44 protein-coding genes are annotated in these 43,554 nt (G+C 70.6%); 12 read left to right on the top strand and 32 right to left on the bottom strand.

Going from position 1 to position 43,554, the window contains the following annotated elements; genetic code table 11:
• Positions 1-531, top strand: a 531-nt coding sequence (locus E1293_RS13145) for an MmyB family transcriptional regulator (protein WP_481726006.1), incomplete at its 5' end; no start/stop codon positions are given.
• 217 nt (positions 532-748) lie between these two features.
• On the opposite strand, the gene E1293_RS13140 is transcribed toward E1293_RS13145, so the two are convergent.
• Both E1293_RS13140 and E1293_RS13135 read right to left on the bottom strand, forming a co-directional pair.
• On the bottom strand, positions 749-1,504 hold the full coding sequence (locus tag E1293_RS13140; RefSeq protein ID WP_132197415.1) for a class II aldolase/adducin family protein: 756 nt from the start codon (positions 1,502-1,504) through the stop codon (positions 749-751).
• Positions 1,501-2,775: an amidohydrolase family protein gene (locus E1293_RS13135; protein WP_132197413.1), complete on the bottom strand. Its 1,275-nt coding sequence runs from the start codon at positions 2,773-2,775 to the stop codon at positions 1,501-1,503. The genes E1293_RS13140 and E1293_RS13135 overlap by 4 nt, the downstream gene beginning before the upstream one ends.
• Before the next feature lie 96 nt (positions 2,776-2,871).
• Here E1293_RS13135 and E1293_RS13130 point away from each other — a divergent pair, with 96 nt between their 5' ends.
• Positions 2,872-3,609, top strand: coding sequence for an IclR family transcriptional regulator (locus E1293_RS13130; RefSeq protein ID WP_132197411.1), 738 nt, complete (start codon positions 2,872-2,874; stop codon positions 3,607-3,609).
• An 81-nt stretch (positions 3,610-3,690) separates the two neighbouring features.
• On the opposite strand, the gene E1293_RS13125 is transcribed toward E1293_RS13130, so the two are convergent.
• From E1293_RS13125 to E1293_RS13105, 6 genes are all read right to left on the bottom strand, one after another.
• Positions 3,691-4,941, bottom strand: a complete 1,251-nt coding sequence (locus E1293_RS13125; RefSeq protein WP_165978194.1) for a ferritin-like domain-containing protein — start codon at positions 4,939-4,941, stop codon at positions 3,691-3,693.
• Entirely contained in the window at positions 4,938-5,828 is an 891-nt protein-coding gene (locus E1293_RS13120; protein ID WP_132197407.1) for an HvfC/BufC N-terminal domain-containing protein, read from the bottom strand. The genes E1293_RS13125 and E1293_RS13120 overlap by 4 nt, the downstream gene beginning before the upstream one ends.
• Positions 5,821-6,738 carry an MNIO family bufferin maturase gene (gene bufB, locus E1293_RS13115; protein ID WP_243716199.1) on the bottom strand — a complete coding sequence of 306 codons (918 nt, stop codon included), beginning with the start codon at positions 6,736-6,738 and terminating at the stop codon, positions 5,821-5,823. Before bufB ends, E1293_RS13120 begins: the two co-directional genes overlap by 8 nt.
• On the bottom strand, positions 6,735-7,298 hold the full coding sequence (locus E1293_RS49415; RefSeq protein ID WP_243716198.1) for a hypothetical protein: 564 nt from the start codon (positions 7,296-7,298) through the stop codon (positions 6,735-6,737). The genes bufB and E1293_RS49415 overlap by 4 nt, the downstream gene beginning before the upstream one ends.
• 29 nt (positions 7,299-7,327) lie before the next feature.
• Entirely contained in the window at positions 7,328-7,681 is a 354-nt protein-coding gene (locus tag E1293_RS13110) for a hypothetical protein (protein WP_132197403.1), read from the bottom strand.
• A gap of 318 nt (positions 7,682-7,999) precedes the next feature.
• Positions 8,000-8,725: a TetR/AcrR family transcriptional regulator gene (locus tag E1293_RS13105; protein ID WP_132197401.1), complete on the bottom strand. Its 726-nt coding sequence runs from the start codon at positions 8,723-8,725 to the stop codon at positions 8,000-8,002.
• 215 nt (positions 8,726-8,940) lie between these two features.
• Between E1293_RS13105 and E1293_RS13100 the strand changes: the two genes are divergently transcribed.
• Positions 8,941-11,151 carry an MMPL family transporter gene (locus E1293_RS13100; protein WP_132197399.1) on the top strand — a complete coding sequence of 737 codons (2,211 nt, stop codon included), beginning with the start codon at positions 8,941-8,943 and terminating at the stop codon, positions 11,149-11,151.
• Between the two features lie 144 nt (positions 11,152-11,295).
• Entirely contained in the window at positions 11,296-12,204 is a 909-nt protein-coding gene (locus E1293_RS13095; RefSeq protein ID WP_132197397.1) for an alpha/beta fold hydrolase, read from the top strand.
• Between the two features lie 36 nt (positions 12,205-12,240).
• Here the strand turns inward: E1293_RS13095 and E1293_RS13090 are convergent, their stop codons facing one another.
• Positions 12,241-12,717: a CBS domain-containing protein gene (locus E1293_RS13090; RefSeq protein WP_132197395.1), complete on the bottom strand. Its 477-nt coding sequence runs from the start codon at positions 12,715-12,717 to the stop codon at positions 12,241-12,243.
• Between the two features lie 218 nt (positions 12,718-12,935).
• Here E1293_RS13090 and E1293_RS13085 point away from each other — a divergent pair, with 218 nt between their 5' ends.
• Positions 12,936-14,222: a cation:proton antiporter gene (locus tag E1293_RS13085; RefSeq protein ID WP_132197393.1), complete on the top strand. Its 1,287-nt coding sequence runs from the start codon at positions 12,936-12,938 to the stop codon at positions 14,220-14,222.
• Positions 14,223-14,234: 12 nt separating this feature from the next.
• The gene (locus E1293_RS13080) at positions 14,235-15,515 is read left to right on the top strand and encodes an ArsB/NhaD family transporter (RefSeq protein ID WP_132197391.1); all 1,281 of its coding nucleotides are present in this window, start codon (positions 14,235-14,237) and stop codon (positions 15,513-15,515) included.
• Between the two features lie 36 nt (positions 15,516-15,551).
• Here the strand turns inward: E1293_RS13080 and E1293_RS13075 are convergent, their stop codons facing one another.
• The 4 genes from E1293_RS13075 to E1293_RS13060 form a co-directional block, all read right to left on the bottom strand.
• Positions 15,552-15,917 carry a fluoride efflux transporter FluC gene (locus tag E1293_RS13075; RefSeq protein WP_132197389.1) on the bottom strand — a complete coding sequence of 122 codons (366 nt, stop codon included), beginning with the start codon at positions 15,915-15,917 and terminating at the stop codon, positions 15,552-15,554.
• Complete coding sequence (locus E1293_RS13070) at positions 15,914-16,249, bottom strand: DUF190 domain-containing protein (protein WP_132197387.1); 336 nt, start codon at positions 16,247-16,249, stop codon at positions 15,914-15,916. The genes E1293_RS13075 and E1293_RS13070 overlap by 4 nt, the downstream gene beginning before the upstream one ends.
• Positions 16,246-16,755: a fluoride efflux transporter FluC gene (locus E1293_RS13065; RefSeq protein WP_341770186.1), complete on the bottom strand. Its 510-nt coding sequence runs from the start codon at positions 16,753-16,755 to the stop codon at positions 16,246-16,248. Before E1293_RS13065 ends, E1293_RS13070 begins: the two co-directional genes overlap by 4 nt.
• Before the next feature lie 172 nt (positions 16,756-16,927).
• On the bottom strand, positions 16,928-18,364 hold the full coding sequence (locus E1293_RS13060) for an MFS transporter (protein WP_132197385.1): 1,437 nt from the start codon (positions 18,362-18,364) through the stop codon (positions 16,928-16,930).
• Between the two features lie 88 nt (positions 18,365-18,452).
• On the opposite strand from E1293_RS13060, the gene E1293_RS13055 reads away from it, so the two are divergent.
• Positions 18,453-19,028: a TetR/AcrR family transcriptional regulator gene (locus E1293_RS13055; protein WP_132197383.1), complete on the top strand. Its 576-nt coding sequence runs from the start codon at positions 18,453-18,455 to the stop codon at positions 19,026-19,028.
• Positions 19,029-19,322: 294 nt separating this feature from the next.
• On the opposite strand, the gene E1293_RS13050 is transcribed toward E1293_RS13055, so the two are convergent.
• The 15 genes from E1293_RS13050 to E1293_RS12980 all read right to left on the bottom strand — a co-directional run bounded on the left by E1293_RS13050 (position 19,323) and on the right by E1293_RS12980 (position 35,576).
• Positions 19,323-20,540 carry an MFS transporter gene (locus tag E1293_RS13050; protein WP_165978193.1) on the bottom strand — a complete coding sequence of 406 codons (1,218 nt, stop codon included), beginning with the start codon at positions 20,538-20,540 and terminating at the stop codon, positions 19,323-19,325.
• 100 nt (positions 20,541-20,640) lie between these two features.
• Entirely contained in the window at positions 20,641-22,524 is a 1,884-nt protein-coding gene (locus tag E1293_RS13045) for a PD40 domain-containing protein (RefSeq protein ID WP_132197379.1), read from the bottom strand.
• 61 nt (positions 22,525-22,585) lie between these two features.
• Positions 22,586-23,449: an ABC transporter permease gene (locus tag E1293_RS13040; RefSeq protein ID WP_132197377.1), complete on the bottom strand. Its 864-nt coding sequence runs from the start codon at positions 23,447-23,449 to the stop codon at positions 22,586-22,588.
• Between the two features lie 43 nt (positions 23,450-23,492).
• Positions 23,493-24,572: an ABC transporter substrate-binding protein gene (locus E1293_RS13035; RefSeq protein ID WP_132197375.1), complete on the bottom strand. Its 1,080-nt coding sequence runs from the start codon at positions 24,570-24,572 to the stop codon at positions 23,493-23,495.
• Complete coding sequence (locus E1293_RS13030; protein ID WP_132197373.1) at positions 24,569-25,339, bottom strand: GntR family transcriptional regulator; 771 nt, start codon at positions 25,337-25,339, stop codon at positions 24,569-24,571. Before E1293_RS13030 ends, E1293_RS13035 begins: the two co-directional genes overlap by 4 nt.
• 100 nt (positions 25,340-25,439) lie before the next feature.
• The gene (locus tag E1293_RS13025; protein WP_132197371.1) at positions 25,440-26,300 is read right to left on the bottom strand and encodes an amidohydrolase family protein; all 861 of its coding nucleotides are present in this window, start codon (positions 26,298-26,300) and stop codon (positions 25,440-25,442) included.
• 74 nt (positions 26,301-26,374) lie between these two features.
• Positions 26,375-27,361: an ABC transporter substrate-binding protein gene (locus E1293_RS13020; RefSeq protein WP_132197369.1), complete on the bottom strand. Its 987-nt coding sequence runs from the start codon at positions 27,359-27,361 to the stop codon at positions 26,375-26,377.
• 108 nt (positions 27,362-27,469) lie between these two features.
• A complete protein-coding gene (locus E1293_RS13015) occupies positions 27,470-28,348 on the bottom strand; it encodes a hypothetical protein (protein WP_132197367.1) in 879 nt (292 codons plus the stop codon).
• Entirely contained in the window at positions 28,345-29,547 is a 1,203-nt protein-coding gene (locus E1293_RS13010) for a DUF3500 domain-containing protein (RefSeq protein ID WP_132197365.1), read from the bottom strand. The genes E1293_RS13015 and E1293_RS13010 overlap by 4 nt, the downstream gene beginning before the upstream one ends.
• 64 nt (positions 29,548-29,611) lie before the next feature.
• Positions 29,612-30,505 (bottom strand): substrate-binding domain-containing protein, encoded by an 894-nt coding sequence (locus tag E1293_RS13005; RefSeq protein WP_132197363.1) that lies wholly within the window; start codon positions 30,503-30,505, stop codon positions 29,612-29,614.
• Position 30,506: 1 nt separating this feature from the next.
• Positions 30,507-32,159, bottom strand: coding sequence for a thiamine pyrophosphate-binding protein (locus E1293_RS13000; RefSeq protein WP_132197361.1), 1,653 nt, complete (start codon positions 32,157-32,159; stop codon positions 30,507-30,509).
• Positions 32,156-33,202: an amidohydrolase family protein gene (locus tag E1293_RS12995; protein WP_132197359.1), complete on the bottom strand. Its 1,047-nt coding sequence runs from the start codon at positions 33,200-33,202 to the stop codon at positions 32,156-32,158. Before E1293_RS12995 ends, E1293_RS13000 begins: the two co-directional genes overlap by 4 nt.
• 49 nt (positions 33,203-33,251) lie before the next feature.
• Entirely contained in the window at positions 33,252-34,106 is an 855-nt protein-coding gene (locus E1293_RS12990) for an HpcH/HpaI aldolase family protein (protein ID WP_165978192.1), read from the bottom strand.
• Positions 34,090-34,698, bottom strand: a complete 609-nt coding sequence (locus tag E1293_RS12985) for an SRPBCC domain-containing protein (protein WP_132197355.1) — start codon at positions 34,696-34,698, stop codon at positions 34,090-34,092. The genes E1293_RS12990 and E1293_RS12985 overlap by 17 nt, the downstream gene beginning before the upstream one ends.
• On the bottom strand, positions 34,695-35,576 hold the full coding sequence (locus tag E1293_RS12980) for an ABC transporter ATP-binding protein (protein WP_207938830.1): 882 nt from the start codon (positions 35,574-35,576) through the stop codon (positions 34,695-34,697). Before E1293_RS12980 ends, E1293_RS12985 begins: the two co-directional genes overlap by 4 nt.
• Positions 35,577-35,794: 218 nt before the next feature.
• Here E1293_RS12980 and E1293_RS12975 point away from each other — a divergent pair, with 218 nt between their 5' ends.
• The gene (locus E1293_RS12975; protein WP_207938829.1) at positions 35,795-37,027 is read left to right on the top strand and encodes a lactonase family protein; all 1,233 of its coding nucleotides are present in this window, start codon (positions 35,795-35,797) and stop codon (positions 37,025-37,027) included.
• 88 nt (positions 37,028-37,115) lie between these two features.
• On the opposite strand, the gene E1293_RS12970 is transcribed toward E1293_RS12975, so the two are convergent.
• The gene (locus E1293_RS12970) at positions 37,116-38,168 is read right to left on the bottom strand and encodes a saccharopine dehydrogenase family protein (protein WP_132197353.1); all 1,053 of its coding nucleotides are present in this window, start codon (positions 38,166-38,168) and stop codon (positions 37,116-37,118) included.
• 132 nt (positions 38,169-38,300) lie between these two features.
• Here E1293_RS12970 and E1293_RS12965 point away from each other — a divergent pair, with 132 nt between their 5' ends.
• Positions 38,301-39,227, top strand: coding sequence for an AraC family transcriptional regulator (locus tag E1293_RS12965; RefSeq protein WP_132197351.1), 927 nt, complete (start codon positions 38,301-38,303; stop codon positions 39,225-39,227).
• Positions 39,228-39,550: 323 nt separating this feature from the next.
• On the top strand, positions 39,551-40,573 hold the full coding sequence (locus E1293_RS12960) for an MFS transporter (protein ID WP_207938828.1): 1,023 nt from the start codon (positions 39,551-39,553) through the stop codon (positions 40,571-40,573).
• Here the strand turns inward: E1293_RS12960 and E1293_RS12955 are convergent.
• Positions 40,509-41,420 (bottom strand): LysR family transcriptional regulator, encoded by a 912-nt coding sequence (locus E1293_RS12955; RefSeq protein WP_132197349.1) that lies wholly within the window; start codon positions 41,418-41,420, stop codon positions 40,509-40,511. The two genes, E1293_RS12960 and E1293_RS12955, sit on opposite strands and share 65 nt — an antisense overlap.
• Before the next feature lie 41 nt (positions 41,421-41,461).
• Positions 41,462-41,758: a hypothetical protein gene (locus E1293_RS12950; RefSeq protein ID WP_132197347.1), complete on the bottom strand. Its 297-nt coding sequence runs from the start codon at positions 41,756-41,758 to the stop codon at positions 41,462-41,464.
• A gap of 238 nt (positions 41,759-41,996) precedes the next feature.
• Between E1293_RS12950 and E1293_RS50180 the strand changes: the two genes are divergently transcribed.
• A complete protein-coding gene (locus E1293_RS50180) occupies positions 41,997-42,314 on the top strand; it encodes a UBP-type zinc finger domain-containing protein (protein WP_341770185.1) in 318 nt (105 codons plus the stop codon).
• Between the two features lie 116 nt (positions 42,315-42,430).
• Positions 42,431-43,261 carry a PP2C family protein-serine/threonine phosphatase gene (locus E1293_RS12940; protein ID WP_207938827.1) on the top strand — a complete coding sequence of 277 codons (831 nt, stop codon included), beginning with the start codon at positions 42,431-42,433 and terminating at the stop codon, positions 43,259-43,261.
• Here E1293_RS12940 and E1293_RS12935 read toward each other — a convergent pair.
• The coding region (locus E1293_RS12935; RefSeq protein ID WP_132197343.1) for an RNA-guided endonuclease InsQ/TnpB family protein at positions 43,220-43,554 on the bottom strand (335 nt) is incomplete at its 5' end. The genes E1293_RS12940 and E1293_RS12935 overlap by 42 nt on opposite strands.

Here is a 43,554-nt window from a genome sequence, read left to right as displayed (position 1 = left end):
CGCCCCAGCCGCCCCCAGCAGGTCCGTCCCGAGATGCATCAGGCCCTGGACGCCTTTACCGCCATCCCCGCCTACATCATCGGCCGCCGCCTGGACGTGCTGGCCTGGAACGAACTGGCCCGGCTCCTCATAGCCGGCTTCCCCGCGCTGCCCACAGCCGAGCGGAACATGGCCCGGTTGGTCTTCCTCGACGAGGCCGCCCACGACCTCTACCCCGACTGGGAGACCAAGGCCCGCGACACCGTCGCCAACCTCCGGTTTGACGCCGGCCGCCACCCCGACTTCCGCCGCCTGTGGGCCGACCACAACGTGCGCGGCAAGACCCGCGGCCGCAAACGCTTCGTCCACCCCCAGCTCGGCGAACTCGCCCTCGACTACGTCGCCATGCGCGCCCCAGACGACCCCGACATGACCATGATGATCTACAGCGCCCCCACCGGCTCCGACGCCGCAGCCTCGCTCCACCTCCTGGCCAGCCTCGCCGCCCCCTCCGGGGTCACAACCGATCTTCAAGCCGAGCACAGCCTCTGAGCTCCCGCCCGGTACTGCGGATACGGCGCCGACCGCGGGGGCGTCGGCCCGGCGAGTAGCCGGCGGACGAGTGCTCCAGCCATGCCGCCTTCATTAATTGCTCGCGGATCCGGTGTGCGGTGGACCGCGCTCACATGGGCGGAGGCCCGCCGTGGACGGGGTCGCGCCCGGGCTCCGTCCGCATCGGCGCTTCCCGCCGATTTGAGGTGCGAGGGTGTCAGGAGTGGGAGATCCCCGGGTCGTCCAGGAGTTCGGGGGCGGCGCGCAGTTCCTCGCGCACCGACGCCTCCCAGAAGCCGATGAATTTGTCGCCCTTGCCGGCCACGGCCTGCTCGATGTACCAGGGCGGTAGCGGCGTGTCGCTCCGGCCGCCTGCCGCGCGAACCATCCAGGCGTTGCGACAGCGCGTCTCGAGGGCGACGGCCCGCTGGTGCACCGCCCGGACGCTACTGCCGAGGACGAAGACCCCGTGGCCGGCGAGTAGCGCCAGTTCGCCGCCGCCGATGGCCGAGATCGCCTTGGCGGCCGCCTCGCGGCTGTTCACGCCGCCGTCGTACTCGTGGACCAGGACGAGTTCACCGCCGCCCAGGCTGGAACTCTGGTCGAACATCGGGGGCACCTCGACCAGGTCGCTCCAGACGGTCCCGTACGTCGGATGGTTGTGCACCGCCACCTGCACGTCCGGGCGTGCGCTGTGCAGTTCCAGGTGCAGGGGGATGCCGAGTGGCACCGGCCAGTCGCCGTCCACGACATTGCCGTCGAGGTCGATGCGGATGATGTCGCGCGGGCGGATCTCCTCCCAGGTGAGCAGCCACGGATTGCACAGCAGGGTTCCGTCGCCGAGGTTGTAGGTGATGTGTCCGGCGAGGTGGTCGTTGTAGCCCTCGCGCCACAGGGTGCGAGCCAGCAGCACGATCTGCTGAGCGGGGGTGAGGTCCGGGATCAGCCGGTCGGCGGTCGGTGTGAAGGTCATCGCGCGGTGTCCTTGTCGGTGGTGGCCGAGCAGGGGCGGGGCCTGCGCGTGTCCGCGGGCAGCACCGTCTCCGGCAGCGGGTGGCGGTAGAGCTTCGCGGCGTTTTCGCTGCACATCGCCCGCAACTCGGCCGGCGGGATGTCGCCCCAGTACTTCGTGACGACATCCTGGGTGTGCGGCCAGGTGCCGTCGCCGTGGGGGTAGTCCGTCTCCAGCATGATGTGGTCGACGCCGATGACGTGCCGCAGCGCGATGGTGGACGGGTCGTCGAGCGTGCAGAACCAGAAGTTGCGGCGCAGCACGTCGGCGGGGCGGACGTCCCAGCCGAGCCCGTAGCCGGAGCGGTCGATGATGTTGTCCAGCCGGTCGATGAGCATCGGGACCCAGCCGATGCCGCCCTCGCTCATCGCGATCTTCACCGCGGGGAAGCGCAGCGGGTACTCCGACCACAGCCACTCGGCGCAGGCGTTGAGGGACAACTGCCCGAACATGGTGGCGCCCAGCTGGAGCCTGGGGGCGCCGGGCGGTATGGGGTGCATGCCGGAACTGCCGACGTGGAGCGAGATGACCGTGTCGGTGTCGACGCATGCCTGAATGATCGGATCCCAATGGGCGCGGTCCCACAGTGACGGCAGCCCGATGGCGTGCGGACGCTCCGGCAGCGTGACGGAGGTGAACCCGCGGGCGGCGTTGCGGTGGATCTCGGCCGCGGCCTCGGCCGGATCGGCGAGGTAGGTGATACCGCACGGGATGATCCGGGTGGGGTGGGCGGTGTACCACTCGGTGTGGATCCAGTCGTTCCAGGCGCGCACCGACGCCTTGCCGACCTCGGTGTCTTCGGCGAAGGCGAACACCCGGCCGCAGAACCCGGTGATCTGGGACGGGAAGTTGTGCATGGCCCAGATGCCGCCCAGGTCCATGTCCCGTACCCGTGCGTGCACGTCGTAGCAGCCCGGACGCATCTGGTCGAAGCGGAAGGGTTCGTATTGCACCGTCTCGGGGCGGCGTCCGGCGACGGCGTTCATGCCGACCTGGGAGTAGATGGTGCCCTCGAACTCCCATACCTGCGCACCGTTCTCGTTCTCCACGATGCGTGGGCCGCGTTCGCGCAGCGCGGGCGGCAGATAGGTCTCGAACAGGTGCGGAGGTTCGACGACGTGGTCGTCGACGGAGATCACGGTGTAGCGGACGTCGGCCGGTTCGGGGTCGGGGAGGAAGAGCCCGGGGTCCAGAGCGGGGGCCGTCGCGGTGCCGTTCTCGGTTGGCGTCATGTCCACACTCCTTGGAGTTGCCGTGGGTGATATGTTGCAGAGCGATATACTGGATTGTAGAGTGACCCAACAGAAGTCACGCTAGGAGTGCGTCCTATGGCCGTCAAGCCCCTTTCGGGTGTCAGTCGCGCCCTGGATGTGGTGGAGGCCGTCGCGGCGCACCAGCCGGTCGGCGTCACCGAACTCGCCCGGCTGCTCGGCCAGGACAAGAGCGCGGTGCAGCGGTCGCTGGTCACCCTGCACGCGAGTAAATGGATCAGGCCCGTCGATGATCCACAGGGCGGGCGGGTCGGCAGATGGGAGTTGTCCACGCGCCCGCTGGTGATCGCCGCGGAGTCGCGCAGACGGTCCGGGCTGCTCATTCATGCCCGCCCGATGCTCCAGGAACTGTCCGAGCAGACCGGCGAGACGGTGATCCTGGCGGTGGCCGACGATGACCGGATCGTCTCCGTCGACGTCGTCGAGAGCCGCCGCATGGTCCGCACCGCGCCCCGTCCGGGCATGGTCTTCCCCCCGGCGACCAGCGCCGCCGGGATCGCCCTGTTCGCGGCCATGCCGGACGGGGAGGCCGCACGGTACGGCGTCGAACCGGACGAGCCGTCCTTCGCGGCGGAATTGGAGCGCACCCGGCGGCGCGGCTGGTCGCTCAACGCGGGAGCCGTGCAGGCCGGGGCCACCAGCATCGGCGCGGCCGTGCTCGACGTCGACCGGCGGCCGATCGCCGCTCTGGTCCTCAGCGCGCCGAGTGACCGCCTCGGTCCCGACCAGTATCAGCGGGCCGGCGAGCAGGTCGCGGCGGCCGCGGCGACACTGGGCGGGACCGCGGTCTACTGACTCGGCCCCCGAAGCGCCCAAGCGCAGAAGGCCAAGAGCGAACGGGACTCGTCTTCGCCCTCCTCACCGCGGAAGTGCGGCCTACACGTCCGGCATCTTGGCGAGGAGCCACCGGACGCTGTTGTCGCCGCCCAGTTGCGGGGCATGCGTGATGGCCTTGTCGCACAGGTCGATGAGGTGCTGCCGTTTCCCGGTCTCGGGCAGTTCGACGTACTGGAACGTGGGCGCCATCTGCAGCTCCTCGGTGCCGCCGAACGGATCGGGTCCGAGCGGCAGCGCGACCATGATCTCGGCGATGTTGGCCAGGACGCCCTGCATCGCGGAGATGAACATCCGCTCCAGTTTCCAGCGCTCGCTGGCCGACCCCGGACGGACGTCCGCGCCGGAGGTCTCGTAGAGGACGTCGATCAGGTGCAGCACGTAGCAGTACGCCGCGTTGAAGAGCTTGCTGAGGGCGTCGGCGGTCTCGTTCTCCTCGTACATGAAGAACTGGGGGTCGTCCGGGACGTTCCAGATCGGCCCGATGGGCTCGATGCCGTCGGCGATCCGCTGGAACTTGGTGTGGTGCGGAAGCTCGTCCAGCCCGGCCTTGGGGTTGACCGGGTCGATCGGCACCGTGTGCTGGCCGGTCTTGGCGCCCTCGCCCTGCTCGACGATGACCTTCAGGGCCGTCTCGGCCGTCGCGTAGTCCTTGATGAGCATGGGGGAACCGCCGCCGTCCTTGTTCCAGTACGCCGACACGTACTGCATCTCCGGCCGGTTGCTCCCCCACAGGTTCGCGTTGGGGTCGCCGTTCAGCTTCTCCACGCCCTTGCGGACCGACTCGTAGAACTGGCCGATCGTCTGGTACTGGCCCTCGGGTGCAGGGCTCTCACCGAGCGCGGGGTCGGGTCTCTCGAACGCCATGAAGACGTTCCGGACGAGGTCCTTGGTGCAGCGTTGGAGGGTCAGAAGCAGCGCCGGATGGCGGTGCAGCATGTACTCGGGGTAGTCCGGCATGAAGTTCACGTCGTAGAACTTCACCTGGTCTCCGCACCCGATCGCCACCAGCAGATTCCGCACCAGGCAGAGGTGCAGCATCTCCTCGATGACGATGCTGCGGATGAGCCGCTGCGCGCTCATGCCGGGGCTCCAGCGCGAGGTGCCCTGACCGGCGATCGAGTAGCCGGCGTACAGGTACATCGGGATCGTCTGCATCTCCACGGCCGCGGCCTGGATGAGGTGGTTGCGGAGTTCCTCCTTGGTACTGATCCCGGCGGCGGGGTCGACTGGGTGGGCGTTCAGCACCTTCGGCATCGAGGTTGCCGATTGACTGGCGGCGCTGGTGCTCATGGCGACGTCTCCTCGTGCTGTGACGGAATGCGGGGTTGGGCCGGAGGGTTGGTGCGGCGATCGGGGCAGTGGTGCAGGACGGGCTCGCGCCGGACGGGCAGCAGCCATCCGTGTGTGATCCACGCCCGCAGACGTGCTCGCGCGTCGGCGAGGACCATCGATGCCGTGTGGGCCGCGGCTTCGAGGGACGTCCCGGAGGCAAGGGCTCCCAGGAGCACGAACGCGTCAGGGGGGAGCGGGCTGACGACGACGCGGTAGTCGCGTCGCGAGATCGCCAGGCACGTCGGCCGGGGGGACGGCGGCGCCGGCCGCCGGCCCGCGCGGACGGCGGCGTGGTAGCGGTGCACGGGCGCGCATACCCGCATCAGCCGCAGGCACGGGGCCGGCGTCACGCCGGCGTCGCCGGCGTCGTCCGCCCGGCCGTGTACGCGGGGGGACGGCTCATCCTCGATGCCGGGGCCGTCGCAGACCTCGGTGTAGGCGCGCTCGTAGCGGGCCAGGTCGATCAGTGCGTCGATCCACGCCTCGCGTCGCGCGGCGGGCGCGTCCCGGTCGGGGCGGCGGGCGGTCAAGTGGTCGGCGAAGTCCTCGTCGAGGCGGGCCAGAGTGTAGGAGCGCGACGGACGAGCGTCCAGGTAGTCGGTGGCGAACTCCTCGAACAGCTCCGCGCCGAGCAGGACGCACAGTGCCGGATGAAGCCGCCGCATCGCCTCCAGCAGGCGTTTGCGGTAGCCGTTGCGGTAGATGGCGAGCCCGTGGTCGGCGGTCAGCGGTCCCGCCCCGGCGAGCATCACGGCCGCCGGGACGGCGGGATCGCCGGGACGGGTGATGGCGTCCTGGAGCCAGTGCTGCGCCTGGTCCAGCGACGGTGCCGGCGGGTCAGCCATCGTGCACCGGGTAACGCTCCGCCTTGCGCAGTTCGGCGAGCAGTTCGGGAAACGGCGGGATGTGCTCGTCCCATTCCAGGAGCGTCGGCGTCGGCCCGGCGAGGTCGACCGCCAGCCGGTACAGGTCCCACACCGGCGCGCTGACCGGACGGTCATGCGTGTCGATCAGATGGGTGCCGAGGTCGGTGTGGCCGGCGAGGTGGATCTGCCGCACCCGGTCGTGGGGCAACGCCCGCACGTACTCTTCCGGGTCGAAGCCGTGGTTGACCGCGGAGACGTACACGTTGTTGACATCGAGCAGCAGCCGGCAGCCCGATTCCTCGCACAGCCGCGCCAGGAACTCCCACTCGGTCATCGTCGAGTTCGCGAAGGCCGCGTAGGTGCTGGGGTTCTCCAGGACAAGGGGCCGCTCCAGCACGTCCTGGACGACGCCGACGCGGCGAGCCATGTGCCGCAGCGTGTCCTCGGTGAACGGGACGGGCAGCAGCTCGTGGGTGCTCACGCCCGCGACACCCGTCCAGCACACGTGGTCGGACACCCACCGCGCCCCGACCCCGTCGGCCAGTCCCCGCAGGCGGTGCAGGTAGTCCATGTCGAGTGGGTCGGTGCTGCCGATCGACATGGACACGCCGTGCATGACGATCGGGTACCGGTCGGCGATCCGGTCCAGGGCGTGGCGAGGGTAGCCACCCGAATCCATGAAATTCTCGGAAATGATCTCGAACCAGCCGACCGGGGGCCATTCGCCGAGCACATGAGGCAGGTGCTGCGCGCGCAGCCCGAGGCCCAGCCCCAGGCCGCGCCCGCCGGCGTCCGGACCGTCGAGCGGAGCTCGTCCGTTGAATGGCGGTGGGTGGGGGCTGGAGGACGGCCCGGCGCCGCCCGGAACGGCCACCGCCTCGCTGGTCACTCGGCGTTCTTTCGCGGCTGCTCGTAGACGGGCACCTCGTCGTCGGGGAACCCCTCGCCCGGCGACGGGCCGAACGGCACGCCCGCCTCGAACATGCGCTGCTCGAAGACCTTCCGGGCACGCTTCCACACGCTCGTGCCCCGATAGGGCCCGGCCGCGTGGATCCGGCTGACGTTGATCGGGGTGGCGCAGCTTCCGGAGTACCGGCACTCCTGCGCGCCGGGAAGGGACTGCTCGCCCTCGTGCCCGGTGTATCCGCAGCCGCCCTGGCCCCTGCATTCGTTGGCACCGTGGCACTCGTGGAAGACCGTCGCGCACTCCCCCATGCCGGCCATCGCGCCCGATCCGCCGCGGCCATGCCCCTGACAGGAGTTGAGGCCCATGCACACGTGCAGTTCCGGCGCCTTCTCCTCGTGCGTCGACATGTTCCGCTGCTGCTCGCCGCCCTCGCGGGACTCGGCGCGCTCGCGTTCGCCTTCCTCGCCACCGCCCATGAGCGCCGCGATGTCCTGCGGTGTCAGCCGGCGGTCGCGCCCGTCCGGCCCCTTGGTCGAGCCCATGCTCACTCCTTCCGTCCGGTCGCCCGGACTCAGATGGCCTCGCAGTAGAAGCCGTAGACCTTGCGGGGGAGGTCGGCGTTCCCGGACGGGTAGCCGTCCGGCGAGAGGTCCCTGCACGCGAAGGTGGGGTCGGTGCCGTTCCGGGAGTCGATCAGGAAGGCGCCGCGGATCTCGCCGTGCTCGGGAGCGCCGTTGAGGGACTCGCAGTTGGCGACGCCCCATCCCTTGCCCTTGTTGCCCTCATGGGTCCGGTCGCAGAGGTATCCCGGCCTGGCCGCGATGGCCGGCCCGGCCGCCTGAGCCGTCCCGGCGCACGACAGAATGCCGCCGAGGAACACCCCGGCCGTCCCCACCATGATCACTTTCCGTGCACGTCGGCCCATGACGACTCCCTGTTCGCTATCGGATGCGGGAACTTTCATGGCTGAGGGTGCCATAGCAAGCACACAGAGTGATATCGCTCCTGTGTTCGAATAAGCGCCGACCCACTGACCGCCTGAGGGTGAGGTGCGCTGTCACCAGAGGCCACGGACAGCGCTCTATCGCCTAGCCCGAGAGGGAAGAAGCCGACTCGCCCCCCGAGCGTCACCTAGCCTGACGACGGCACGACCGGTGACGGAAAGTGTTTCCGGGGTGACGGACAAGTGACCCGGGCGAGAGGCTCGGTGATCGAGGAGGCCACCCTTCAGGGCGGCGGCGTTTCACAGCGTTATTCGGCGGTGGACGTCTTCGAGCAGGTTCCGCATCGACATGCGGAAGATCTCGGCCTGGTGTTCGCCGAGGAAGGCCGTGTGGCCGAACACCTCCAGGACGACGAGGCCGTGCATGTGGCCCCACGCACTCATGAGCAGGGAGGTCGCGGAGGGGAAGGCCTCCGAGCCGGCCGCCGGCATGGTCGCCAGGTGCGCCCGGAAGCCGGCCGATAGCGCCGCGGTGTCGGCGGCGGCGAGTTGCGCCTCGGTGAACCCGCCGAACAGCTCGCGCTGGAAGATCACACTCATCTGGCGCAGCGCGCGAGTGGTCGGGCCCTCGGCGGGGGCCGCGTAGTCCCGCAGCGGGGTCCCGTAGATGAGCTGGAATCGCTCGGGGTGGGTGATGGCCCATCGGCGGTAGCTCTCGGCCGCGGCCATGAAGCGCGCCGCGTGCGAGTCGCCGGTTGCGGTGTCGACGCCGGTCTGCACGGCACCGGCCAGGTCGGTATAGGTCTTGGAGATGAGCGCGGTGACCAGGGCGTTCCGGTTCGGGAAGTAGTGGTAGAGCGCCTGGACGGTCATTCCGAGGCTTCGCGCGACAGCCCGCAAGGACAGGGCGGCGGGTCCGCGTTCGTCGATGCGGCGCTCGGCGGCGGCGACGATCTCCTGGGTGGCGGCGGCCTGGCGGCGCTGGCGCAGGGAGGACGGGGCCGTCACGTCGTCGTCCGGGGGCACGGCACCACCGTACGGCAAGTTCTAACAGTGTTCAAAAAAATCTAACACTGCCAATTCTCGACCGGCGTCACTAGCGTCATCCCGGCGACGAGGAGGTGCGGCGCCGCACCTCCTCCGCCGGGGCCGAGGAGCCTCCGCGGAGCACTGCGCCGGCATTCCCCGTACACCCGGCTGCTTCCGTCGTGCCCACCGTAGGAAGCAAAGGAGATCCTGTCGTGTTCGCACATTTGGCCGAGCTGGCGATTCGCCGGTCCCGGCTGGTCCTCGCCGTCACCGTCGTAGCGCTGGCCCTCATGGGCGCCGTGGGCGCCGGCGCGTTCAGCAAGCTGCTGGGGGGCGGGTACGACGACCCGTCGTCCCAGTCCAGCCGGGCCATGAAGGTCATTGACGAGAAGTTCGGCGGAGAGACGAATCTGGTCCTGCTGGTCCGTGCCGCGGACGGCGGCGTCGACGCCCCGGCCGCCGAGCAGAGCGGCCGGGCCCTGGCGGCCGACCTCAGGAAGGAGAAGGACCTCGCGAACGTCGTCTCGTACTGGGACACCGGCGGCCCCGGCCTCCGCTCCCGGGACGGGCGCGAGGCCATGGTGCTCGCCCATGTGACGGGCGACGAGACGCAGCAGCGGGAGAACGCCAAGAAGCTCCTCGACACCTACTCCGGAACGTACAAGGGCGGGCTCACGGTCAAGGCCGGGGGCGGCGCCGCCGTGGGCAGCGACATGTCGAAGCAGGTGGTCGAGGACCTCGCACTGGCCGAGGCCATCGCCATACCGCTGACCCTCGTGCTGCTCCTGTTCGTCTTCGGCAGCGTCGTCTCGGCGCTGCTGCCGCTGGCCATCGCGATCATCGCCATCGCGGGCTCGCTCGCCGAGCTGTCGGTGCTCGGCGGCCTCACCAACGTCGCCGACACCGCGACGAACCTCACGACCGCTCTGGGCCTCGGGCTGGGCGTCGACTACGCCTTGCTGATGGTCAGCCGCTTCAGGGAGCAGCTCGCGGCCGGGGCGAGCGTGGACGACGCCGTCCGGCGCACGGTGGGCACCGCGGGCCGCACCATCGCGTTCTCCGCGGCGACGGTGGCGGCCGCGCTCGCGGCGCTCCTGGTCTTCCCCCAGTACTTCCTCCGCTCGTTCGGATACGCCGGGGTCGGCGTCGTCGCCATCGCGGCCGCCGGCACCCTGCTCGTGATGCCGTCCCTGCTCGTCGTCCTGGGCTACCGCGTGAACAGTGGGCGGCTGCCGTGGGCGAAGCGGGCGCGCTCCGACGCGCGGACCCCGATGTGGGGGCGGCTGGCCCGCACCGTCATGCGGCGGCCCGCGCTCACCGCGCTGCCGGTGCTCGCGGTGCTGCTGCTGGCGGCGAGCCCGCTGCTGGGCATCACCTTCGGCACACCGGACGAGCGCGTGCTGCCCGAGGACGCCCAGAGCCGGCAGGTCGCGTCGATGCTGCGGGAGAACTTCAACGGCAACGAGAACGCGGCCCTCCACATCGTCATCGACAAGCCGGTGAGCACGGCGCCGCTGGCGTCGTACGCGACCGAACTGTCCAAGCTCAAGGGCGTCCTCCGCGTCGAGGCCGGCACAGGGACCTACACCGGCGGGCGCTCCGCGGCGGCTGGCCCCGGCGCCGCCGCACTCGGCCGGCCCACCGCACAGCGGATCAACGTGGTGAGCGGCCTCACACCGCGGTCGGACGAGGCGCAGGACCTGGTCGGCGAAGTGAGAGCGGTCACGCCGCCCGCCGGGACGCGCCCCCTGGTGGGCGGAACCGACGCCACACTCGTCGACGCCAAGTCCTCGATCGGCGGCCGGCTCCCGATCGCCCTGGCCCTGGTCGGCCTCACCACCTTCGTCCTGCTCTTCCTGTTCACCGGCAGCATCGTCCAGCCGCTGCGCGCACTGCTCCTCAACCTCGTCAGCCTCGGCGCGACCCTCGGCATCGTCACCTGGATCTTCCAGGACGACCACTTCTCCTCGCTGCTCGGCTTCACGGCGCAGCCGATGGAGGTGTCGATGACGGTACTGATGTTCTGCATCGCCTTCGGCCTGTCGATGGACTACGAGGTGTTCGTCACCAGCCGGATCAAGGAACTGCACGACCTGGGCGAGGACACCGAGTCCGCCGTGACCCGCGGTCTCGGCCACACCGGACGCATCGTCAGCGCGGCGGCCTTCCTGCTCGCGGTGAGCTTCTTCGCGTTCGGCACCGCCAAGCTCAGCTTCATGCAGATGTTCGGGGTGGGCAGCGGGCTGGCCATCCTCATCGACGCCATCGCCGTGCGCGGCTTCCTCGTGCCGGCGGCGATGCGCCTGCTCGGCCGCTCGGCCTGGTACGCACCGCCCGTCCTGCGCAGACTCCACGCGCGGTTCGGCCTCAGCGAAGGCGGCCCCGAGGCCGCGCCGGTGCCCATGATGACCGAATCGTCCTAGGTCACGGCGCCGAGCATCACCCGCAGGGGGCAGTGCCTCGCCGTCGACCACTGACAGCGGCTGCGTTCCTCGTTTCGCGTACACGCACACCAGAATCGTGAGCGACGGTCGCCCAGATCGCCGATCGCCCTCAAGGAGCTCACTATGACCGGTGCGCATCACGTCGTTCGGCCCGCGCGGTTGATGGATCTGCCGGGCGGGCCGGTGGAGTACCGGCTGGAAGAACGCGGCGCCCGCGCCGTCCTGGTGCTGCACGGTGGGCACATGCGCGCCGGTCTGGCGTTAGGCGAGGAGGTGTTGGCAGAGGACGACTGCACGATCCTGGCGCCTTCACGTCCCGGCTATGGCCGCACCCCGCTCAGCACCGGCACCAGCGCGGACGGGTTCGCCGACACCGTCGCCCAGTTGTGCCTGCATCTGGGCATCGACCGGCTCGCCGCGGTGGTCGGACAGTCGGCCGGCGGCCCGACCGCGGTCACGATGGCCGCCCGCCACCCGGCCCTGGTGCAGCGGCTGATCCTGCAGAGCGCCGTCAGTTTCCTGCCCTGGCCCGGCCGCGCCACCCGCCTGGGCGGCCGCGTGGTGTTCGCGCCCCACGCCGAACGGGCCACCTGGAGGGCGATGCACACCCTTGTCCGCCGCGCCCCGGACACCGGGCTGCGGCTGGTCATGCGGGGCCTGACCACCAAACCCATCGGCCCGGTCGTGGCCGCCCTCGCCCCGGCCCACCGCAGTCTGCTGGTGGAACTGTTCGGCCAGATGCGCTCAGGCAGCGGATTCCACAACGACCTGCACCAGATGAACACCACCGCTCTGCACGACGGGCACGGCACCTCGTCCACCCGGCGGGCGGCCGAGCAAGTCACCCAAACCACTCTGGTCGTCGCCAGCCCCCACGACGGCGCGGTCGGTTTCGCCCACGCCCAAGCTCTCGCCGACGCCATCCCCCGCGCGCGTCTCATCACCAGCCGTGCCGACAGCCACATGATCTGGTTCGGCAGCGACTACCCCACCATCGCCGACACCATCACCGGCTTCCTGTCCCAGCCCTGACCCCGCATGTCCGGGCGGCGCGATATCTGGCGGCGGTCAGGTCGTCTGCGGGGCGCCGGCGGACAGCAGGCGGGCCAGCAGATCGGACGCGGTGACCACTCCGGTCATCGGCGCGTCGGTGCGGTGCGGGTCGGCGGACACGGCCACGACCGAACTGCGGGCCTGGGCCATCAGGCTGGCGATCTCCATCGCGGTGGCGTGGGCGTCGACGACCGGTGGTGCGGTGTGGTCGCTGGGCAGCAGGTCGGCGACGGTCTTGGCGGCCAGGGGCGCGCACAGCTGATCGGCGTGGCCCTCGTCGTAGACGCGTGCGAGGGCGGGATCATCGCGCACGTAGCCCGGGATGACCGCGCCCAGCAGCTGAGGGGCCGACAGCACCGCTACGGGGCGGTGATCGGCGTCGATCACGATCAGCCCGGGAAGGTGGTGCTCGGCCAGCAGGCGAGCCGCTTCCAGAGCACCGGTGTCCGGGGTGACGGTCGGGAACTCGACGGCCAGTTCGTGGGCACGCACGTTCCGAACGCTACCCCACCCGGGCGCCCGCGCTCAGGCGTCGGCAGCGAGGACACCGACCCCCGAGAATCCGGCGGGTGAAGCCGGGAGCCGCAGTCGGGACGAAACGCCTCCACGGCAGCCCACGTGGATAATGCCTTCGAATCCCGTTAGGGTCGTCGCTTGGTGAGCCGGGAAGTCTGGTCGGCATTGATGCCGCCGACCCCGAAAGCCTCCGGATGACGAATCTGCTGCTCGCCTTCTCCGTGATGCTGCTGCTGGCGGTGCTGGTCTCCAACCTCGCCCACCGCACGGTCCTGTCCACCGCGGCGCTGTTCCTGGTGGGCGGGTTCCTGCTCGGTGACGGCGTCACCGGGCTGGTCTCCCTGCAGCCCGGTGAGCCGATCGTCTCCGAGCTGTCGGAGCTGGCGTTGTTCGCGGTGCTGTTCACCGACGGCATGCACGCCGGCTGGCAGGACCTGCGCAGCGCCTGGCGGCTTCCCGGACGCGCCTTGGGCTGGGGCCTGCCGCTGACTCTGCTTCTGACGGCGGTCTTCGCCCGCTACGTGGTCGGGCTGGACTGGGTGGAGTCGCTGTTGATCGCGGCGGTGCTGACACCGACCGACCCGGTGTTCGCCGCCGCACTCGTCGGCAACGACAAGGTCCCGCCCCGGCTCCGGCACCTGCTCAACGTGGAATCGGGCGTCAACGACGGGCTCGTCCTGCCGTTCGTGGTGCTGTTCCTGGCGCTGGCCAAAGGCTCGGGCGACCTGCATCTGGGCGAGCTCGGCGGCGAGCTGGCCGCCGGCGTGGCGATCGGCGTGGCGATCCCCTGGGCGGCGATCGCGCTGGAGCGCACCCGGCTGTTCGCGATCTCACCCAAGTACGAGCCGCTGAACGCCACCGCGATCGGGCTGCTGGTCCTCGCGGTGGCCCAGGCCACGCACGGCAACCTGTTCCTGGCCGCGTTCGCCGCCGGCGTCACGGTCGCGTCCCTGGGCGAACGATCCCGCGAGTCCTTCGCCGAGTTCGGCGAGCTGGTCGCCGAACTGCTCAAGCTCGCCGCGCTGCTGGTGTTCGGCGCCCTGCTGTCACCGGCGTTCCTGGGCGACGTCGGCTGGACGGGCTGGGCCTTCGCGGTACTGGCGCTGGTCGTCGCCCGCCCTGCGGCGATCTGGGTGTCGTTCCTGCGCTCCCGCCTGACCGCCCGCGAGCAGGGCGCGATGATGTGGTTCGGCCCCAAGGGATTCGCCTCCGTGGTGTACGGGCTGCTGGTACTGGAGTCCGGGATCACCGAGGGCGACCACATCTTCCACCTGGTCGGAGTGACGATCGCGCTGTCGATCCTGGCGCACTCCTCCACCGACATCGTGGTGGCGCGCGGCTTCGACGAAGAACGCGAGGTGCCCGCCTGGTTCGGCACAGTGCGGACACTCGGCCGCAGACACCAGGACGAGGACGACGACCCGCCCGAACCCGGCGGCGACGACCCGCCGCCGGACCCCGCACCCGACCGTCCCCGCTGATCAGGAGCCGCATTGGCAGCCACAGCCGCCGTCGTCATCTTCGCCGCCGCCTACGTCCTCATCGCGTCGGAGAAGATCCACCGCACCGCCGTCGCGCTCGGCGGCGCCGGGCTGATGCTGCTGTTCCACATCACCGACGCCGAGAAGGCGTTCTCCTCCACCGAATCGGGCATCGACTGGAACGTCATCTTCCTGCTGCTGGGCATGATGGTGATCGTCTCGGTGCTGCGGCAGACCGGGGTGTTCGAATACGTCGCCATCTGGGCCGCCAAACGCGCCCGCGGCAAGCCCTACCGGCTGATGGTGATGCTCACGGTGATCACCGCCGTCGCCTCGGCGCTGCTGGACAACGTCACCACCGTGCTGCTGATCGCCCCGGTCACGTTCCTGGTGTGCGAGCGGCTCGGCCTCAAGGTCGTCCCCTACCTGATCGCCGAGGTGATGGCCTCCAACATCGGCGGCACCGCCACCCTGGTCGGCGACCCGCCCAACATCATCATCGCCAGCCGCGGCGACCTGTCCTTCAACGACTTCCTGGTCAACCTGGCGCCGCTCGTAGTGGTCCTCATGGCGGTCTTCTGCCTGATGTGCCGGTGGCTGTTCCGCGAGACCTTCGTCTACGACCCCGAGCGGGCCAGGGCGGTCATGGCCCTGCGAGAAAAGGAGGCCATCACCGACCGGCGGCTGCTGTGGCAGAGCCTCACCGTCCTCGGCCTCGTGGTCGCCGCGTTCGTGCTGCACCCCGTCCTGCACTACGAGCCGTCCGTCGTCGCGCTGCTGGGCGCCGGGTTGCTGGTCGCGGCCACCAAAGTCACCACCCAGCAGGCGCTCGAAGAAGTCGAATGGCCCACGCTGGTCTTCTTCGCAGGCCTGTTCGTCATGGTCGGCGGCCTGGTCGAAACCGGCATCATCGGCGACATCTCCCGCGCCGCCGCCGACGCCACCGACGGGCGGCTCGGCTTCGCGACGATGCTCCTGCTCTGGGCATCGGCCGCCCTGTCGGCCATCGTCGACAACATCCCCTACGTAGCCACCATGAGCCCGATCGTCGCCGACCTCGTCCACCAGCAGCCCAGCGGGGACGGCACCGTCCTGTGGTGGGCGCTGGCCCTCGGCGCGGACCTCGGCGGCAACGCCACCGCCATCGGCGCCAGCGCCAACGTCGTCGTCCTCGGCATCGCCGCCCGCAACGGCACACCCATCAGCTTCTGGCACTTCACCAAATACGGCCTGGTCGTCACCATCGTCACGGTCTCTCTCACCGTGCCCTACCTATGGCTCCGCTACCTGTGAGCAGAGCCGCAAGCGGGTGCGCAACAGATGCACCGATCAGGCACCGATGACGGCCTGGGCCACGGCCATGCCGCAGAAGGCCGCACCGAGCCCGGCACCGATCGAGGCCGCGGCATTGAACAACGCATACGTCTTGGCCCCGTCCTCGGCCAGCCGCAACGTCTCGTACCCGAAGGTGGAATAGGTGGTCAGCGCCCCGCACAGCCCCGTCCCGGCGGCGGCCATCACTTCGTCCCCCGCCGGAAGCGCCACCAGGAAACCCAGCAGTGCGCAGCCGGTCACGTTGACGGTGAACGTCCCCCACGGGAACACCGAGTCGTGGCGGGCCTGGATCATCCGGTCCGCCCCATAACGCAGCGGAGCACCCAGCGCCGCACCGAGCGCCACCAGCAGGATCGTCATGCTCGGCCCTCCCCCGCCTCGGTGCGTCCGGCGTAGCGGATGACCTCCACCGGGTCCAAGATGACCAGTCCCTCGTCCACCAGCTCCTCCACCTGCGGCAGGAAGCCGCGGATCTTCTCCTCGGCGTCGACGATGATGATCGCGATCGGCATCCGCGAGGTGTGCACCCGGCTGGAGGCGCCGAACCCCTCACACCCGCGAAGCACGGTGGCGCCCGCCAGCCCGGCGTTGTGCGCCCGGTGCACGATCTCGTGGTAGAGCGGCTTGTGGTGCCAGCTGTCGTCCTCACCGATGAAGATCGTCATCCGCAGAGCCGAGCCTTGCAGCTTCATCGGCGCTCCTTACCGCGACGCAGGGCGAACCTGGACAGCAGACGCGTCCCGCGTACACCGGCGAAAACCGCGACCAGCGCGCAGAACAGCGTGGCGAACATGTACACCAGCGCGGTGCGCGCCGCCCCGGCCTCCACCCCCTGCTGGACCTCGACGATCGCCGTGGAGAACGTGGTGAACCCGCCGAGCACCCCCACACCCAGGAACGGCCGGACCAGCCGATGCACCTGCCACACCTCGGCGATCAGCACCATCAGGACGCCGATCAGCAGGCACCCGCTGACGTTGATCCCGAACGTCGCCCAATCGAACGCACCCGGCGGATGCGGAAAGGCCGTCGACAGCCCGTAGCGGGCCAGCGTCCCGCACACGCCTCCCACCGAGATCGCGGCAAGCGTCGTCCATGGCCTCCGGCGCAACTCCCGGCGCTGCAGCGGCACATGCAGATCGACATCGGGATCCACCGGCACGGCCATCTCGGAACGAGCCGAACGAGAGTCAGGCACGGGCGTCCTCCTACCAGCGTGGGCGAGCGTCACTGGCAGGGACCGTTGGCGGCGGCACCGCGGTTGCCCACCCCTAAACGGGTGGGGCGGCGGGCCCCACCGCCGCAGCCTCTACTTTCCGAGGCCGCACCCAGTCTAGCCAGTCGGTTCCCGCGTAGCGCCCCTGGCCGCGTCAGTGACTCGTGGTGTTCTCCGGAACGCGAGGGGCCGGGCTCGCCGGCCGTGACGATTCCGCGCTCCTGATCAGCCAGAGGCCGGTGAACACGGCTGTGGCCAAGGTGACGACGCCGGCCACGACGAAGGCGCTGTTGAGGCCCTCCTCGAAGGAGGCGCCACCGGACTCCCGGGTGCGGACGACGGCTCCGAGCACCGCCACGCCGAGGACGGCGCCGATCTGCCGGGTGGTGCTGCTGACGCCCGACGCCAGGCCGCCCTCCTGCGGGCTGACCGACTGGATGGCGGCGCCGGTCAGCGGGGACATGGTCAGGGCGAAGCCGATACCGACGACGGCCAGCCGCCACCACACGTTCGTGTAGCCGGTGCCGGCGTGCACGAAGCCCAGGGCCAGCAGTCCCAGCCCGGCCAGGGTCAGGCCGATGGTGACCATGATCCGGAAGCCGTACCGGGCGGCGAGCCGGCCCGCGAACGGGCTGATGATGACCATCGCGAGCGTGGCGGGCAGGGTCTGCACCCCGGCTCGCAGGATCGAGCTGCCCTGGACGTAGACGAAGAACTGGGAGAAGAAGAACGACGAGCCCATGAGCGCGAAACCGACCACGGTCATCGCGGTGTTGGAGACCGTGAACAGCCGTTGCCGGAAGAGCCGCAACGGCAGCATCGGTGCCGGAACCCGCCCTTGGACGACCACGAAGACGGCGAGGATCACGGCCGCGGCGGCGAAGCCGCTCAGGATCACCGGCGAGGTCCAGCCACGGGAGCCGCCCTCGATCAGCCCGTAGGTGAGCGCCCCCACGCCCAGGACGGACAGGACCGTTCCAGGGACGTCGATCGCCGGCGCGCTCGGGTTGCGGGACTCGTCCAGCACGCGCAGGCCGGCGACCAGCAGGACCGCGCCGACGGGCACGTTGACGAGGAAGATCGCGGGCCAGCCGAAGGCCTCCACCAGAACGCCGCCGGCCAGTGGTCCGGCGGCCAGACCGATCCCGCTGAATCCGGCCCACAGCCCGATCGCCCTGACCCGCTCCTGCGGGACCGGATACGCGGCGGCGAGCAGGGTCAGCGAGGCGGGGCTCAGCGCCGCGGCCCCGATGCCCTGCAGCACCCGCCCGACGATCAGCCAGCCGATCGAGGGCGCGGCGGAGCACAGGACGGACGCGGCGGTGAACACCACGACGCCGGCCAGGAACATCCTCTTGCGGCCGAAGCGGTCGGCGAAGACGCCGCCGGACAGCAGCAGCATGGCGACCAGCAGCACATAGGCGTCGACGATCCACTGCAGCCCGGTCAACTGGGTGTGCAGCCGCTCCTGCATGTCGGGCAGCGCCGCACCGACGATCGTGTTGTCCAGCAGCACCATGAACTGCCCCAGGCAGGTCACCGCGAGCAACGCCGCCCGGTTCGGCACGGCCACCGGCGGTGCAGGCTTCATCGTTCCCCCTAAAGCAGTTCGTTACTGCTTTAGGACTCTAGACAGCGAGCCCCATTAACGCAACTGCGAGCTGCGCTAAGGTGGGGACATGGAGGAGCGAGGACCGGTCCGGCGGCCCGGTGGGCGCAGCGCCCGCGTCCGGGCGGCGGTGCACCAGGCCGTCACGGGCCTGGTCGGCGAGCGCGGCTACGGCGAATTCACGGTCGGGGACGTCGCGGCCCGCGCGGGCGTGGCCGATACCAGCGTCTACCGCCGGTGGGGCACCCTGGAGGCCCTGCTCACCGACGTGGCGCTCACGCGCCTGAACGCGCAGTCGCCAATGCCCGACACCGGAAGCCTGGCCGGTGACCTGCACGCCTACGCGGCCCAGGTGGCGCGCGAGATCACGGGACCCGACGGCCTGGCGGTGCTGCGCCTGACCGTCGCCCTGTCGAACAGGGGCGACCGGGGTCTGCGGGCGCGTGACGACTTTCTCGCCGAACGCACCCGGTTCGTGCAGGCCATGCTCGACCGCGCCGGCGAGCGGGGCGAGCATCCACCCGACGTGCTGGGCGTGCTCGACCACATCATGGCCCCGATGTACATCCGCGTCCTGTTCGGCGCGGGCCCGCTCACCCCGGACTACATCGCCGGGCTGGTCGACCGGTTGCTGGGGCAGACCTGAGGGCAGAGCACGGCAGATTCAGCGCAGCGCGACAGGACAGCACCAAAGGCTCCTGGCAGTGCGGTTGTTTTGGTCAACTTACTCGGTGATGGTGACCAGCTTCCGCTTCGCCGCGGAGGACGTGACCGTCGCCGGCGTGGACATCCCCAAAGGCCAGGCAGTCGGCGTCGTCTACCCGGTGAGCGGCATCGACCCGGCCGAGCACGGCGACACCGCGGACCAGTTCGACATCACCCGCGAGCAGAACACACGCCTAGGCTTCGGCCACGGCCCCGACGGCCGGGCCGCCCCGCGCTATGGCAGGAGGCTTCGGCTCTTGAGCACGAGATATCCGGTGAGCGACGCAGTGCTCAGGGCAGCGGTGACCAGGAAGACCGAACCGGTCCCGGTGGCTCCCGCGACGGCGCCCAGCGTCACGGCGCCGACCGCCTGTGACAGGTCCATCGCCATAAAGAACGTCGAGTTCGCCCGCCCCCTCCGCTCCCTGCCGACCGCCAGCACGGCCAGGGAGTTCAGCGTGGGCTGGACGGCCCCCATCCCCAGCCCGCATGACGCCCCCGAGAGCATCAGTACGAGCGGGTTCGGGCACCACCAGACGCCGACCTGGCCGAGCACCACCAGCGTGATGCCGGGGGCCATGACCCACACCGTCCCCCACCGCCGCTCGATGCGCCCGGCCGTCAGCCGGGAGACGGCGAGCGTGAGTCCGCTGGCGACGAAGAACAGACCCGAGTTGCCGATGCCGCGTCCGAGGGCGTAGGCGGCCATGAACGTGTTGATGCCGGCGGTGCCGAACATCAGCAGGAACATCACCGACGCCGGCCTCCAGGCGTCCCTATCGATGAGCCGAGTCCACAACGGCCCGGAGAACCGGACAGGCCGCTTCGCCGGCTCACCCTCTGGGCGCCGCGGCGCAGCCTTCATCCGTAGCGCGTCCACCCCGGCGGCGGATCGCAACGGGAGACGGAGCAGCACGTTGACGGCGCCGCAGCCGAACGCGACTGCGAATGCGCACTGGTATCCGACAGCTTCGCGCAACTCCAATGCCGCCCACGGCCCCAGAAGCTGGGCCACGGTCTGCTCCACACCGAGGTAGCCGATGCCCTCCGACATCCGGCGTTCCGGAATGAGGTCGGCGGCCAGGGTCATCACGGCGGTGCCGTTGAGCGCGAACCCGGCGCCCTGCATCACCCGGACGGCCAGCAGCGCCCAAATCGGCAGCATCAGGACGTACAGCCCGGACGCCGCGCAGTACAGCGCGGCGCCCGCCACCATGATCACGTACCGGCCGCGGGTGTCCACCAGGCTCCCCGACAGGGGTCGCAGCACCACCGCGGCCGTCATGTACAACGTGGTGGTCAGCCCCGCCACCGCGGGGGATGCTCCCTGGTCGAGCACATACAGCGGCACCAGCGCGATGAGCATCTGAGTGCCGGTCCGCAGCAACCCGTTGGCCACCATGAGCAGGACGAACGGGAACGTGAAGATGCGTTCCCGCCGCAGTTCAGCCAAGGCCATCGCCTTCCGCGGCCCCCACCGTGTCCCCGGGCGGCCACCTCGCTCTCCGGCGGATCGCGTCGCGCAGGAGAACGAAGTGGCCGTTTCCAGCCGGCTAGAGGACGTCCTGCCGGAGGTAGATCGGCATCGAGTCCTCCCAGAGGCTGTCGGTCAGCATCCGCTGGTCGGAGCCGCTGTCGCTCATGCTGAAGATCTGGCCGTACGGCTGGAAGGTGTCGTCGTACAGCGCCGCTTCCTCCCGGAAGCCGTACATGCCGCTGCTGTAGAGGATGCGCCCGTCGTAGTTCCAGACGGCGTGGCCTTCGTTCGCGCCGCTGCTGGTGAGGACACGCAGTTCGCGGCCGTCGGGGCGGATGGTGCACACGTCGAAATTGGTGTCGCTCGTCCTGCGGGTGAACAGGATGCGCTCGCCGTCCGGGGACCAGTCGGGCAGGTTGTCGGACTCGGTGGTGAGGACGCGCGTGGCACCCGTTCTGAGGTCGAGGACGCGCAGGCCCATGTCCTCGCCCCAGACCCGGTAGACGATCTCGTTGCCGTCGGCGGAGTAGCTCGGGAAGCCGGCATTGGTGGAGCCGTCGGTGAGCGGCTCCCACGTCGAGCCGTCACTGCGCACCCGCGCCACGACGGCCGTGGTCTCCGCACGCTCCTGGAACCAGCCGCCCAGGCCGAACGCGAGCCATTCGCCGTCCGGCGACCAGGTGGGCCGGAAGGCGCCCGCCAGGCCGTGCGCGACCATCGTCGGGTCGAGGTCGGAGTCGCTCGTGTTGAAGACGATCCGCTGGTCGGTGCCGTCCGGGTTCATGGTGACGATCGAGGAGTTGCCGAGCTGCTTGCTCGTGATCGCCAGGCGACCCTGCCCTGACAGGACGGGGAACACGTCGCAGAACCGGTAGTCCCAGTCCGAGCTCCAGCTGTAGAGGTTCGCGTCGAGGGCGCGCGTGGTGTAGTCGAGCTTCTCGTAGACGACCGAGTCGCCGTCGGGCGACCAGACCGGCGAGCGCAGCGTCCGCTTCACCGGCGGCCGGCCCGAGGTGTAGGCGAGCCCCTCGTCGGCGCCGCCCTTGACGAGGTAGCCGATCTCGGTGGCGGTCACGTACTGGGGCGCGACCTTCAGGTTGGGGCCGGACGTGTGCTCGGTGCGGGCGCCGGTCGCGACGTCGACCGAGACGATCTGGGATTCGACCCGCCCGATGTACTCGGGGCGGTGGGCGCCCCAGGTCCCTTCGGTGGTGATCTCGTAGAAGACGATCCGGCCGCCGTCCGGCGACCACCTCGGGGACCCGAGGCAGTAGCCCTCCCTGGTGGCGACCTGGCGGAAGCCGCTGCCGTCCGGGCGGATGACGTAGATGCTGAGTTCCTGCGTGTGCTCCCAGCCGCGGCCGTTGTCGTGCCCGCGCCAGGACGTGTTGCGGTCGCTGGAGAAGGCGATCCACCGGCCGTCGGGCGACCAGGACGGGCGGAAATGCCCGTCGGGGCTCGCGGGATCACCGGCGACGCCCGAGCCGCCGGTCAGGCGGCGGAGCCCGTTGGTGCGCAGGTCGAGTACCCAGATGTGCGCCTTGTGGTCCCCGCGCGTCGACACGAACGCCAGCTTGCGCCCGTCCGGTGACAGGACGCCGGCATCGTTCATCGCCCCGCCGACCACGAGCGGCCGGAGGTCGTCGCCGTCGATGCCGGCCCGGTAGATGCAGGAGTTCCCGTCGCCCGTGCGCTCGGAGGTGAAGACCACCGACCGGCCGTCGGCGGAGATGGCGGCGTGGTAGTCGAATCGCGCGTCCGCCAGCAGCTTGCGCTCGTTCGTGCCGTCGATGTTGGAGATGTACAGGTTCGAGGAGGACGGGCCGATCCGGTTCATCAGCATCACGCCCTTCTTGCCGTGCGAGGCGGCCGCCACGGCGAAGGGCTTCGGCAGCAGCGCGGCACCGACCGCCGCGCCGCCGGCCGCCAGGAACGTCCGGCGTCTCATACTGGTCTCCATCGCTCCACCAGCTCCTTTCGCGGAACCACTGAGTCCCGCCGTCGATGCGCCTGCCGCGGGGTCAGGCCGTCTCCGCCGCCGGGCGGCGGCGGGTGCTGAGCCCGAGCCGCCTGAGGGCGAGCTCGTCGAGCCAGCCGAGCAGCCCGTTCAGGGCGAGCGTCATCGTGATCAGGACGATCAGCCCGGCGAACTCGTCCGGCGCGTTGAGGTTCGTCGCCGCGGTGAACAGCTGGTGGCCGATGCCGTTCGTCGAGGCGATGAACTCGGCGCCGATGACGCCGAGGATGGCGAGCGGGCCGCCGGTCTTGACCCCGGCGAAGAACGGCGCGGCGAGCGTCGGGATGGTCACGTAGCTGAGGACGTGATGCCGGCGTCCGCCCATCACCTGGACGATCTCGACCAGCTCACGCTCGCGCAGGCGCACGCCGAGGTAGACGTTGTAGAAGACGACGAACGCGACGCCCATGACCGCTATCGCGATCTTCGACCAGGCGCCGATGCCGAAGAACAGCAGGAACAGGGGCGCGAGCGCGATCTTCGGGATGCCGTTCACGGCCGCGATGAGCGGCTCGAACACGCGGCCGGCGAGCGGGAACGAGGCGAGCAGCAGGCCCAGCACGGTGCCGAGCACGACCCCGATGCCGAACCCGGCCGCGACCTCGATCGCGGTCACCTTGATGTCGGTCCACCCGGCCGACGAGCCGAGCATGGTCACCAGGGCGTCGAAGACCTCGGTCGGCTTCCCCACGGCGTACTCGGGAAGGACCGGCCCGCTCATCACCTGCCAGAGGACCAGCGCCAGGAGGATCACGCCGACGCGCAGCCCGGTCACCAGGATCGCGTCCCGCCAGCGGCCCGCCCCGCCCTCGGCCGCGACCGTCTGGTCGTTCTCCTGCCCGGCCTTGGCGGCGGTACGGGTCACCATCGGCCGTCCCTTTCCTTCACCGGCCGCCTCACGACCGGCCGCCTCACGACTGACCGCCTTCCGTTACGTACTGGTTGGTCCAGTCGTCCTTGGTGACCTTGGTCTCCGCGGAGCCCTCCCCGAGCGAGTGGACGAAAGCGGCGGTCTTCGTCCACCCGGCCTGGTCCATCGCGGCGGCCTTCGGCCACTCGACCAGCTCGATGCTGCTCTTCAGCACCGGGTCGGGGATGCCGGACATCGCCTTCCTCGCCACGTTCAGCACCGTGGCGTCGGCGCCGTGGGTGCCCAAGTAGTTCGTCGCCTCCTGGACGGCCGCGACGACCTTCTTGGTGGTCTCGCCGTTGTCGGCGAGGTAGCGCTTGTTCGCCACGAGGAACTCCCCGTATCCGGCCTGCGCGGCGGACCATTCGGGGGCCTTCTTGGGGTCCACCACCACGACGCCGTCACCGTCGTTCTGGATCTGGAGCGGGATCGGCTCAGAGGTGACGAACCAGTCGATCTGGCCGCTGGTCAGCGCGGCCTTGTTGGCGGACGCGCTCGGCAGCGACACCCACTTCACCTTGGTGGGGTCGACGCCCCGCTTCTGGAGGAAGAGACTGGATTCGGCCTTGGTGTTGGGGGAGCTGGCACCGCCCTTCGAGCCGTCCAGCGCCCTGGCCACCTGCTCCCCCGGGGTCTCGGCGGTCAGCCTGTGCGCGTCGGCGAACTTCTTGCTGACGACGAGCCCGAGCGGGTTGCCGCCCCCGGTGAGCGCGACCGCGGTCTCCGGGACCTTCTTGGCGAGGGCGGACATGAAGCCGTTCGGGCTGTTGTTGAGGAACTGGATGGAGCCCGACTGGAGCGCCGCGGTGCCGGTGGACGATGTCACCTGCACCAGCTTGACCTTGACGCCGCGCTTCTCGAAGTAGCCGCCGGACTGGGCCAGCTCCAGGGACATCGAGAAGATGTTGCCGTTGCTGCCGATCGAGACCGTGGTGGACCCTCCGGAGTCCGAGGAGTCGCCGCACGCGGTGAGCAGCGCCGAGCCGAGCAGCAGGGCGGCCGCCGGCGCGAGGACCCGCGGGCGGCGCCGCCGGACGGGACCGCGGCTGGTGGGACCGGTGGGTGAAGAAAGGTTTCTCATGGAGAACTCCTGTGCTGGGGTGGGGAGTTGTCGCTGGGGGACGTGGCCGGCGGGGCCGTCTCTGACGGGGCCTGATGTTCCGGGCCGTCCTGGGGTGCCTGGAGCTGCAGTGCCCGGCGGGCGGAGCCGACGTGGTGGCGCATCGCGGCGATGGCCGCGTCGGGGTTGCGGGTGACGATGGCCAGCAGGATGGCCTGGTGCTCTTCGTACGACCCGGCCCTCGGGTGCTGGGCGGAAAGGTTGCGGTACTGGCGCATGACGAGGGGGTAGAGCAGGGTGTCGTACGCGCGGGCCAGGGTGTGCTGGTGGGCGGCCGCCTTCACCTGCTGGTGGAACCGGCGGTTCCCTTGGGAGTAGACGCTCGCGTCCCCGCGCGCCTTGGCCTCCTCCATCTCCTCCAGCGTTCGGCGCAGCTCGCGGATCTCCTCGTCGGTCGCGCGTTCCGCGGCCTTGCCGGCCAGTGCGGACTCCAGGGTCTCGCGGGCCTCCAGGATGTCGAGGGCCTCCTCGACCGAGAAGCTCCTCGTCCGGACGCCGCGGTTGACCTCGCTGGTGACGTAGCCCTCCTGGGCCAGCTGGACGAGCACCGCCCGCATCGTGCTCCGCGAGACGTTGAACTTGTTGGTGAGATCCGCCTCGGTCAGCCGCGTGCCCGGCGGGATGCTCCCCGACAGCAGCAGCGAGCGCAGGCCCTCGTAGGCCTGGTCGTGCCGGGTCGACGAGGTCCTGCCCGGCGCTGCGGCGCCGGCCTGGCCGTGGTCGCTCACGATGATCACCTGTGTGTGTGGTTGGGAGATACGGCTTGCCCTGGAGTATCTCCGGGCCCGGCGGGGCCGGTTCCGCGCACCGCCGGGCGTGCGGGGTCCGTCAGGTCCGGACGGCGGCGAGCGCCGGGTACAGGCGCCGTGCCGTGCCGGTGAAGATCTCCTCCCGGGCGTCCGCCGGCAGTGCCGCGAGGACGTCCCGGGCGAGGTCCAGCAGCTCCGGCAGGGTCTGCTCGGCGGCCGGGAGGTTGGAGCCCCAGGCGATCCGGCCGGCGCCGAACGCCTCGGCCACCGGATCGAGGAAGGCGTGCGCCCCGTCGCCCGCGTCGCGCAGCCGCTCCAGGTTGCGGTGGGTGAGCTTGAGGTGCAGGCCGGGATGCCGTGCCAGCTCGGCGACGTCCTCGCCGGCTCGGGCGGGCGAGGCGGCGATGCCGGGGTAGCCGATGTGGTCGAGCAGCACCCGGACGCCGGGGAAGCGGTCCAGGACGGAGTGGAGCTGCGTCGTGGCGGGCCCGAGACGCATCTGGAGGCAGACCGTGACGTCCAGCTCCGTGGCCTTCTCCCAGAACGGACGGGTCTCGGGTGCCGCGAACCATTCGCCCTGCGTCGGCACGGTGCTGCCGCTGGTGAACAGCCGGACCCCCGCCAAGCCGCCGTCGCCGACGGCGGAGGCCAGGCGCTCGGCCGCGTCCGGGCGCAGCGGGTCGAAGGTGCCGACGGCGATGAAGCGCCCGGGCCAGCGCTTCGCGCTGTCGAGGACGTAGGAATTGTCGTATCCGTAGGCGGTGGTGGCCTGGACCAGGACGGCCTGGTCGATGCCCGCCTCGTCCATGCGGGCCACCATGCCCTCGGCGGTCACCGGCCGGGACGCGGCCCATTCGGACTGCTTCCCGCCGAGCGGCGCCCGCGGGTAGGCCGCCGGGTCGTCGGAGATGATGTGGCAGTGGGCGTCGACGACGTCCATGGTGCTGCTCCTTGTCTGCTTGCCGTGAGAGCTGCCGTTGCCGTGAGAACTGAGCGCCGGCTCGCGGCCGATGGTCAGGCGTCCGGGTAGTCGCCTTCGGCGAACAGCGAGTGCGGGTCGTCGGGGAAGCCGGGGGCGAGCAGCCCCTGCTCGCGGGAGAACCGGACGACGGCGCGCAGGCTCGGCTCGTTGCTCTTGACCCCGTACGGGACGGGGTCCCCGTTGATCTGCCGCGCCTGCCGGGCCAGCCGCGGGACGGCGGACCAGCCGGGGTCCGCGGCCAGGTGCTCGCGCTTGCTGCCGGCCAGCGCCGCATAGAGGGCGGTCGGCAGGCCGGGGTCGCGCTCGACCAGCTCCGCGCGGATCGCGATCAGCGAGTGCAGCGGGTAGATCCCGGTCCGCAGGTACCAGTCCACGCCGATGACGTCGGACTCGGCGAACAGCGGGTAGGAACCCTCCCCGGAGTCCGGCGCGGCGGCGGGCCGGGCCGCCGTCCAGCCGGCCCGGGGCGCGCCGGCGCGGCCGGTGCCGGCGTTCCCGCCGAACGCGGCATCGATCTCCCCCGCGCCGAGCAGCTCGCCCAGGGAGCGCCCGTCGGTGACCCGCTCGGTGTTCGCGGGGGCCCGGCCCTGCACGTGGTCCTCGTCGTCGGTCACCCAGGTGACCTTCGCGATGTCCACGCCGTAGTCGTCCTGCAGGACGCCGCGCACCCACACGCCCGTGCTCACCGAGTACGCGCGGACGCCGACCCGGCGCCCCTCCAGATCGCGGGGCACCCGGATGCCGGAGTGCATCGCGCACCGGACGTCGCCGTGGTGGAACCGCCGGTTGAGGAACACCGGGATCGCGGTGAGCGGCACGCCTTCCTGGCGGGCCATCAGGTAGGACACCGGAGCCAGTTCGCACACGTCGAACTCCAGGTCGCGGATCATCCGGCGGTAGGCGCCGATGATCGGCCTGACCTCCACCGGATCGATCCGGTACCCGCCGACCTGGGCGTCGCCGTCCAGCAGTGCCTTCCCGTGGGGGTACTCCCCGATCGCCACCGAGAGCTTCTCCATCGCCTGCCTTCCATCCGCTGCTTCACACGCCGGTGCCTGGCGGGCCCGCGCCTTGCGGGCCCGTACCTTGCGCGCCCGCGCCTTGCGGGCCCATGCCTTGCCTCGGGGTCAGCCGCCCAGCCGTGCCGGCACCACCCCGAGGGCCGCGCAGGACCGCGACACCAGCTCGTCGAACTCCACCGCGCGGGGAAGCACCTCCTGCTCCAGCGCGTACGCCGCGGCCTGCGAGAGGGGTCCGCGCAGCGCCTCGAAGCCCACCGGGTTCAGGTCCGCCGACCCCGGCCGCGCGGCATCCGCGACCGCGGCGCTCATCGCGTCGTAGGCGGCGCAGATCGCGGCGGAGTGCTCCTTGGCGGCGGCCTCGGCCACGCCGATGACGTGGTTGATCGGGGCGAAGCCCTTGTCGCGCGACCACTGCGCGGCGACGTCGCCAGCGTCCGCGACGGCGGTGCGGATCCGATCGTCGGACGGGAGCTCGTTGCCCATGATCGCGAAGTCGAGGCGGCCTTCGAGAAAGTCGGCCTGCAGCCGGGTTCCCTCGGGGGCGCGCTTCACCCACGCCGGGTCCTCGTACCGGTCGACGTGGGCGTCCTCGTAGGTCACCCAGTCGACCTTCCGCAGGTCGACCCCGTACTGCTCAGCGAGGAAGCCCCGCAGCCACACCCCGGTCGTCTGGCTCCACGAGCGGACGCCGACGCTCCCGCCCTCGACGTCCGCGACCGTCAGGTCTCCGCACGTCACCAGGGTCTGGTGCTGGAAGCGGCCGAGCGTGGTGACCGGGAGCAGCACCACCGGCCTCCCGTACGCGGCGGCCTGGAGCAGCGTCACCACCGCCAGCTCGCAGACGTCCGGGGCGCCCGCGTTCACGAAGCCGCGCGACGCCTTGTGCACCGGCCGCACGTCGAGCCGTTCCAGCTCCGTGCCGGTCTCGCGGACGGCCGCCGCCGCGGCGGCCGCGAGATCGTCGCGGCCCAGAACCATTCTCATCGCCAGTCTCCCTCTCGTCCGGCCGGTCGCGCCCGGCCCGCCGCCGGTCCACCGGCGGGCCGCCGGTGGAACCGTTCGTGGTGCTGCCGCAGCAGGTCGATCCCGTAGTCGTTGCCGTTGGGGGTGCGGACGACGGTGTGGATGTGCCGCCGCGACGGAACCTCGTTGTCGAACATCACGCCGGCCTGGTGCTCGAACTCGATGAGGATCACCGGGCTGTGGACGCGGTAGTAGAAGACGTCGCCGGGGTCTCCGGCCCAGGCGAAGCGGGTGTCCTCCTCGTGGGCGCGGACCTCGTCCATCCGGGCCCGGGCGTGCCCGTCGGCGGCCCGGTTCACGTACATGCCGATGAGGTCCGCCGCGATCGCGCGCTGCCCCGGTGTCATCTCGCCCATCGGCAGGCCCCGGTAGTCCAGCTCGAAGTTGTCGCGGAACGCGCCGGCGAACAGCTCGGGCGGCAGCTCGTCGGCGATCAGCGTCCGTTCCCGCTGGCGGGCGTTCAGGCTGGTGAACAGTTCCCGCCCGAGGGCCTCCTCCCGCCGGAACGCGGCGGTCCCGGCGTACCTGCCGGCCTCGGCCGCCACCGGCTCGGCGCCGAGGAACGCCGGCGTGAGAACCATGTGGCCGCCGACGAAGACGCAGTTGACGCACACGTGGTGGCCGTCGAGCTGCCAGCCCCACGGCCCGCCGCTCTCGGGCTCCCCGTAGAGGCTGAACCAGTACAGCCACTCGTTGAGCAGGTCCTCTTCGCCGCGCAGCTCACCGATCGTCAGGTTGAGGCGCATCAGGTCGAGGACCTGGCCGGCCCCGTACTCGCTGAGGCTCGCGCGGACGAGCGCGAGGGCCCGGTGCCGCTTCTCCTCGTCGAGGTCCTCCAGGCACAGGCCGTGCCGCAGGAAGTACCGCGCCCCGTTCGCCCAGTGGCGCCAGGTGACGTCGTCCATCGCGAAGCGGGCTTCGGCCAGCTCAACCGGGGAGAGCACGGCCAGGTACTCTTCGGCGGCCCGGCGCATCACGCGGTCGCCGGGGCCCGTGTCGCGCAGCGGGAACAGCCCCGGACGCACCCCGTCCGATCCGGCCACGCCGCGGAACGGCTCCGCCGCCGCGCGCCGCCGCCACTCGATCTTCTCCAGCAGGGCGGGCGTGAGCTCGTCCGGCCGCCGGGTGGGGGCGTAGGGCCGGTACCGCAATCCCGTCATCTCGGGGCCTCCTCATGCCCGTGCACGGCGCGGCGTCCGCCGGCGCTCGTTTCGTCCGTGCCTTTCACCGGTCGAGGAACCCGCTTTCCCTCTCGATGGCGCCGATGTCGACCGGCGACCGCACGACCTGCTGTTCGAGGGCGTACCGGCCCGCCACGTCCAGGCACCTGAGCAGCGGCTCGGTCCAGCCGGCCGCGACCGCGCGTCCGCCCGGCGAGCCGTCGCGTTCCCCGGCCGTGGCGGCGATCGCCTCCGCGAGGGCGCGGTACAGCGCGGCCACCGCGTCCGGCGCGGACCGGACGGCGTCGTCGCTCGCCACGACCAGGTGGTTCACCGGGACGGCGCCGTGCCGCTTCTCCCAGGCGCGCTCCGCCTCCTCCGCGTCCGGGACTATCGGGACCAGCCCCGCGCCCTGCCCGCCGATCGCGCGCGGCCCGAGCACCGCGGCGTCGGCGTCCCCGGCGCGCAGCAGGTCCACGACGCGCTCCGCCGCGCAGAGCCGCACGTTCGGCGGGTTCCGGTACTGCGCGACGTGCGGCTCCTCCGTGGTCATCCAGGTGACGTCCGAAGCATCGACCCCGAAGTCCTCGCGGAGGATCCCGCGCACCCACAGGCCGGTGGTCTGGCTGTAGGCGCGGACGGCGACCCGCCGGCCGGGCAGGTCGCGGGGCGACAGGCCGGGACCGTCCGGCAGCCGGGTCAGGGACCGGTGGTGCCCGCTGCCGACCATCACCACCGGGAGCAGCCTGACCGGGACGCCGGCCTCCCGCGCCTGGAGGTAGGTGGCCACCGGCATCTCGCAGACGTCGTACTCCAGGTTCCGGACCATCCGGGCGAAGGCGGCATGCAGCGGGGACGACTCGGTGAAGTGGCAGTCGACGCCGTCGACGGGGATCGTCCGCTCCTTGAGCGGCCGCGTGTGGGGGTAGTTCCCGAGTTGCACCTTGAGGGACGTCATCTCACACGTCCTCGCCGAACCAGAGGCGCCGGTAGGGGACGCTGAGCACCTCGCGGGTGATGCGGACGTCGATGACGGTCGGCCTGGGGTCCGCCACGTACTCGGCCAGGGCCGTGCGGAGCTGCCCGGTGGTGCGGACGGTGGCCCCGCCGCCGCCCAGCGCCACGGCGACGGAGCCCAGCTCCGGGGTGGGGATGGTCGCGAGGCCGGGGTCCAGGCCCGCGGCCTTGGACTTGTGGTACTCGGCGCCCAGCCCCTCGTCGTTCATCACCACCACGAGGACCGGCAGCCCGTACCGGCACGCGGTCTCGAACTCGGGCAGGTGCATCAGGAAGCTGGCATCGCCCTCCACCACGAAGTGGGGCCTGCCGCCGTTCGCGACGATCGTCCCGATGGTCAGCAGCGGGGCCTGGCCGATGGCGCCGAACATGCCGTAGTTGGACAGCACCTCGCGCGACCGCTGGAAGAGCATGGTGCCGAAGTCGACCTGGTGGCCGCTGCCCAGCACGAGACCCATCTCCCCCGGCAGCTCCGAGTCGATGATCTGGATCGCCTCGCGCGGGTCCAGGCGGTCCGGCTCGCGCCTGATGTCGGCCGGGTCCAGCAGCGGAGCGGTCAGCCGGTCGCGCATCTGCTCGGTGTGGAAGCCCTCCAGCCTGACCGAGCGCTCCTCCAGCGCTCGGCTGAGCTCGGTGAGCGCGGTGACCGCGTCGGCCTGGATGTAGCAGTCGGCGACCGCGCCGTTCCCCATGACCAGGTGCGGTGTGGTGTCGATCTGCACGTACCTGGCGTCGGGGAAGAGGTAACCGTGCTCGGTCGTGTAGCCGTTGAGGCTGGCGCCCACCGCGATCACGCAGTCGGCCTCCTGGAGCAGCTCCTGCGCGACCTTGCTGCCGAACAGCCCCGAGATGCCCACATGGAAGTCGGTGTCCGCGCAGAGCCAGTTCTTCGCCTGGAGGGTGGTGGCCAGCAGCGCGCCGGTCTGCTCCTGCAACCGCAGCACCTGCTCGGCCGCGCCGGCGCGGCGTGCTCCCCGGCCGACGATCACGACGACCCGCTTGCTCGCCCCGACCAGGTCGCAGGCCCGCTGGATGCGGGACGGGTCCGGCAGCAGCCGGGGCCGGTCGATCAGGCCGGTCGAGGGGACGTAGGGGCCGGCCTCCTCGAAGGCGCCCTTCTGGACGTCGATCGGCGCGCTCAGCATCACCGGCCGCGACTCGGTCCGCGCCAGGTAGAACGCCCGCTGGACCGCCTCCTCGGCCTGGTCGGGCCGGGACAGGTGGACGAACCCGCACTCGATCGCGGCGGCGAACCGCTGCTGGTCCAGGTACTGGACGGCGTCCCGGTCGCCCCAGGTCGTCTCGCCGCAGAACGCGACCAGCGGCGTCCGGGCGCGGCTGGCGCACACCATCGACGTCGCCAGCTGGGAGACGCCCGGCCCACTCGTCGTCGTCACCACGCCAGGGCGGCCGGCGGCCCGCGCCCACCCGTCCGCCATGCCCAGGCCCGACCCCTCGTGCCGGACCTCGTACAGCCGCACGCCGCGCTGGGCCAGCGCGTTCATCCAGTGCATGTTGGCGTCGCCCATCATGCCGAAGACGTCGCTCGTCCCCTCTTGGACGAACGCCTCGGCGAGCGCTTCGTAGACCTTCACTTCCGGGTCCCTTCGTTCTTCAGGACGTCCTCCAGACGGGCGAACACCCGCAGCGCGTTGCCGCCGTAAACGGCTGCGCGGTCGGCGTCGCTCATGGCGGTGATGGAGTCGAGCTGATACTTGGTGTCGTCGAAGCGGCGCCCGGTCTCGGGGTCCACGCTGCGGACGGCGCCGATCATCTCCGAGGCGAACAGGACGTTCCACGCGGGAATGACGTCCAGCAGCAGTTCCAGGCCGCGCCGGTGATACACGCACGTGTCGAAGAAGACGTTCCGCAGGATCGACTCCTCCAGCGGCGGGCGCCCCTGGTCCTGCATGACGCCCCGGTACCGGCCCCAGTGGTAGGGGACGGCGCCGCCGCCGTGCGGCAGGATGAGCTTGAGGTCCGGGAAGTCGGTGAACAGGTCGGACATGCACAGCTGCATGAACGCCGCCGTGTCGCCGTTGAGGTAGTGCGCGCACGTCCCCTGGACCGAGGGGTTCCGCGACATCGCGACGTGCACCATCGCCGGTACGTCCAGCTCGACCAGCTTTTCGTAGAGCGGGTAGTACACCCTGTCGGTCAGCGGCGGCGCCTGCCAGTACCCGTCGGACGGGTCCGGGTTGAGCAGGCAGCCGACGAACCCGAGTTCCTCGACGCAGCGCTCCAGTTCGGCGGCGGAATTGCGGATCGAGGTCTCCAGGCCGCCGCCGGGTGACTGCGGGAGCTGGCAGACACCGGCGAACCGGCCGGGGAACAGGGCGCACACGCGGCTGATCAGGTCGTTGCTCACCCGCGACCAGTCCAGGCTGGTCCGCTCGTCCCCGTAGTGGTGCGCCATCTTCCCCGCGCCGGGCGAGAACAGCGTCACGTCGGTCCCGCGCTCACGCTGGAGCTTCAGCTGCCCCTGCTCGATCGCGGTCCTGATCTCCTCGTCGCCGATGTCGAGCTCGTCCGGCGACACCCGCGCGCCCGAGTCCTCGAACGCCCGGATCTGCCGTTCCCGCCACGTCCCGAGCGCGGGCGGCGCGGTGGTGAAATGGCCGTGGCAATCGATGACCATCAGGGTTCTCCAAGTTCGTGTGGGGGCGCGGGAGCGGTGACGGGCCCGGTCAGGTGTCGCCGGTGAGCGTCCGGCCCAGCTCCAGGGCCGGGTAGGAGCGGACCGGCGCCGACATCAGGAACCGGTAGCCGTCGTCCAGCACCTGCTTGGCGTTGTCGGCGCTCACGTGCGGATGGCCGACGGCGACACCGCGCTCGGCGCAGACCTCCAGGATCCGGCGCTTGCTCTCCATGACCAGCGGATGCCCGTACTGGCGCGGCACGCCCAGCTCCTGGCTCAGGTCGCCCTCGCCGGGCAGGACCAGGCCGATCCCCGGCACCCGGTCGAGGATGTCCGGCAGGTTCTCGATGCCCCGCTGGTCCTCGATCATGATCGCGACGAGGATCTCCCCGTCCGGATCGAGTGGCCACACGTCGCTTCTGGCGTAGTACTCGCCGTTCGGGACGCCCCAGTAGCGCGCCGCCGCGTTCGGCCCGTCGCCGCGCAGCCCGGCCGGCTCGTAGCGGGGGTCGTCGGGCATCCGGGGATAGCGGCAGGCCGCGACCGCGTTGTACGCCTCGTCCACCGAGGTGATGTGCGGCCACACGATGCCGTAGGCGCCCAGGTCGAGGGCCTGCTTGGCCTGCCACTGCGCCTTCTCGGCGCCGTTGACCGGGATCCGCACCAGAGGCGTCACCGCCGGCGCGAGCCCGCCGGCCTCGAAGATCTGCCGCCGGTTCAGCAGGTACTGGAGGCTGTCGCGCAGCGCGAGGGCGTCCCAGGGCTTGTGCTCGGTCTCGAACACCACGGCGTCGTAGCCGGCGGTGCTGAACTCGACGGCGGCCGCGGGGTCCGCGGACGCGAAGGACGCGAACACGTGCCGTCCCGCGTCCAGCGCGGCGATCACGCTATTGAGCCTGGACACTGCCACTCCCCGTCTCCTTCGACTCCGTCGCGGTGCGTTCTTGTGACCGCGGCCTGCGCCGCGTGAACAGGCGCGCCCACCAGGCGCGCAACCGGCCGAGCGCGCGCGGCCGCGTGGGAGCCTTGGCAGGGGTGGCGGCGGGTTCGGCGCACAGCAGGACGAGCCGCTGGGAGAAGTCCTTCGTCATCCGCGACACGACGGCCCCGGCACCCGCCTCCACCAGCGAGGCGAGCTTGCCGGTGAGCTGGATCTCGCCGTCCATCAGGACCCGCGAATCGTCCGGCCCGTCGCCCTCCACGATCCGGAACGTGGCGTGGGCGGTGAACCGCGTGGCGCGCTGCCCGTCCCGGCCGCGCGCCTCCAGCCGCCCTTCGAGGTCGGACGGGGCCAGCTCCAGGGAGACCCGGGCGGCGAACCGGACGCGCACCGCACCGAACTTCACGACCAGGGTCCCGTCGAACGAGCCGTCGTCGTGGGCCTCCCCCAGCTCGGCCCCGCTGATGCAGGACACGACCTCGGCGGGGTCCGACACGACCTCCCAGACCCGCGCCGGCGGGCTGGGGACCCGGATCTTCTCCTGAACCGATATCAACGCTCCGCCCCTCGCGCCGCGGCGTGGCGGGCTTCCTCATCCGGACCTTCGAGGTCCAGTTCGGACTTGAAGAGGCTCCAGAGGTCGTTGTAGATCTCGGAGAACTCCCGCGACTCGACCAGGGAGCCGATCTTGCGCGGCCGCTCGAAGGGCACCGGCAGCACCTGGCGGATCGTGCCGGGCCCGTCCGACATCACGATGACCTCGTCGGCGAGGTAGATCGCCTCGTTGAGGTCGTGCGTGACGAAGACGAGCGTCCCGTTCTGCTCCTCCCACAGGTCGAGCAGATCCTGCTGGAGCCGCAACCGGGTGATGGCGTCCAGCGGGCCGAACGGCTCGTCCATGAGCACGATGGACGGGTTGTAGATCAGCGCCCGCGCGATCGCGCACCGCTTCTGCATGCCGCCGGACAGCTCCCGGGGGAAGTGGTCCTCGAACCCGGTGAGGCCGACGACCTCGGTCCAGTGGGCGATGCGCTCGGCACGCTCCTCCTTGGGCACCTTCCGGAACTTCAGCGCGAGGCCGATGTTGCCCCGGACGCTCAGCCACGGCAGCAGGTGGGCCTGCTGGGTGACGTAGGCCGCCTCGGAGTTGACTCCGGTGACCGGCTCTCCGTTGAAGAAGACCTCCCCGGCCGTCGGAGAGAGCAGCCCGGCGGCCAGGTTGAGGATGGTGCTCTTGCCGCATCCGCTGGGCCCGATGACCGCGACGAACTTGCCGCGCCCGACCGTGAACGACACGTCCTCGATGGCCGGCCGGCGGCCGCCCGGAAACGCCAGCGTGACGTTTTCGAAGCGGAGGGCCTCGGCGTGCGGATCGCGTGGGTGGGTCAGCAACGTCGTCTCCTTGCCCGGCCTGCGCGGGGCCTGTGCGCTCACGCTGTCAACCTTCCTTGCCGTCGAGCGCTTCGACCGCAGATTGTCCGACAAACAGTGAGGGGAACGTAACAGCGATGCTACATAAGGGCAAGAGTTGCTCCGAGATCTACGATTCATCCTTTTCGGGGTCTCGTGATTGTTGGACAAAGATGGTAAACCTGCGGGGGTGGCGCACCGGGGGACGCCCACGGACTCGAACAGGAAGGGGCTGTCTTCAGATGCGTGATTCCATGCGCGGCGAGGCGTCGGGCGAAGTGGCGTCGCGGCCGTCCCGGCGGCAGGCGCTCGGCACGATGGCGGCGTCCGCCGCCGCGGCCGCCGCGCTGCCGCTCCTCGGCGCCGCGACCGCCGCCGAGGCGGCACCGCGGGCCGCCGGAGCGGCACGCCGGAGAGCGGCGGAGCTCTTCTACACCGGCACCTGGAAAGGCACCCAGATCTACGGGGGGTGGTTCGACCCCGTCCGCGGGACGATGACGCGGATCGGGCCGCTGGCCGAGGTGACCGCGAACTGGGCGGCGGCGCATCCCTCGCGTCCCGTCCTCTACGTCGCCGGCGGGGAGGACGGCGGGGTCGTCCACGTCTTCCGGGTCGACCGGGCGACCGGCGGCCTGGCACCCGCCGGGGAGGTGCACACCGACGGCGGCGGCACCGCGGGCGGCGGCCTGTCGTACATCGGTGTCGACCGCCGGTCGGACACGCTCCTGGTCGCCAACTTCGAGGCCGGCCTGGCCGCGTCGCTCCCGATCGCGCGGGACGGCGGCCTGGGCTCGCCGGTGTCGGTCGTCCATGACACCGGCTCCGGCCCGAACCCGCGCCAGGCGGCCCCGCACCCGCACGAGGTCGTCGTGGACCCGAGCGGCACGTACGCGCTGGTCGCGGACTTCGGCGCGGACCGCGTCTTCGCCTACCGCTACGACCGCTCGACCGGCGCCATGTCCTACGACGCGAAGACGGGGCCGCGGTCGTTCGCGACGGCTCCGGGCTCGGGCCCGCGCCGCCTCGTCTTCCACCCGAACCGGCGCGACTGCTACCTGCTGAACGAACTGACCGCGGACCTCCAGGCCCTCCACTGGAACCCGCGGCGGGGACGGTTCACGAACCGCCAGATCCTGCCACTCGACTCGCCCGGGTTCGAGGGCGCCAAGAGCGGCGCGGAACTGGCGATCAGCCGCGACGGGCGCTTCGTCTACGCCTCCAGCCGGGGCGAGAACACCCTGGTCGCCTTCTCGGTCGACCGCAGGACCGGGCTGCTCCGGCTCGTCCAGCGGGTTCCCTGCGGCGGTGTGAAGCCGTGGAGCTTCACGCTCCACGAGAGCGGCCGGTGGATGTTCGTCGCCAACCAGGTCAGCGGCACCGTCAACCTCTTCGCCGTCGACCGCCGATCCGGTCGGCTGACCGATACCGGCCGCTCGCTATCGATCCCGAGCCCCGACGGCATCACCTTCTGCTGACGCCCACACCCCACCGTTCGCGGGCCCTCGGACCCATCACGGCCGTCGGCGGGGATGCGTCGAACTGGTGCGCGGAGAGGGCTCGTTGTCAGGTTGCCGGCGCGTCCTCGATGATCCACTGGATCCCATGCGGGACGAGGAAGTCGAGGAAGGCGGTCGAGGGGTAGGCCTGGGCGGGTGCGAGCACTCCCGGCTTGGCGGGTTCGGCGATGAGACGGCGGGCGCCTTCGACGGCGATCACCGCGGTCGTGCCGTAGGTGTCGGGGCCCTGGACGATGCCGCGGGCGCGGCGGCCGTCGATACCGGTGGCGTCGAGCACGTAGGTGAAGTGCTGGGTGCGGCGGCCGTCCCCATCGGGTCCTTCGGGCAGGCTTTCGATGATCTCCGGTGTGAGCGGGGTGTTCAGCCGGTCGCCCAGCGCCGCCTCGGTCAGGCCCTGGACACGCCGGACGCGGATGTGGCGGGGAATGGTCACCACCTCCGGCACAGGGAAGGCCATCACCGGGGTCGCCTCCGACTGTCCGGGCAGCGTGATCGCGGTGCGGCGGGCGGGCACGCCGGGGTGCCAGTCGCCGTCGGTGTAGGCCAGGCCGCCCGCCTTGATGGCGTCGATCGTTTCGACAACCGAGCGCAGCGAGCCGCGCGACATGCCCCCGCCCCCGACGACCACGTGAGTGGTGATGATCTCTTCGACCGGTTCAAGCCGGTCGGCCAGGATGTGGGCCATGAGGTCCACCGGGACGCAGCCGTCGTTGGCGGCGGGTACGACGGTGACGCCGGCGTTCTCCGCCTCCGTGGTGAAGGTGTCGAAGATCTTCTTGACGTAGAGCTGCTCGCCTGAGGTGTCGACGTAGTGGCAGCCGGCGGCGATCGCGGCGCGGACCACGGCCTCACCCGACGAGGTGAACGGTCCGGCGCAGTTGATGACGGCGTCGCAGCCGCGAAACGCGCTCACAAGCGCCTCATGGTCGCTGGCGTCGGCCGAGCGTCGTTCCGCGTCGGGGAGACCGATGGCCGAGGCGGCCTCCTCCAGGCGCGCGCGATTACGTCCGGCCAGGACCGTCTCGATGTCGCGTCGTGCCAGTTCGGTGAGCACGAGCTTGCCCTGGTATCCACTCGCGCCATAAACGGCGATCTTCATGTCATCTCCTCGGGATGGGAGCTGCGCGCTTGCTGGGCTCCACGGGCACAGTAAGGCGCTGACACAAGACGATTGAATGCGTCATACGCTCTGAAGTTTGCGTCATCGTCTTCGCAGAGGCACTCTGGCTGCGTGGACGTTCTGTCTGATGTGGTGAGTGCGGCGCGTACCGGTCGACCCCACTCGGGCCGGGTGACCAGGTCCGCTCCGTTCGCCCAGCGGTTTCCGCCGGTGCCGTCCGCCGGGTTCCACATCGTTCTCCAGGGAACGTGCTGGCTGCTCCCGTCGCGGGGCGAGCCGATCGCCCTCGGGCCGGGCGACGTGGCGTTCCTGCCGCGCGGATCCGCACACGGCCTGGCCGACGAACCGTCCACCCCGGTGAGCGAGCCGCCCACAACGCTCACCGGGGTCCATGATGGCCGCGACGACGAGACCTTGGCCGACCGTCCCCCGACGGTGGTCATGCTCTGCGGCGCCTACCTCCTGGACGGATCCGGGCCGCATCCGCTCCTGAACGACCTGCCCGAGGTCATCCACCTGCCGACGCGGGTAGGGCGCCACAGGGAACTCAGCGCCGCGGTCGAACTCCTCGGCGTGGAACTGGACAGCGACGCCCGCCCAGGCTCCGACACCATCCTGCTCACCCTGCTGGATCTTCTCCTGCTCTACATCCTGCGCGCGTGGTTCGAGGAGCAGCGCGTCTCCGGCCACTCCGCCACCGGGTGGACGGCGGCCCTGCACGACCCCGCCGTCGCCGCCGCCCTCCGCGCCATCCACGGAGACCCCGGCCGGCAATGGACCGTCGAGGAGTTGGGCGCGCAGGCACGCCTGTCCCGCGCCGCCTTCGCCCGGCGGTTCACACATCTGATCGGCCAGCCACCGCTCACCTACCTGACGTGGTGGCGGATGACCACCGCCGCCCGGCTCCTGCGGACCTCCGACGCCCTCGTCAAGACGATCGCCCAGCAGGTCGGCTACAGCTCGCAGCACACCTTCACCCATGCCTTCAAACGCCAGTACGGGTCACCGCCCGCCAGTTACCGGCGCCACGTCGGCTGAAGCACGACGCCCGCTTCGAGCCCGTCGCTCCGCCTCGGCACCGAACCGGCCGCGGACCGCTGCCAGCGCACCTCCGCTACTTGCGACTAATTGGCTAATGCAACTACCTTGCAACAACTCACGCAAGAGCTTCTCTCGCTACCCGGGAGCGGAGTCCCCCACATGCCCCACCTGGTGCTCGAGACCGGACCACAACGTGTCATCGCGGCTTCCAACTTCGTCTACACCCTTGGGAGCGGCCTCTACCTGACAGCCGGGGTCCTGTACTCGCCGACACCCACGGGGCACGCGGTATCTATGCGGCCACCCTCATCATCCAGGCCGTGGCGACAGCCGCTTTCCTGCTGGCCGACAGCTTCTGGCCGTTCGTCCTCGCCGTGGGCGTGGCCACCGGCTCCAAGGCGGCCGGACTGGCCGCACGCAGTCCGCTCATCAGGCACTACGGAGGGACCCGGCCGCAGGAATTCCGCGCCTATCTCCGTGCCGTGACCAATATCGGCATCTCCCTCGGAGCATTGCTCGCGGGCTGGGCCGTTCAGGTCGGCACCCTCCCCGCTTACCGGCTTCTGGTCATCGGCAACGCGATCGCCCTCGCGTCCTCCGCGGCGATCCTGTTCTTGCTGCCGCGGGCGTCACCCGGCCGCACCGTCCGCGGCCCCCGCTTCGCCCTGCAAGACCGGCCCTCCCTTCTCCTCACCGCGCTCGACGGCGTCATGGCCATCCAGTTCAAAGTGCTCACCGTGGCCATCCCCCTCTGGCTCGTGCAAGCCACCGCCGCCCCGCGCTGGCTCGACTCCGGCACCATGGTCATCAACACCGTCATCGTCATCGCCTTCCAGGTGCGAGCCAGCCGCAACATCGATTCACCCGCGGCCAGTGGAACCGCCTACCGCCGATCGGGCGTGGCCTTCCTCGTGTCCTGCTCGCTGATCTCACTATCCGCCGGCATACCGGCCTGGTCGGCCGCAACCCTGCTCATGACCGCGGTGGTGATCCACACGATCGGTGAACTGTGGCACGCCGCAACACGCCACCGGCCAGTACCTGGGCGTGTTCGGCCTGGGCGCCGGGCTGGCCGAATCACTCGGACCGGGTCTGCTCATTTCGCTGTGCATCACCTGGGGACGTCCAGGGTGGTACGTCGTCGGGGCCCTGCTGGCCCTGACCGGTCTGGCCGCACCGCTGGCGATCCGCTGGGCACAACGCCAGCACACTCGCCGGACACACCAAGGTCGCCGAGAACACGCCGGTGCCTGAGCCCGAGGCGTTCGATGAGGCGGATCAGCCGGTCGCCTGGTCGGCGGCCAGCCAGCCGAGGCGCTGGGACATGTTGCGGGCGCAGGTGACGACGGCGCGCACATGGTCGGAGTCGTCGGCGGCGCGCCACAGGATCGACCAGGGGTAGAAGGAGACCGGTTCGGTGAGCGGCCGCCAGATGGTGCCTGGGAGCGCGGAGATGCAGGAGGAGGGCACGCAGTACAGGCAGCGGCCTTGGGCGACCAGAGCGGACGCGGCGTGCACGCTGTCGACGGTGCCTTCGTACACCGTCGGGGTGAAGCCGGCGGCGCGGCACATCTCGACGGTGAACTGGTTGAACTCCGGAGCCTTCATCTCCTCGGCCAGCAGCAGCGGTTCGCGGGCGAGTGCTTCGACCGGCACGGCGTCCAGTTCGGCGAACCGGTGCCCGCGCGGAACCAGGACCCCGAGGCGGTCCTGGCGGAACAGGTGCGAGGCGACCCCGCTCGGCGCCAGGGCGGCACGGCCGATGCCCACGTCCAGGCGCCCGTCGACGAGTCGCTGGTACTGCTCGGGGACGCCGGCCTCCACCTGGTGGATCACCAGGTCCGGGTAGAGCGCCTGAGCCTCGTGCAGGATCTGCGGCATCGAGTCGTAGCTCGCGTCGATGATGCCCACCCGCAGCGCGGGTGAGGTGCCCTGCGCGGTCCGGGCCACCTGTGCGGCGCGCTCCACATGGGCGAGGATCTGCCGGGCCTCGACCAGGAACGCCGCTCCCGCCGAGGTCAGAGCGACATAGTGTGTGGTGCGCTCCAGCAGGCGCACGCCCAGCTCCCGCTCCAGCCGCTGGATCTGCTGGCTCAGCGCCGACTGCACGATGTGTTCGCGAGCCGCCGCGCGGCCGAAGTTCAGCTCCTCGGAGACCGCGACGAAGTAGCGGAGCTGGCGCAGTTCCACATCCCCCACCTTGCTCGCAGAACCTACATCGCAACGAGCTTCTAGAGAGGTTCGCTGACCCAGCGCCAGGCGCCCCCCTTGTGCCGTGCGCGGACGAGCTGCGCGCCGCTGGAGTCGGCGAGTTCGGCGACGGCCCGGATCAGCTGACGGTGGAAGTCTTCGGGCGGGTGGGTGCCGGACGAACCTTTCAGGAGGGTCACACTGACCTTCGCGTCGTCGCGGAGCTGCGCGGTGAGCCGTCCGGTCTCGTCCAAGCGGAGCATCACGATCGCGTCAGCGCGGACCATATCGTGGCCCCCGCCGGCCTCGACCCAGACCTGGGGCACCGTCACACTCATGGATCTCATCTCCTCGGTTGTGACAGTCTCCAAGGCCAACATAAACGCTTCGACCTCACCTCCGTCAGCATCACGGCGACATGCGGGCCTCGCGCCCTGAGCGTCACGACCTCTACGGACGGTTATCGCCCACGCTGATCGAGCTTGCTCGGATCGCTCCTTACGGCCGGCTGTGAGCCGAGGTCAACTGGTATTGGGCGGCGTGGCCAGCACCGCGGTGCTCGGAAAGGGGCCGTCGATGAATCATGAGATGAGAGTCCACGCCATGACCTCGGGTGTGCCCACCAGCCCGAATGGCTCGGCGCCACGCTGTGAGCACGTGGACGGGCTGCCGTCCATAACTCCGCGATCGCGCGGCTGCACCCCATGCGAGGTTGGAGGAGACGGCTGGACGGCCCTTCGGGTCTGTATGACCTGCGGCTGGGTGGCCTGCTCTGACGACTCGCCGCACCGGCACGCCCGTATGCACTACCAGGAGACCGACCACCCGCTCGCCGCCGCCATGGATCCGGGATCCACCTGGAGATGGTGCTACGTCCACGAACGCCTGGTCTGACGGGCCCGGCCACGCGCCTCCCACCCGGCCAAGACCCGCCGGAGCCGATCTACTCACACTGCGAACTCGATTGAGCACTTAGAGTTGTCATTGTGCCAGGGGGCACATGAGCGGCTGTGGGGGAACTGATCAAACCCGAGGACGAGGTGGACCGGAGCGAAGGCTTCGGCGAGCGGCTGCTGGGGCAGTTGCTGGACCGGGCGCACGAGATGCCGCCCCAGCTCATCGCCCCGCTGGTGGCCGAGGAGATACGCGCGATCGGCGGCCGGGACGTCTCGATCCTGCTGCAGGACTACGCCCAGTTGACACTGGTGCCGCTGCCGGGCCGCGGCCTCACCGACTGCGGCCCCCTGCCCTTGGACAGCTCCCCGGCCGGACGCGCGTTCCTGACCGAGACCATCGTCGAGCAACCGCAAACCGACGGTGTGCGCATGTTCCTGCCACTCCTGGACGGCAGCGACGAGATCGGCGTGATGGCCCTGGCCCTGGACAAGGTCGACGACGACGACCGGCGGCTGCTGCGACGGCTCGCCGGCCTGGTCGCCGACATGCTGGTCACCAAGAACCACTACACCGACCAGTTCTTGCGGGCACGACGGCGCGAGCCGATGAGCGTGCCCGCCGAGATCCAATGGTCACTGCTGCCCCCGCTCACCATGACGACACCGCAGGTCGCCGTCGCCGGGATCCTGGAACCCGCCTACAACGTCGCGGGCGACAGCCTCGACTACGCCCTCAACGACGACATCCTGCACCTGGCCATGATCGACGCGATGGGCCACGGCCTCAACGCCGCCGTGCTGGCCACCGTCGCCGTGGGCGCCTACCGGCACGCCAGACGCGGCGAAGCCGCCGAGCTGTACGCGTTGGTGACTCCTCCCCCGGCTGAAGCCGGGGGCTTCTCGCTAACCCTTCCGGGCGTCGCGACGGACCAGCCCGGCCCGTAGAACGTTCACAGCGCCCACTGTGTCCGCGTGCGCTCTGTGGCCGCAGGACTGACAGTAGAACTTCTCCTGGGTGGGCCGGTTCTCCGCTGAGACGTGCCCGCATTCGGGGCATGTCCGGGAGGTGTTGCGGGGGTCCACGGCGATCACTTCCCGTCCGGCGCTTTCAGCCTTGGCGTGCAGGATCGTCAGGAAAACCCCCCATCCGGCGTCGGAGATCGAGCGGTTGAGTCCGGCCTTCGCCGCCGCCCGGTTGGGCAGGAAGCCGCCCGGCTGGTCGGGGTCGGGTTTCGGGG

The sequence above is a fragment of the Actinomadura darangshiensis genome (assembly GCF_004349235.1).
GTDB lineage: Bacteria > Actinomycetota > Actinomycetes > Streptosporangiales > Streptosporangiaceae > Spirillospora > Spirillospora darangshiensis.
Note: the sequence above shows the minus strand (reverse complement) of the source record. Positions and strands in the feature narration are given on the sequence as shown.

Coding starts and splice junctions, on each gene's coding strand:
- E1293_RS13140 (WP_132197415.1), bottom strand. CDS start 1,504: ATGACCTTCACACCGACCGCCGACCGGCTGATCCCGGACCTCACCCCC.
- E1293_RS13135 (WP_132197413.1), bottom strand. CDS start 2,775: ATGACGCCAACCGAGAACGGCACCGCGACGGCCCCCGCTCTGGACCCC.
- E1293_RS13130 (WP_132197411.1), top strand. CDS start 2,872: ATGGCCGTCAAGCCCCTTTCGGGTGTCAGTCGCGCCCTGGATGTGGTG.
- E1293_RS13125 (WP_165978194.1), bottom strand. CDS start 4,941: ATGAGCACCAGCGCCGCCAGTCAATCGGCAACCTCGATGCCGAAGGTG.
- E1293_RS13120 (WP_132197407.1), bottom strand. CDS start 5,828: ATGGCTGACCCGCCGGCACCGTCGCTGGACCAGGCGCAGCACTGGCTC.
- E1293_RS49415 (WP_243716198.1), bottom strand. CDS start 7,298: ATGGGCTCGACCAAGGGGCCGGACGGGCGCGACCGCCGGCTGACACCG.
- E1293_RS13110 (WP_132197403.1), bottom strand. CDS start 7,681: ATGGGCCGACGTGCACGGAAAGTGATCATGGTGGGGACGGCCGGGGTG.
- E1293_RS13095 (WP_132197397.1), top strand. CDS start 11,296: ATGACCGGTGCGCATCACGTCGTTCGGCCCGCGCGGTTGATGGATCTG.
- E1293_RS13085 (WP_132197393.1), top strand. CDS start 12,936: ATGACGAATCTGCTGCTCGCCTTCTCCGTGATGCTGCTGCTGGCGGTG.
- E1293_RS13075 (WP_132197389.1), bottom strand. CDS start 15,917: ATGACGATCCTGCTGGTGGCGCTCGGTGCGGCGCTGGGTGCTCCGCTG.
- E1293_RS13070 (WP_132197387.1), bottom strand. CDS start 16,249: ATGAAGCTGCAAGGCTCGGCTCTGCGGATGACGATCTTCATCGGTGAG.
- E1293_RS13060 (WP_132197385.1), bottom strand. CDS start 18,364: ATGAAGCCTGCACCGCCGGTGGCCGTGCCGAACCGGGCGGCGTTGCTC.
- E1293_RS13055 (WP_132197383.1), top strand. CDS start 18,453: ATGGAGGAGCGAGGACCGGTCCGGCGGCCCGGTGGGCGCAGCGCCCGC.
- E1293_RS13045 (WP_132197379.1), bottom strand. CDS start 22,524: ATGGAGACCAGTATGAGACGCCGGACGTTCCTGGCGGCCGGCGGCGCG.
- E1293_RS13040 (WP_132197377.1), bottom strand. CDS start 23,449: ATGGTGACCCGTACCGCCGCCAAGGCCGGGCAGGAGAACGACCAGACG.
- E1293_RS13035 (WP_132197375.1), bottom strand. CDS start 24,572: ATGAGAAACCTTTCTTCACCCACCGGTCCCACCAGCCGCGGTCCCGTC.
- E1293_RS13025 (WP_132197371.1), bottom strand. CDS start 26,300: ATGGACGTCGTCGACGCCCACTGCCACATCATCTCCGACGACCCGGCG.
- E1293_RS13020 (WP_132197369.1), bottom strand. CDS start 27,361: ATGGAGAAGCTCTCGGTGGCGATCGGGGAGTACCCCCACGGGAAGGCA.
- E1293_RS13015 (WP_132197367.1), bottom strand. CDS start 28,348: ATGAGAATGGTTCTGGGCCGCGACGATCTCGCGGCCGCCGCGGCGGCG.
- E1293_RS13010 (WP_132197365.1), bottom strand. CDS start 29,547: ATGACGGGATTGCGGTACCGGCCCTACGCCCCCACCCGGCGGCCGGAC.
- E1293_RS13005 (WP_132197363.1), bottom strand. CDS start 30,505: ATGACGTCCCTCAAGGTGCAACTCGGGAACTACCCCCACACGCGGCCG.
- E1293_RS12995 (WP_132197359.1), bottom strand. CDS start 33,202: ATGGTCATCGATTGCCACGGCCATTTCACCACCGCGCCGCCCGCGCTC.
- E1293_RS12975 (WP_207938829.1), top strand. CDS start 35,795: ATGCGTGATTCCATGCGCGGCGAGGCGTCGGGCGAAGTGGCGTCGCGG.
- E1293_RS12970 (WP_132197353.1), bottom strand. CDS start 38,168: ATGAAGATCGCCGTTTATGGCGCGAGTGGATACCAGGGCAAGCTCGTG.
- E1293_RS12950 (WP_132197347.1), bottom strand. CDS start 41,758: ATGAGTGTGACGGTGCCCCAGGTCTGGGTCGAGGCCGGCGGGGGCCAC.
- E1293_RS50180 (WP_341770185.1), top strand. CDS start 41,997: ATGAATCATGAGATGAGAGTCCACGCCATGACCTCGGGTGTGCCCACC.